This is a genomic window from Streptomyces sp. NPDC087215 (assembly GCF_044744885.1).
Lineage (GTDB): Bacteria > Actinomycetota > Actinomycetes > Streptomycetales > Streptomycetaceae > Streptomyces.
This window is the reverse complement of the sequence record NZ_JBIUZD010000014.1, coordinates 114,788-172,245: the sequence shown is the minus strand read 5'-3', so window position 1 is coordinate 172,245 and position 57,458 is coordinate 114,788. Positions and strand designations below refer to the sequence as shown.

Annotated in this window: 47 protein-coding genes (1 of these 47 cut by a window edge); 27 read left to right on the top strand and 20 right to left on the bottom strand. The window is 72.6% G+C overall.

Translation table 11 applies throughout. From position 1 onward, the window contains the following. The first annotated feature begins 56 nt into the window (after positions 1-56). A complete protein-coding gene (locus ACIO92_RS28295) occupies positions 57-521 on the top strand; it encodes a MarR family transcriptional regulator (protein ID WP_366444933.1) in 465 nt (154 codons plus the stop codon). Positions 522-700: 179 nt separating this feature from the next. After that, positions 701-1,249 (top strand): dinucleotide-binding protein, encoded by a 549-nt coding sequence (locus ACIO92_RS28290; RefSeq protein WP_366444932.1) that lies wholly within the window; start codon positions 701-703, stop codon positions 1,247-1,249. 210 nt (positions 1,250-1,459) lie between these two features. Here ACIO92_RS28290 and ACIO92_RS28285 read toward each other — a convergent pair whose 3' ends face one another. The 5 genes from ACIO92_RS28285 to ACIO92_RS28265 form a co-directional block, all read right to left on the bottom strand. After that, complete coding sequence (locus ACIO92_RS28285; protein WP_366444931.1) at positions 1,460-2,596, bottom strand: XdhC/CoxI family protein; 1,137 nt, start codon at positions 2,594-2,596, stop codon at positions 1,460-1,462. Positions 2,597-2,638: 42 nt separating this feature from the next. Further along, the gene (locus tag ACIO92_RS28280) at positions 2,639-4,102 is read right to left on the bottom strand and encodes an NCS2 family permease (protein ID WP_366444930.1); all 1,464 of its coding nucleotides are present in this window, start codon (positions 4,100-4,102) and stop codon (positions 2,639-2,641) included. Between the two features lie 317 nt (positions 4,103-4,419). Continuing rightward, positions 4,420-6,825, bottom strand: coding sequence for a xanthine dehydrogenase subunit D (gene pucD / locus ACIO92_RS28275; protein WP_366444929.1), 2,406 nt, complete (start codon positions 6,823-6,825; stop codon positions 4,420-4,422). A 2-nt stretch (positions 6,826-6,827) separates the two neighbouring features. Next, positions 6,828-7,415, bottom strand: a complete 588-nt coding sequence (locus ACIO92_RS28270) for a (2Fe-2S)-binding protein (RefSeq protein ID WP_366444928.1) — start codon at positions 7,413-7,415, stop codon at positions 6,828-6,830. A 2-nt stretch (positions 7,416-7,417) separates the two neighbouring features. Beyond that, a complete protein-coding gene (locus tag ACIO92_RS28265; RefSeq protein ID WP_402283650.1) occupies positions 7,418-8,308 on the bottom strand; it encodes an FAD binding domain-containing protein in 891 nt (296 codons plus the stop codon). 307 nt (positions 8,309-8,615) lie between these two features. Here ACIO92_RS28265 and ACIO92_RS28260 point away from each other — a divergent pair, with 307 nt between their 5' ends. Further along, a complete protein-coding gene (locus ACIO92_RS28260) occupies positions 8,616-10,313 on the top strand; it encodes a PucR family transcriptional regulator ligand-binding domain-containing protein (RefSeq protein ID WP_366444926.1) in 1,698 nt (565 codons plus the stop codon). Positions 10,314-11,303: 990 nt separating this feature from the next. After that, positions 11,304-12,095, top strand: a complete 792-nt coding sequence (locus ACIO92_RS28255) for a hypothetical protein (protein WP_366444925.1) — start codon at positions 11,304-11,306, stop codon at positions 12,093-12,095. Between the two features lie 33 nt (positions 12,096-12,128). On the opposite strand, the gene ACIO92_RS28250 is transcribed toward ACIO92_RS28255, so the two are convergent. Both ACIO92_RS28250 and ACIO92_RS28245 read right to left on the bottom strand, forming a co-directional pair. Then, on the bottom strand, positions 12,129-13,838 hold the full coding sequence (locus tag ACIO92_RS28250; RefSeq protein WP_401241908.1) for a hypothetical protein: 1,710 nt from the start codon (positions 13,836-13,838) through the stop codon (positions 12,129-12,131). Positions 13,839-13,904: 66 nt separating this feature from the next. After that, on the bottom strand, positions 13,905-14,651 hold the full coding sequence (locus ACIO92_RS28245) for a GntR family transcriptional regulator (protein WP_401241911.1): 747 nt from the start codon (positions 14,649-14,651) through the stop codon (positions 13,905-13,907). A 771-nt stretch (positions 14,652-15,422) separates the two neighbouring features. Between ACIO92_RS28245 and ACIO92_RS28240 the strand changes: the two genes are divergently transcribed. Both ACIO92_RS28240 and ACIO92_RS28235 read left to right on the top strand, forming a co-directional pair. After that, complete coding sequence (locus ACIO92_RS28240) at positions 15,423-16,289, top strand: (2Fe-2S)-binding protein (protein WP_402283653.1); 867 nt, start codon at positions 15,423-15,425, stop codon at positions 16,287-16,289. Positions 16,290-16,494: 205 nt separating this feature from the next. Continuing rightward, complete coding sequence (locus tag ACIO92_RS28235; RefSeq protein WP_366444921.1) at positions 16,495-17,598, top strand: DUF2637 domain-containing protein; 1,104 nt, start codon at positions 16,495-16,497, stop codon at positions 17,596-17,598. A gap of 39 nt (positions 17,599-17,637) precedes the next feature. On the opposite strand, the gene ACIO92_RS28230 is transcribed toward ACIO92_RS28235, so the two are convergent. The 4 genes from ACIO92_RS28230 to ACIO92_RS28215 form a co-directional block, all read right to left on the bottom strand. Continuing rightward, on the bottom strand, positions 17,638-18,057 hold the full coding sequence (locus tag ACIO92_RS28230) for an ATP-binding protein (RefSeq protein ID WP_366444920.1): 420 nt from the start codon (positions 18,055-18,057) through the stop codon (positions 17,638-17,640). A 55-nt stretch (positions 18,058-18,112) separates the two neighbouring features. Then, positions 18,113-19,855, bottom strand: coding sequence for a pyruvate dehydrogenase (locus ACIO92_RS28225; protein ID WP_402283655.1), 1,743 nt, complete (start codon positions 19,853-19,855; stop codon positions 18,113-18,115). A 27-nt stretch (positions 19,856-19,882) separates the two neighbouring features. After that, positions 19,883-21,691 (bottom strand): protein phosphatase 2C domain-containing protein, encoded by a 1,809-nt coding sequence (locus ACIO92_RS28220; protein WP_402283657.1) that lies wholly within the window; start codon positions 21,689-21,691, stop codon positions 19,883-19,885. Positions 21,692-21,814: 123 nt separating this feature from the next. After that, entirely contained in the window at positions 21,815-25,576 is a 3,762-nt protein-coding gene (locus tag ACIO92_RS28215; RefSeq protein ID WP_402283659.1) for a S8 family peptidase, read from the bottom strand. A 231-nt stretch (positions 25,577-25,807) separates the two neighbouring features. On the opposite strand from ACIO92_RS28215, the gene ACIO92_RS28210 reads away from it, so the two are divergent. Together ACIO92_RS28210 and ACIO92_RS28205 are read left to right on the top strand one after the other, a co-directional pair. Then, positions 25,808-26,791 (top strand): helix-turn-helix domain-containing protein, encoded by a 984-nt coding sequence (locus ACIO92_RS28210; protein ID WP_366444916.1) that lies wholly within the window; start codon positions 25,808-25,810, stop codon positions 26,789-26,791. 66 nt (positions 26,792-26,857) lie between these two features. Continuing rightward, positions 26,858-27,340, top strand: coding sequence for a DUF456 domain-containing protein (locus ACIO92_RS28205; RefSeq protein ID WP_366444915.1), 483 nt, complete (start codon positions 26,858-26,860; stop codon positions 27,338-27,340). Between the two features lie 108 nt (positions 27,341-27,448). Here ACIO92_RS28205 and ACIO92_RS28200 read toward each other — a convergent pair whose 3' ends face one another. Further along, positions 27,449-27,709 (bottom strand): hypothetical protein, encoded by a 261-nt coding sequence (locus ACIO92_RS28200; protein ID WP_401241927.1) that lies wholly within the window; start codon positions 27,707-27,709, stop codon positions 27,449-27,451. Positions 27,710-27,733: 24 nt separating this feature from the next. Here ACIO92_RS28200 and ACIO92_RS28195 point away from each other — a divergent pair, with 24 nt between their 5' ends. Then, positions 27,734-27,925 (top strand): hypothetical protein, encoded by a 192-nt coding sequence (locus ACIO92_RS28195; protein WP_402283661.1) that lies wholly within the window; start codon positions 27,734-27,736, stop codon positions 27,923-27,925. Between the two features lie 196 nt (positions 27,926-28,121). After that, positions 28,122-28,304, top strand: a complete 183-nt coding sequence (locus ACIO92_RS28190; RefSeq protein ID WP_402283663.1) for a hypothetical protein — start codon at positions 28,122-28,124, stop codon at positions 28,302-28,304. A gap of 250 nt (positions 28,305-28,554) precedes the next feature. Here ACIO92_RS28190 and ACIO92_RS28185 read toward each other — a convergent pair whose 3' ends face one another. The 3 genes from ACIO92_RS28185 to ACIO92_RS28175 all read right to left on the bottom strand — a co-directional run bounded on the left by ACIO92_RS28185 (position 28,555) and on the right by ACIO92_RS28175 (position 33,033). Next, a complete protein-coding gene (locus ACIO92_RS28185) occupies positions 28,555-30,009 on the bottom strand; it encodes a DNA-3-methyladenine glycosylase 2 family protein (RefSeq protein ID WP_402283665.1) in 1,455 nt (484 codons plus the stop codon). 534 nt (positions 30,010-30,543) lie between these two features. Next, the gene (rsgA, locus tag ACIO92_RS28180) at positions 30,544-31,665 is read right to left on the bottom strand and encodes a ribosome small subunit-dependent GTPase A (protein WP_402283667.1); all 1,122 of its coding nucleotides are present in this window, start codon (positions 31,663-31,665) and stop codon (positions 30,544-30,546) included. Positions 31,666-31,929: 264 nt separating this feature from the next. After that, positions 31,930-33,033 (bottom strand): hypothetical protein, encoded by a 1,104-nt coding sequence (locus ACIO92_RS28175; protein WP_402059430.1) that lies wholly within the window; start codon positions 33,031-33,033, stop codon positions 31,930-31,932. 367 nt (positions 33,034-33,400) lie between these two features. Between ACIO92_RS28175 and ACIO92_RS28170 the strand changes: the two genes are divergently transcribed. Next, the gene (locus ACIO92_RS28170) at positions 33,401-33,823 is read left to right on the top strand and encodes a VOC family protein (RefSeq protein WP_366444909.1); all 423 of its coding nucleotides are present in this window, start codon (positions 33,401-33,403) and stop codon (positions 33,821-33,823) included. Here ACIO92_RS28170 and ACIO92_RS28165 read toward each other — a convergent pair. Continuing rightward, on the bottom strand, positions 33,751-34,497 hold the full coding sequence (locus ACIO92_RS28165) for a helix-turn-helix domain-containing protein (RefSeq protein ID WP_402283670.1): 747 nt from the start codon (positions 34,495-34,497) through the stop codon (positions 33,751-33,753). The genes ACIO92_RS28170 and ACIO92_RS28165 overlap by 73 nt on opposite strands. 101 nt (positions 34,498-34,598) lie before the next feature. Here ACIO92_RS28165 and ACIO92_RS28160 point away from each other — a divergent pair, with 101 nt between their 5' ends. Both ACIO92_RS28160 and ACIO92_RS28155 read left to right on the top strand, forming a co-directional pair. After that, entirely contained in the window at positions 34,599-35,723 is a 1,125-nt protein-coding gene (locus tag ACIO92_RS28160; RefSeq protein WP_401241948.1) for a serine hydrolase domain-containing protein, read from the top strand. 193 nt (positions 35,724-35,916) lie between these two features. Next, on the top strand, positions 35,917-36,633 hold the full coding sequence (locus ACIO92_RS28155) for a GPP34 family phosphoprotein (RefSeq protein WP_402283672.1): 717 nt from the start codon (positions 35,917-35,919) through the stop codon (positions 36,631-36,633). Positions 36,634-36,731: 98 nt separating this feature from the next. Here the strand turns inward: ACIO92_RS28155 and ACIO92_RS28150 are convergent, their stop codons facing one another. Continuing rightward, positions 36,732-37,277 carry a ferredoxin gene (locus ACIO92_RS28150; protein WP_402283674.1) on the bottom strand — a complete coding sequence of 182 codons (546 nt, stop codon included), beginning with the start codon at positions 37,275-37,277 and terminating at the stop codon, positions 36,732-36,734. Between the two features lie 548 nt (positions 37,278-37,825). On the opposite strand from ACIO92_RS28150, the gene ACIO92_RS28145 reads away from it, so the two are divergent. After that, on the top strand, positions 37,826-39,961 hold the full coding sequence (locus ACIO92_RS28145) for a DUF4157 domain-containing protein (RefSeq protein WP_402283676.1): 2,136 nt from the start codon (positions 37,826-37,828) through the stop codon (positions 39,959-39,961). Positions 39,962-40,547: 586 nt separating this feature from the next. Here ACIO92_RS28145 and ACIO92_RS28140 read toward each other — a convergent pair. After that, entirely contained in the window at positions 40,548-41,672 is a 1,125-nt protein-coding gene (locus ACIO92_RS28140; RefSeq protein ID WP_366444903.1) for a YihY/virulence factor BrkB family protein, read from the bottom strand. A 17-nt stretch (positions 41,673-41,689) separates the two neighbouring features. Between ACIO92_RS28140 and ACIO92_RS28135 the strand changes: the two genes are divergently transcribed. Further along, positions 41,690-43,327, top strand: a complete 1,638-nt coding sequence (locus ACIO92_RS28135) for an acyl-CoA dehydrogenase family protein (RefSeq protein WP_401241957.1) — start codon at positions 41,690-41,692, stop codon at positions 43,325-43,327. Between the two features lie 223 nt (positions 43,328-43,550). Here ACIO92_RS28135 and ACIO92_RS28130 read toward each other — a convergent pair whose 3' ends face one another. Together ACIO92_RS28130 and ACIO92_RS28125 are read right to left on the bottom strand one after the other, a co-directional pair. Next, positions 43,551-44,408, bottom strand: coding sequence for an alpha/beta fold hydrolase (locus ACIO92_RS28130; protein ID WP_402283679.1), 858 nt, complete (start codon positions 44,406-44,408; stop codon positions 43,551-43,553). 830 nt (positions 44,409-45,238) lie between these two features. Continuing rightward, positions 45,239-46,420, bottom strand: coding sequence for an FG-GAP-like repeat-containing protein (locus ACIO92_RS28125; protein WP_366441417.1), 1,182 nt, complete (start codon positions 46,418-46,420; stop codon positions 45,239-45,241). 712 nt (positions 46,421-47,132) lie between these two features. Here ACIO92_RS28125 and ACIO92_RS28120 point away from each other — a divergent pair. From ACIO92_RS28120 to ACIO92_RS28065, 12 genes are all read left to right on the top strand, one after another. Next, positions 47,133-47,339, top strand: coding sequence for a hypothetical protein (locus ACIO92_RS28120; RefSeq protein WP_402283681.1), 207 nt, complete (start codon positions 47,133-47,135; stop codon positions 47,337-47,339). 472 nt (positions 47,340-47,811) lie between these two features. After that, on the top strand, positions 47,812-49,101 hold the full coding sequence (locus tag ACIO92_RS28115; RefSeq protein ID WP_402283683.1) for a GAF domain-containing protein: 1,290 nt from the start codon (positions 47,812-47,814) through the stop codon (positions 49,099-49,101). 438 nt (positions 49,102-49,539) lie between these two features. Continuing rightward, positions 49,540-50,109 carry a GNAT family N-acetyltransferase gene (locus ACIO92_RS28110; protein ID WP_402283684.1) on the top strand — a complete coding sequence of 190 codons (570 nt, stop codon included), beginning with the start codon at positions 49,540-49,542 and terminating at the stop codon, positions 50,107-50,109. 307 nt (positions 50,110-50,416) lie between these two features. Then, complete coding sequence (locus tag ACIO92_RS28105) at positions 50,417-50,500, top strand: putative leader peptide (RefSeq protein ID WP_310887545.1); 84 nt, start codon at positions 50,417-50,419, stop codon at positions 50,498-50,500. A gap of 136 nt (positions 50,501-50,636) precedes the next feature. Beyond that, positions 50,637-52,334 carry a nitrite/sulfite reductase gene (locus ACIO92_RS28100; RefSeq protein WP_366441414.1) on the top strand — a complete coding sequence of 566 codons (1,698 nt, stop codon included), beginning with the start codon at positions 50,637-50,639 and terminating at the stop codon, positions 52,332-52,334. Next, positions 52,331-52,510, top strand: coding sequence for a hypothetical protein (locus tag ACIO92_RS28095; RefSeq protein ID WP_402283687.1), 180 nt, complete (start codon positions 52,331-52,333; stop codon positions 52,508-52,510). The genes ACIO92_RS28100 and ACIO92_RS28095 overlap by 4 nt, the downstream gene beginning before the upstream one ends. Next, complete coding sequence (locus tag ACIO92_RS28090) at positions 52,507-53,214, top strand: phosphoadenylyl-sulfate reductase (protein ID WP_366441412.1); 708 nt, start codon at positions 52,507-52,509, stop codon at positions 53,212-53,214. The genes ACIO92_RS28095 and ACIO92_RS28090 overlap by 4 nt, the downstream gene beginning before the upstream one ends. 29 nt (positions 53,215-53,243) lie before the next feature. Then, a complete protein-coding gene (gene cysC / locus ACIO92_RS28085) occupies positions 53,244-53,777 on the top strand; it encodes an adenylyl-sulfate kinase (RefSeq protein ID WP_401241604.1) in 534 nt (177 codons plus the stop codon). Further along, positions 53,774-54,712 (top strand): sulfate adenylyltransferase subunit CysD, encoded by a 939-nt coding sequence (gene cysD / locus ACIO92_RS28080; RefSeq protein ID WP_366441410.1) that lies wholly within the window; start codon positions 53,774-53,776, stop codon positions 54,710-54,712. The genes cysC and cysD overlap by 4 nt, the downstream gene beginning before the upstream one ends. Beyond that, a complete protein-coding gene (locus tag ACIO92_RS28075; protein WP_366441409.1) occupies positions 54,712-56,055 on the top strand; it encodes a GTP-binding protein in 1,344 nt (447 codons plus the stop codon). Before cysD ends, ACIO92_RS28075 begins: the two co-directional genes overlap by 1 nt. 210 nt (positions 56,056-56,265) lie before the next feature. After that, a complete protein-coding gene (locus ACIO92_RS28070) occupies positions 56,266-57,402 on the top strand; it encodes an aliphatic sulfonate ABC transporter substrate-binding protein (RefSeq protein ID WP_401241611.1) in 1,137 nt (378 codons plus the stop codon). 43 nt (positions 57,403-57,445) lie between these two features. Then, positions 57,446-57,458: the start of an ABC transporter ATP-binding protein gene (locus tag ACIO92_RS28065; RefSeq protein ID WP_366441407.1), read on the top strand. Its footprint extends 806 nt past the window's final position; 13 of the gene's 819 nt are visible here — the first part of the coding sequence; the start codon lies at positions 57,446-57,448; the stop codon falls past the right edge of the window.

Sequence of the window (57,458 nt, the reverse complement as noted above, 5' to 3'; positions counted from 1 at the left end):
AGGGCCTCCGGCTACGATTCCCCGACCAGTGGACACCCACCCAGAAGATTGGCCTCATGAACGAACCACGCTGGCTCGACGCGCGTGAGGCGGCTGTCTGGAAGAAGTACCGGGACCTGCAGCGCCAGTTGCAGAGCGCTCTGGACCGGCAGCTCGCCCGTGACTCCGTGCTGTCCGGAGCCGACTACGCGGTGCTGGTCCCCCTGTCCGAGTCGGAGGGCGACGTCCTGCGGGCCCGGGAGCTCCAGGTCGAGCTGGGCTGGGAACGGAGTCGGCTGTCACATCAGATCAGCCGCATGGAGAAGCGCGGCATGGTCGCCCGCGAGCCGTGCGAGAACGACGCACGCGGCTCGATGGTGCGCATGACCGCCCAGGGCCGGGCCGCGATCGAGGCCGCCGCGCCGCAACACGCCGAGACCGTCCGTCGCTCCTTCTTCGACCCGCTCGCCCACGACGAGGTCGAAACGCTGGGCGTGCTCTTCGACCGGCTCCTCGCCTCACTCGCACGCGACACGGACTGACCGTTCCTCCGTCCGCCCCCTCACCCGGCCGATCATGGCGCGGTGCCCGCACGCGCCGCACCGGATCGCGCCGTCGGCCGATCCTGCGCAACCTGCCGCGTAGGCGACCGTCACCGACGCGAGCCGGCCGACGCGCTGCCAGTGTCGGCTGCGGCAGACCCATGTGATGAGGAGTCAGGATGAAGATCACCGTTGTGGGACGAGGACGCGTCGGAGGCGGCCTGGCCACCCTGTGGGAGAAGGCGGGCCACGAGGTGACCGGTCTCGGCCGCGACGGCGGCGACGCGGCCGGTGCCGACGTCCTGGTGGTCGCGGTGCCGGGCCCGGAGATCGCCGACGCGCTGGCCCGGGTGTCCGGGCTGGCAGGGCAGGTGACCATCGACGCCTGCAACCTCTACGGGCCGCGGGACGGCTCCTTCCCCTCGCTGTCCCACCAGGTGAAGTCGATCGTCGGCGGACCGACCGCGAAGTCGTTCTCGACGAACTTCGCCGCGATGTACGACCAGATCGAGGCGCAGCGCGTTCGCCCGAGCAGTCTCTTCGCCGCCGAAGCGGGCGCGCGGGAGACGGCCGAACAGCTGATCCGGAGCGCCGGGTACGACCCCGTCTTCGTCGGCGACCTCGATCCCGGCGCCCGCCTGCTCGAAGACAGCTCGGCGCTCACCCGCGCGCTGGCCGGACAGCTGGGCCCCTTCTTCTACCGCTACGGGCGTCCCGGCGAGCTGTGAACCGCCGCCTCCCGCCCCGCCTGTCCGAGGAGCGAGCAGGACGCAGGTCCGGGCCGGAAGGCCGAGGGCCGCGAGGCCGGGCTCCAGCCGGGCGGCGCGTGGGAGGCCCACCGGACCGGGCAGCCTCGCGCCGGTCCCGTAGAACGGCCAGGAACACCTCGGCGCACCGCCCCCGCGGCTCGGTGGGCGGGTGCGCCGGAGCGGGTGGGGCTACGCCACCGATCCGATCCGTCCGGTGGGCTCGCGGGGGACGTCGTGGTGGATCGGGGTGTGGGCGCCCGTCAGGGAGACGCCCGTGCCGCCGCGCCGCTCGGCGACGATCTCCGCGCCGATCGACAGGGCCGTCTCCTCGGGCGTACGGGCACCGAGGTCGAGGCCGATCGGGGAGCGCAGCCGGGCGAGTTCGAGTTCGGTGACGCCGACCCCGCGCAACCGCTCGTTGCGGTCCTCGTGGGTGCGGCGGGAGCCCATCGCGCCGATGTAGGCGACGGGGAGCCGCAGGGCCGCCTTGAGCAGCGGTACGTCGAACTTGGCGTCGTGGGTCAGCACGCACAGCACGGTGCGGCCGTCGACCTCCGTCGACTCCAGATAGCGGTGGGGCCAGGCGACGACGATCTCGTCGGCCTCGGGGAAGCGCGCCGCCGTCGCGAAGACGGGCCGCGCGTCGCAGACGGTGACGTGGTAGCCGAGGAGCTTGCCGACCCGCACCAGGGCGGAGGCGAAGTCGATGGCGCCGAAGACGATCATGCGCGGGGCGGGGACGGAGGATTCGACGAGGAGGGTCAGCGGCCGTCCGCAGCGGCTGCCGTCCGCCCCGATCTCCACGGTGCCGGTGCGGCCCGCGTCGAGCATGGCTCGGGCCTCGCCCGCCGCCGTGCGGTCCAGCTCGGGGTGGCCGCCGAGCCCGCCCTCGTATCCGCCGTCGGGGCGGACCAGAAGGGCGCGGCCCAGCAGGTCGTCGGGGCCGGAGACGATCCGGGCCAGGGCCGCCGCCGCTCCGTCGGCGGCGGCGCCGAGCGCGGCGGGGAAGATCCCGCCGCGCACCGGTGTGACGAGGATGTCGATGACGCCGCCGCAGGTCAGACCGACCGCGAAGGCGTCCTCGTCGCTGTAGCCGAAGCGCTCGACGACGGTCCTGCCGTCGTCGAGGGCCTGGACGCACAGGTCGTACACCGCGCCCTCCACACATCCTCCGGAGACCGAGCCGATCGCCGTGCCCTCGCTGTCGACGGCGAGGGCGGCGCCGGGCTGCCGGGGCGCGCTGCCGCCGACGGCCACCACGGTGGCGACGGCGAAGGCACGTCCCTGCTCGACCCACCGGTGCAGCTCCTCGGCGATGTCCAGCATCTCGGTTCTCCTCTGGGAAGGGGCGGGGAGGGGCGGGGGGCGTCAGCCGACGCCGAGCCAGCTCTCGACGGGGTGGATGGCGAAGTACACGAGGAAGATCGCGGTGAGGCCCCACATGAAGGCGCCGACCTCGCGCGCCTTGCCCTGCGCCGTCTTGATCACGACGTAGGAGATCACACCGGCGGCGACGCCCGTGGTGATCGTGTACGTGAAGGGCATGAGGACCACGGTGAGGAACACCGGGATGGCGACGGAACGGTCGCTCCAGTCCACGTGCTTGGCGTTCTGCATCATCATCGAGCCGATGACGACGAGGGCGGCGGCGGCCACTTCCTGCGGCACGATCGTGGTGAGCGGCGTGAAGAAGAGGCAGAGGGCGAAGAATCCGCCGGTGACCACGGAGGCCAGGCCCGTGCGGGCACCCTCGCCGACGCCGGTCGCGGACTCGACGAAGACCGTCTGCCCGGAGGCTCCGCCCACACCTCCGACGATACCGCCGGCGCCGTCGATGAAGAGCGCCTTGGAGAGACCGGGCATCCGGCCCTTGTCGTCGGCGAGCTTCGCTTCCGTACCGACACCGAGGATGGTCGCCATGGCGTCGAAGAACCCGGCGAGCACCAGGGTGAAGACGATCATGCTGATGGTGATGTAGCCGACGTCTCCCCAGCCGCTGAAGGACACGTGGCCCATCAGGGAGAAGTCCGGTGCGGAGACCGCGCTGCCGTGGAGCTCCGGCGGGCCGGAGAACCAGGACTTGGCCGGGATGTCCGCGACCGCGTTCAGGACGACGGCGACGAGGGTGCCCGCGACGATGCCGATCAGGATGGCGCCGGGGATGGCGCGGGCCTGGAGCGCGAAGATCAGCAGCAGGGTGACGGCGAAGATCAGGACGGGCCAGCCCTGGAGTTCACCGGCCGGGCCGAGGGTCACGGGACCGCCGCCCGGGGCCGGGTTCTCGTGCACGAAACCGGCCTTCACGAAGCCGATGATCGCGATGAAGAGGCCGATGCCGATGGTGATGGCGTGCTTCAGCGCGAGCGGTATCGCGTTCATGATCATCTCGCGGAGGCCGGTGACGACCAGGAGACAGATCACGGCGCCGTACGCCACGGACATGCCCATGGCCTGCGGCCAGGTCATGACCGGCACGACCTGCGAGGCCATCACGCCGGAGACGCTCAGGCCCGCGGCGAGGGCGAGGGGCACCTTGCCCCAGAAGCCCATGAGCAGGGTCGTGGCAGCCGCCGCCAGGGCGGTGGCGGTGATCAGGGCGGGCTGGCTCAGCAGATCGCCGTTGACGTCCTTGCCGCTGAGGATCAGGGGGTTGAGCAGGAGGATGTACGCCATCGCCATGAAGGTGGTGACGCCGCCTCGGATCTCCGTCGAGACGGAGGATCCTCTCTCCGAGATGTGGAAGTACCGGTCGAGCCAGGATCTGCCGGCGGGGTTGCGCGAGCCGGAGCCCGCGTCCTCGGCGCTGGTCCTGGGCTCCACGGACTGGGTCATGGGGCCTACTCCCAAGGTTCAAAGGGGCACCCGCACGGGACCGGAGAGGTACTCCGGTCCTTCGAAGTCGCGGGATTTGGGATGGTGCGTGGCTGCACGACACGGGGGACGGCCCGGGACGGACGAATGGATCGGTACTACAAGATCGGTACTACGGGATCGGTACTACGGGATGGTGCGGTCACCGCGGATCTCGCGGTGAAGTGCGGTGAAGTGCGGTGCGGTGCTGCGGTGGTGCTGCCCTGGGGCAGGCTCCGGGCGGTGCGGGCGGCGGACGTGTGACGTGTCCGGGGAAGGCACGGACCGCCCGGAGGGTCCTACAGCGTGCCGGTGAGCGCCTCGGGGCGGACCGGCGTCTTGTTGAGTTCCAGACCCGTCGCGTTCCGGATCGCCGCGAGGACGGCCGGGGTGGACGACAGGGTCGGGGCCTCGCCGACGCCCCGCAGGCCGTACGGCGCTTCGGGGTCGGCCAGTTGGAGCACGTCGACCGGGATGGTCGGCGTGTCGAGGATCGTCGGGATCAGGTAGTCCGTGAAGGACGGGTTGCGCACCTTCGCGGTCTTCGGGTCCACGATGATCTCCTCCATCACCGCGACGCCCAGGCCCTGGGTGGTGCCGCCCTGGATCTGGCCGACGACGGAGAGCATGTTGAGCGCCTTGCCGACGTCCTGCGCGGTGGCCAGCTCGACGACCTTCACCAGGCCCAGCTCGGTGTCCACCTCCACCACCGCGCGGTGCGCGGCGAAGGTGTACTGGACGTGGCCGGAGCCCTGTCCTGTGACCAGGTCGAACGGCTGGGTCGGGCGGTGCCGGAACTCCAGCTCGACGTCGATCGGCTCCTCGCCGTCCAGGACCTCGGCGAGGGTCGCCAGGACCTCGCCGCCGTCGGTGACGACCTTGCCGTCCTCCAGGAGGAGTTCGGCGGTCGCCCAGGCGGGGTGGTAGGAGCCGTTCTTGCGGCGCCCGATCTCCAGGACCTTCTCTCGGACGGCCTCGCAGGTGTTCTTCACCGCGCCGCCGGTCATGTACGTCTGCCGGGAGGCGGACGTCGAACCGGCGGAGCCCACCTGGGTGTCGGCCGGGTGGATCGTCACCTGGGTGACGCCGAGTTCGGTGCGGGCGATCTGGGCGTGCACGGTGACACCGCCCTGGCCGACCTCCGCCATGGCGGTGTGGACCATGGCGACGGGCTCGCCGTTGATGAGCTGGAGGACCACGCGGGCGGTCGAGTAGTCGTCGAAGCCCTCGGAGAAGCCGACGTTCTTGATGCCGACGGCGTAGCCGACGCCCCGGACGACACCTTCGCCGTGCGTGGTGTTGGAGAGGCCGCCGGGCAGCGCGCGGACGTCCGCGCCCTCGCCCGCGGTCTCCCACTGGCGCTCCGGCGGCAGCGGGCGCGCCTTGACCCGGCGCAGCAGTTCGGCGACCGGGGCGGGCGAGTCCACGACCTGCCCTGTGGGCATGACCGTGCCCTGTTCCATGGCGTTGAGCTGGCGGAACTCGACCGGGTCCATGCCGAGTCTCGCCGCGACCCTGTCCATCTGGGCCTCGTAGGCGAAGCACGCCTGGACCGCGCCGAAGCCGCGCATCGCGCCGCAGGGCGGGTTGTTGGTGTAGAGCGCGATCGCCTCGATGTCGACGTCGTCGATCACGTACGGGCCGACGGACAGCGAGGAGGCGTTGCCGACGACGGCCGGGGAGGCCGAGGCGTAGGCACCGCCGTCGAGCACGATCCGGCACTTCATGTGCGTGAGCTTGCCGTCCTTGGTGGCGCCGTGCTCGTACCAGAGCTTCGCCGGGTGGCGGTGCACATGGCCGAAGAAGGACTCGAAGCGGTTGTAGACGATCTTGACGGGCTTGCCGGTGCGCAGGGCGAGCAGGCAGGCGTGGATCTGCATCGAGATGTCCTCGCGGCCGCCGAAGGCGCCGCCGACACCGGAGAGCGTCATGCGGACCTTGTCCTCGGGCAGGCCGAGGACGGGGGCGATCTGCTTGAGGTCCGAGTGCAGCCACTGGGTGGCGACGTAGAGGTCGACGCCGCCGTCCTCGGCGGGTACGGCGAGGCCGGACTCGGGGCCGAGGAAGGCCTGGTCCTGCATTCCGAAGACGTACTCGCCGGAGACGATGACGTCGGCGCGCTGGGCGGCCTCGTCCGCGTCTCCGCGGACGATCGGCTGGCGGTGCACGATGTTGGGGTGCGGGACGTGGCCGATGTGGTGGTCGTCGCGGCCCTCGTGGATGAGGGGCGCGCCGGGGGCGAGGGCGGACGCCTCGTCCGTGACCACGGGCAGTTCCCGGTAGTCGATCCTGATCTTGGCGGCGGCGCGGCGGGCGGTCTCGGGGTGGTCGGCGGCGACCAGCGCGACCGGTTCGCCGTGGTGCCGGACCCGGCCGTGGGCGAGGACGGGGGTGTCCTGGATCTCCAGGCCGTAGTTCTTCATCTCGGCCGGCAGGTCGTCGTACGTGAGCACGGCGTACACGCCGGACATGGCGAGGGCCTCGGAGACGTCGATGGAGACGATCTCGGCGTGCGCGACGGTCGAGCGGAGCGTCTGGCCCCAGAGCATGTCCTCGTGCCACATGTCCGAGGAGTAGGCGAACTCGCCGGTGACCTTGAGGGTGCCGTCCGGGCGGAGGGTGGACTCGCCGATGCCGCCCCTGGTGTGGTTCTGGGTGACGTCGGTCGGTGTTCCGGCCGGTGCGGTGCGGGTGTGCTGCGCCATGGTCAGACCGCCTCTCCCTGCCGGGCGGCCGCCAGGCGGACCGCGTCGAGGATCTTCTCGTAGCCCGTGCAGCGGCAGAGGTTGCCGGAGAGGGCCTCCCGGATGTCCTGGTCGGACGGGTCGGCCTGACGCTCCAGGAGTTCGTCGGCGGCGATCAGCAGACCCGGGGTGCAGAAGCCGCACTGGACGGCGCCCGCGTCGATGAACGCCTGCTGGATCGGGGAGAGTTCGACGCCCTCACCGGTCTGCGAGTCCTGACCGGGCCCGGCCTGCCACCTCTTGGCGGCGTCGAGGGAGGTGCCGCAGGATCCGGTGGCGCAACCGCCTTTCTCCTTGCGCTCCTTGGCGTATTCGGCGAGGCCTTCGACGGTGACGACCTCGCGGCCCTCGACCTGTCCGGCGGCGACCAGACAGGAGCACACCGGCACCCCGTCCAGACGGACCGTGCAGGAGCCGCATTCGCCCTGCTCGCAGGCGTTCTTGGAGCCGGGCAGACCCAGCCGCTCCCGCAGGACGTAGAGGAGGGACTCGCCCTCCCAGACGTCGTCGGCCTCCTGCGGGCGTCCGTTGACCGTGAAATTGACGCGCATGGTTATGCAGCTCCCTCAAGCGTGCGACCGCTGCCGCGGTACTGCTCCCAGGTCCAGCCGAGCTGTCGGCGGGCCATGATGCCGACGGCGTGGCGGCGGTACTTGGCGGTGCCCCGGACATCGTCGATCGGGTTGGCGGCGCCGGAGCACAGGTCGGCGAACTGCTTCGCGACCGACGGGGTGATGATCTTTCCGTTGTCCCAGAACCCGCCTTCTTCCAGAGCCGCGTTGAGGAATTCCTCGGCCTCCTTGGCGCGGATCGGGGTGGGCGCGGCGGAACCGATGCCGGTCCGTACGGTCCGGGTCCGCGGGTGCAGGGCCAGGCCGAACGCGCAGACCGCGATGACCATCGCGTTGCGGGTGCCGACCTTGGAGTACTGCTGGGGGCCGTCCGCCTTCTCGATGTGGACGGTCTTGATGAGTTCGTCGGCCTGGAGCGCGTTGCGCTTCACGCCGGTGTAGAACGCGTCGATCGGGATGAGGCGGCTGCCGCGCACCGATTCGACCTCGACCTCGGCGCCCGCGGCGAGCAGCGCCGGGTGGGCGTCGCCCGCGGGAGAGGCGGTGCCGAGGTTGCCCCCGACGCCGCCGCGGTTGCGGATCTGCGGGGAGGCCACCGTGTGCGAGGCGAGCGCGAGGCCCGGCAGCTCGGTACGGAGGTTCTCCATGATCTGGGTGTACGGAACGGAAGCGCCGAGGCGGACGTTCTCCTCGCCGACCTCCCACTCGCGCAGCAGCTCGATGCGGTTCAGGTCCAGGAGGTACTCGGGCCGCCGGTGGTCGAAGTTGATCTCGACCATCACGTCCGTGCCTCCGGAGAGGGGCACGGACGTGGGGTGCTCTGCCTTGGCGGCGAGCGCCTCCTCCCAGGTGGCGGGACGAAGGAAGTCCATGGTGGCTCTCTTCCAGTGATTCTGGTGATCAGGGGTCTCACGCGGGGTTCCGGGGAGACGGCCGGCCCTCGACGTCGTCACGTTCATGTGCTGTTCACGCGGTGTGTGGCCTAGTACACAAGCCACGATGGCCCGGGTGCAGTCACCGAAAACATGAAGGAGTTGGCTGGGTCCCGTCGTCGTCTTGTAGATTCGAACGAAAGACGGGGAACCGAAACCTCTCTGTTTCCCCCTGGAAACGGTGGCCCCACGCCACCGTCGACAACGCGACACCTTCACCACACCGACAAGGAACGGCGGCGACACGATGCGGCTGCGCGCACTGCTGGAGAACGACGCGCTCGGGCTGCGCCTGCTCGGCGGCGAGGACGAGCTGGACCGCAGTGTCCGCGGCGTGATGACGACGGACCTCAAGGACCCCAGCCGGTACCTTTCCGGCGGCGAGCTGGTCCTCACCGGGCTCGCCTGGCTGCGCGAGCCGTCCGACGCGGAGCCCTTCGCCCGCATCCTGGCCTCGGCCGGGGTCGCGGCGCTCGCGGCGGGCGAGGCCGAGCTCGGGGACATCCCCGAGGACCTCGTACGGGCGTGTTCGCGCCACCGGCTGCCGCTGTTCGCGGTCAACGAGTCCGTTGCTTTCGCGACCATCACCGAGCACGTCGTTCGACAGGTCTCCGGCGAGCGGGCCGGTGACCTGGCCGCCGTCGTCGACCGGCACCGCAGGCTGATGACCTCCGGCCCGGCGGGCGGCGGCCCGGAGGTCGTCCTCGACCTGCTCGGCTCCGACCTGGACCTCCGGGCCTGGGTCCTCTCCCCCACCGGCCGCCAGATCGCGGGCGCGGGCGAGCCCCTTCCGGCCGGTCTGGCCGCCTCCCTGGCCGGGGAGCACCTGGCCGCCACCCGGACCGGGCGGCGCGGCCCGCACCGGCTGACCACCGGCGGAACGACCTATTCCCTCTTCCCTGTCCGCAACACCGGCCGGGGTGCCGTCCCCGCCTCCCGGGACGTGCGCGAGACCGTTCTGTCGGACTGGCTGCTCGCCGTCGAGGCGGACGCCGGGGACTGGCCCGCCGCCCGGCTCGACCTGCTCCAGGGCGTGACGCAGCTGATCGCCGTCGAGCGGGACCGGCGCGACGCGTCCCGTACGGTCCGCAGACGGCTCGCCCAGGAGGTCCTGGAGCTGGTGCAGACGGGCGCGGCGCCCGCCGAGATCGCCGCCCGGCTGCGGGTCGCCGCCCCGGTGCTGCTGCCCGGCCTCGGCACGGCCCCGCACTGGCAGGTGGTCGTGGCCCGGGTCGAATGGGACCAGGAGGCCGCTCAGGGCCCCGCCGTGGAGGCGGGTCCGGTCGCGCAGGCGCTCCTGGAGGAGATCCTGGTGGACCCGGCGACCGTGGGCGCCGAGTCGGCCGACCGGATCGCCGTCGCGCACAGCGGCGACGAGGCCATCGCGCTGGTCCCGCTCGCGGCGGGACCGCTGCCGGACAGCGAGGACGAGGGCACGTCGGCCGCGCTCGGCCTGCACGCCGACGCCCTCCTGGCGGCCGTACGGGCTCCGCTGTCGGCCGGGCTCGCCGACGACGGGCGGCTCACCCTGGGCGTCAGCGCCGCCGTGCACTCGGCGGAGGGGCTGCGCGGGGCCCTGGAGGAGGCCCGGCACGCCCGCCGGGTCGCCGCCGCCCGGCCCGGCCGGGTCTGCGCCGCCGGGCACCACGAGCTGGCCTCGCACGTGCTGCTGCTGCCGTTCGTGCCGGACGACGTCCGGCGGGCGTTCACGGCCCGGCTGCTCGACCCGCTGCGCGACTACGACCGGCGGCACCGGGCGGAGCTGATCCCCACCCTGGAGGCGTTCCTGGACTGCGACGGCTCCTGGACGCGCTGCGCGACCCGGCTGCACCTGCACGTGAACACGCTCCGCTATCGGGTCGGCCGGATCGAGCAGCTCACCGGACGGGATCTCTCCCGGCTGGAGGACAAGCTCGACTTCTTCCTCGCCCTGCGGATGAGCTGAGCCACCACCCCCTGAGGGGCCCGCCCGGCAGGGTGGGTGGCCGAAGGCTCCGGCCGGGGACGGGAGCCGGGCCGGGGAGCCGCGCCAGGCGTACGAGCCGGGCCGGGCCCGGCGGACGGGACGAAGACTCCGACTGAGGGTCCGCTTGAGGGACGGTACGAGCTGGAACCGCCTCCGGCGGACGGACCGATCCGGGCCCCGGGGCCCCACGGGCGGGCTGCGGGGCCCTGCCCGACGGGACGGGATGAGCGGGGCAGCCGGACCCGGCGGAGGCACGACCGGTGGATGGGACACGGGCTCCCGCCCGGCGGATGGGCAGACCTGAGCCCCGCCGAGAAGTCGTGCCCGACGGACGGGCCGGGCCCGGACGGAGTGCGGGGGCGCGGCCAGTGGGGGATACGGGCTCCCGCCCGGCGGGTGGGATACGGGCCCGGCCGGGGAATCGCGTCCAGCGAACGGTCAGGCCCAGGGCTTCCCCGGTGTCCCCGGTGTCCCCGGCCGCCCTGGTGTCCGACCGGGCCGGCGGACGGGCTGCGGGGGTCCGCTCGGTGGATGCTCCGACGAGGTGCGCCCGGCGGACGGACCGAGGTGCGTGCCAGAAGGGTCCCGCCCGGCAGACGGGCCGCGGTGCGTGCCTAGACGGGCCCGCCCGGCGGACGAGCCGCGCGCGCCGGAGGCGCCGCCGCGCGGATGAGTCGGGAACATCCACACGCCCTTCACCCGTTCGGGCGAGTTCCGACGGGTGACGGGCGGGCCCGCGAGGGCACTCGGGGCCGGACCGCCGATGGGCGCCGCCGGGGCCTGATCACGGGCCCCGAGGCGATCCGACGCCCTCCCGGACACCCCCGTGGGGGCGGCTCCCCGGCGCACCGGACTCTTGTGAATTCTTTCACCTGACCCCTTGGCCAGGTGCTCCCCTTCGTGCTGAGATGCGGGTCTACTCAACAGCTCAATGGCGCGCTCGGGGAGGGCAATGTGGCGGATACCGCCATGTCTGGTTCCGAATCAAGGGGTGGCGAAGAAGATCCGTCCCTCGCCTACGGCAAGGAGACTCCCGTGGAGACCGCCATATGGCGTCTCCGCTCCCGGGGCTGCTGGACGGACGCGGCGGCGCTGCTCGCGCCGCACGCGACGGAACCGGCCGCCGCACTCGAACGGGCCGCGCTGCTGATCGAGCGCTGCCTCTACACCGAGAAGGGCTGGGCCGACGCCGAGGAGGCACTGAGGGCGGCCGAGGCGGTGGCCCGCACCGACGAGGAACGCGGTGCCGCCGCCTGCGAACGCGGCTACCTCGCCTACGCGTCCACGCTCCTCGGGGTCCGTGACCGGGCCGACGAGGCACGGATGGCGCTCGGCAGGGCCGCCGCCCTGATCGCCCCCTCCGGCGAGGGCCGTCCCCTGCTGGACCTGCGGCGCGGGCTCATCGCGCAGAACCTCGGCGACTCCCCGCAGTCGGCCCGTGCCGCGTACCGCAGGGCACACGCCGGGGCCACCGCTCAGGGCGACTCGCTGCTGCTCTCCTCCACCTGGCGGCACCTCGCCGGACTCGCCCTGCGGGAAGGGGAGTTGGCGGAGGCCAGGCACGGCTTCGCGGAGTCGCTCCGCATCCGGGAGGAACTGGGCTTCCTGGTCGGCACGGCCCCGGCGCTCACCGCGCTCGCCGACACCGAGACGGAACCGGAGGCGGGCCGTCTCCGCGCCGAGGCCAGGCGCCTCTTCCGCCTCCTGGGCGGGGTGCCGACCTGGCTCGCCGGTCAGCTGACCCCCCGCACGGCGACATGAACCGCCGTTTCCTGAGGGCTTTTTGACATTCTCTCAGGAAACGGTCCGGTTCCTCGGCGCCAGGCACACCAGGCTCTCGTCGGTGCCGACGAGCAGGGAGCCCGCGCCGGTGACGGCGACCGCGCGGACCGGCGGCCCCGGACGGAAGGCGAGCGTCGGACCGCCCTCGGGACGGTGCAGTTCGACCACGCCGTCGGCCCAGGCGGCGGCGACCACCGGACCGTACGGGGTCTCGGCCGCGTGGAGCGAGACCACCGGCGAGGGCCGCTCCGCGAGGGGCTCGGGCAGCGGATCGCGGCCCGGGGTCCAGAGCCGTACGGTCCCGTCCGCTCCACCGGAACAGACGAACGGGGTCGCGGAGTCCACCGCCGACACCGCCGTCACCCGCCCGCTGTGCGAGGCCGCCTGGTGCAGCCCCCGCAGCCCGAAGGCGTGTACGGAGCCGAGCCTGTCCCCCACCACCACCGAGCCCGCGATGGCCGCGAGAGCCGTCCCCGGGTGACGGGCCAGGGTCGCCGAGACCGCCTCCGTGAGCCGCTCCAGATAGGGGGCGCGCGCCGCCGCCCCCCGTACCGTGTGCAGCCTCCCCCGGTCGTCGAGGAGCAGCACCGTGCCGTCCGGCGCGGGCGCGAGCGCCGTGATCCGGCCCGGCACGGTGTGCGCGAGCCGCCCGGCGGGGCTCGCGTCGGCCTCGTGCAGCAGCCGTACGGCTCCGCTCCGGTCGCCGACGAGCAGGGTTCCCTCCAGCGGCCCGCCCGCCGAGCCGAGCACGGCGACCGGGCCCGGCCAGGGCGGGGTGAGGTCGCCCCGGTGGCGCGCCCAGCGCAGCCGCCAGGGCGTCTCCGCCGCCAACTCCGCCAGCGCGGGCCCCAGTCGGGGGTCCGCTCCGTCACCCAGAGCGGACAGCAGCACCAACGCACGTTCCGCCGGGGGCTGTTCGCGGCAGAGCGACTGACCGGCCCGCATCCAGGCCGCCCGCAGCCCACCGTGGTCCTCGGTCGCGCCCTCGCCCGGTCGCGCGGGCGCTTCGGGACCGTCGAGGGTGCCCGGCAGCCCGGCGGCGGCGGACCCGGTGACGTACGCCGTGGTCACGAGCAGCGGGTCGGCCAGGCACACGGCCACCGGGTCGGCGAGGTCGGGCACCGGCCCGCCGGGAGGCCCGGTCCGCTCCCGTCCGGGCTCCTCGGAGCGGTCCGGTCCGGGCCCTCCCGGAGGGTCGGCGTCACCGTCGAGTTCCACGACGGCGACCCGGTGTCCGGCGCCCAGGGCGGCGGCGGTCGCGCTCCCGCCGCGCGCCTCGACCACCAGCCGGACCCGGCCCACCCCCGCGAGGTCGGCGATCAGCCGGGTGAGCGCCTCCGGCTCGGCGGCGGCGTGCAGATCGGTCAGGAGGAGGACGGTCCGGCGCGCCTCGCCGGTCGCCAGGGCGTGCACGAGGTCGCCCGGCGATCTGGCGACCACGCCGAGCCGGTCCGCGATCGTCCAGGTCGCCCCGAGCGCGCTCTGCCCCGCGAGCGGGACGAGGGCGCGGGCCGCGCGGCGGCGCGGCCGTCCGGCGCGCGGACCGTACCGGGCCAGCCAGTCGAGCAGCGCCGTCTTCCCGGTGCCGGGCGCCCCGGTGACGAGGCAGAGCCGGGGTGACTCGGGGTCGGTGAGCCAGCCGAGCAGGGCCGTGGCCTCGGCCCCCGTACCTATGACGGAGCGGCGTCCGTCCCATGCCGGGGACGGGGTCGCGGACGGCATGGGGCAACCTCACGGGTGACGCGGCGGCGGGCGGCTGACGCCCTCGACCTTAGTCGCCCGGCGCGCTCAGCACTCCGATCCGGTGAAGTGCTCCCGGACCAGGGCCCGCACGACGGTCAGGTCCTGGGCGATCAGGGCGTCGAGGAGGGCCGTGTGCTCGGCTGCGTCCGCGACGAGCATCCCGTGCCGGAGGGCGGGGGCGCTGATCAGGGGCCACTGGGAGCGGCGGTGGAGGTCGTCGGCGACGGCGAGCAACTGCTGGTTCCCGGCGAGGGAGAGGACGGCCCGGTGGAAGGCGCGGTCGGCCTCGGCGTAGTGGGCGCGGTCGCCCCGGGCGGCGGCCGTCGAGGTGGCCTCGGCCAGCGGGCGCAGCTCGGCCCAGCGGGCGGCGGGGACCGTGCGGGCCAGCCGCAGCATGACGGGGACCTCGATGAGCGCCCGGATCTCGGCCAGTTCGGCGAGTTCGCGGGGGGTGCGCTCGGTGACCCGGAAGCCCCGGTTAGGCACCACCTCGACGGCTCCCTCGACGGCGAGGCGCTGCATGGCCTCCCGGACGGGGGTGGCGGAGACGCCGAAGCGCTCACCGAGGGCGGGGGCGGAGTACACCTCGCCGGGCACGAGCTCGCCGTCGACGAGCGCGGTCCGCAGCGCGTCGAGGATCTGCACCCGCACGGAGTGCCGCACGACGCGCACGGGGCCGGGGGGCGGGTCCTGGACGGTGTCCTCGTCCGGGAACACGTCCCTCTTCACGCGCGCGCGTGAAGAGGGCCCGGGAACGGCCGAAGGCCCGCAGCGGGTGTGCTCACCCCGCACGGCCCCGGCGGAGACGGGACCCGGGGACGGAGCGGAAGCGGCCCCGGGAACGGCGGAGCCGGAGCCCGGGAGCGGGGCCGTGACGGGCGCGGGCCCGGGAACGGACCCGGAGGAGGAAGGGGACCCGGAGGAGGAAGGGGACCCGGAGGAGGAAGGGGCGGCGGACCGAGCGCCGGGAACGGGAACGGCGGAGCCGGAGCCCGGAGCCGTGGTGCCGCCGGGTGCGGCCCCGGGGACGGGAACGGGGCCGGTGGATGCGGCGGCCCGCGTCGTGGCGTCGGCGGGCCCGGAAGCGGGGCCCGGGGCGGCGGCCCGCGACACGGGGGCGGCGGGGCCGGGAACCGTGGCGATGACGGGCGCGGGAACAGGTCCGGGCGCCGGGGCCGTCCGGCCGCCGGTGTCGGGCGCCGTACGGTGTCGCGTCTCCTCTCGGGCCCGTTCCGTCACTCTTCCGGGGGCTGGTCCGGTCGGCTGCCGCGCCGCCGCACTCCGGGCCTGCTCCGGTACGCGCGCGGGGTCGCCGAAGGGCGGAGACGGTCGTTCCGTCGCCCGCTCGCGCGCTGCGCCCTGCTCCACCCGGGTCCTCCTGCGGCCTCGTGCCGGTCCCGGCTCGCGTCGCCCGGGTCCTCTGTGCACCATAGGCGAACGGACCACCGCCAGGGGTGCGCGGGCTGCGCCGCTGGTGGGAGAGGTACGGCGGTAGTGAGACGTCACCCCGGATCGGGTAAGGTAAGGCTTACCTGCCAACGCTCGCGATTCGGTGGTCCGCCCATGACCGTCCCCGCCCTGTTGCCCACCCTCCCGGTCTCGCCCGTCGCGACCGCCTACGCCCGGCTCGCCGAGGTCTTCCCCAGCCTCCGGACGATGGAAACAGCCCCCGGCGAACAGTTGCCGCGCGGAGCGGGCTGGGTCGGCGCGGACGAACTCGCGGCCGGCGGCCCCGCCCTCGACGCCTTCCTCGCCTGGGACGACGCACAGGTGCTGCGCGACTACGGCACCCGCGCCCGCCCCGACGTCGTCGCGAGCTTCGGACTGCACCGGTACGCCTGGCCCGCCTGCCTGCTCGTGACGGTGCCCTGGTTCCTGGACCGCAGGGTCCCCCGGCTGCCCGCCCGCAACGTGTCCTTCCAGCGCACCCTCGGCCATCTGGCGGTACGGATCGAGGAGTTCGCCTGCCTGCCGGGCGACCCCGCGGCGGCGCTGCCCGGCGCGCGGGTCGTCGCCGACGAGGACGCGCTGCGGGCCGAGGTCCGCGCCTCCCTCGCCGAGCACTTCGAAGCGGTCCTCGACGGTTTCGGCCCCCGGCTGCGCCGGGGCCGCCGGGCCCAGTGGGGCATGGCGACGGACGAGATCGTCGAAGGCCTCTGGTACATCGGCGCCCTCCTCGGGGAGGAGCGGCGGGCGATGGCCGAGCTGGACCTGCTGATGCCGGGCGCCACGAAGCCGCACAAGCCGTACGCGGGCGCGGCGGGCTTCCGCGAACTGCCCGGTTCCGAGGGGCCCGACGGGCTGCCGCGCGCCACGCGCTCCCGGGCGGCGTGCTGCTTCTTCTACACCCTGCGCCCCGAGGACACCTGCCTCACCTGTCCGCGCACCTGTGATGCCGAGCGGGTCCGCCGACTGGCCGCGACGGGCTGAGCCTCCCGGGCGATTACGCCACCCGGGAGGGTGACGTAAATCGAACTCAACTCGCTCCCCTTGAGCGGGCGTTCGATCAGATCACACCTATTCGTATGTCCTGCGCCCCCGATGGCGTGCTCTTGCCCGGAAAACGCCTGAGCGCCGCACGGGGTCGGCCAGTATGGGCCGCCAAGACGCCCCACTGCGATGCAAGGGACACCGCATGAGACTGACCGACATATCGCTGGACTGGCTGCTTCCGGGCGGCGTGATGGTGGCCGGGGTCCTGACGGCGGTGGCGGTCCTCGCGCGCGGGAAGCGCGCCGGTGACCAAAGCTCGACCGACGACTCCTGGGAACGCAACGAGGAGCGCCGCAGACGCAAGGAGGCGGTGTACGGCACCGCCGCGTACGTCCTCCTCTTCTGCTGCGCCGCGGTCGCCGCGGCACTCTCCTTCCACGGACTCGTCGGTTTCGGCCGGCAGAACCTCAACCTCTCCGGGGGCTGGGAGTACCTCGTCCCGTTCGGCCTCGACGGCGCGGCCATGTTCTGCTCGGTACTCGCGGTCCGCGAGGCCAGTCACGGCGACGCGGCCCTCGGTTCGCGCCTGCTCGTCTGGCTCTTCGCGGGCGCGGCGGCCTGGTTCAACTGGGTGCACGCACCGCGCGGTCTGGGGCACGACGGGGCACCGCAGTTCTTCGCGGGCATGTCCCTCTCGGCGGCGGTCCTCTTCGACCGGGCCCTGAAGCAGACCCGCAGGGCGGCGCTGCGCGAGCAGGGCCTGGTGCCCCGCCCGCTGCCGCAGATCCGGATCGTGCGGTGGCTGCGGGCGCCGAGGGAGACCTTCGCGGCCTGGTCGCTCATGCTCCTCGAAGGGGTGCGGACCCTGGACGAGGCCGTGGACGAGGTGCGCGAGGACCGGCGGGAGAAGGAGCAGAACCGGCTCCGGCGGCGCGACCAGGTCAAGCTCGACCGGGCACGGCTCAAGGCGATCAACCGCCAGCACCGTGCCTTCGGGCTCGGCAGGGGCGGCGGCCGTCAGGTCGAGGTGGCGGCGCTGGCCGCCCCGGCGGGGGCCCCCGGCCCCGGCTCGGGCAGCGGCGGTACGGGTTCCGGTTCCGGTTCCGCGACGGCCGTCCAGGCCGCCGTCGCGGAACCGGCCATAGCGGACGGACAACTGCCCCTTCGCCCCCGGCCCTCCCTCCAAGCCGTCGGGGGAACTGACTCCCGGACGGTGGACCTCACGGCGGAGGACGACACCCAGGCGCTGCCCCGTCTCGATTCCCTGGAGCGCAAGCTCAAGGATCTGGAGCAGCAGTTCGGCTGAGCACCGGACCGTCCACGCCGAACCGGCGGGGCCGCCCCTTCAGGCGGCCCCGCCGTTCAGTTCGAACCACACCACCTTCCCCACCGTCTGTTCCTCGACTCCCCAGGAGTCGGCCAGGGCGTCCACGAGGACCAGCCCCCTGCCGTGCGTACCGTCGTCGGCGGGCGGTGCGAGCGGTGGGGCGAGTCCCGGGACGAAGTCGCGCACCTCGACCCTGAGGTGACCGGGGACGACCGTCGCGGTCACGACGGCACCCCGCCCGGTGTGGATCAGGGCGTTGGTCACCAGTTCGCTGGTCAGCAGTTCCGCGACGTCGGAGGCGCCCGGACCGCCCCATCTCCGCAGCAGTCCGCGCAGGGCATGTCGTACCTCCGGCACTGCGGTGAGATCCGTTCCTCCCACCTTTCTGAGCAGTTGAGTCGGCTGTCGCGCCTCCCCGGCCATAACCCCCACCCACATATCGTGTCGAACAGGCTCAGGGGGATGAATGCCCCGACGAACCGTCCGCATTCCCTCAGGGCCGGGGCACGTTGCGCAGGTTGGACCGGGCCATCTGGAGCATCCGGCCCACTCCCCCGTCCAGGACGATCTTGCTGGCGGAGAGGGCGAATCCCGTCACCATGTCGGCGCTGATCTTGGGCGGGATGGAGAGCGCGTTGGGGTCGGTGACGACGTCGACCAGGGCCGGACCCTTGTGCCGGAAGGCGTCCTTGAGGGCTCCGGCCAGCTGTTTCGGCTTCTCGACGCGGACGCCGTGGGCCCCGGCGGCCCGTGCGACGGCGGCGAAGTCCGGGTTCTTGTTGGTCGTTCCGTACGAGGGGAGTCCGGCCACCAGCATCTCCAGCTCCACCATCCCGAGCGAGGAGTTGTTGAACACGATCACCTTCACCGGCAGGTCGTACTGCACGAGGGTGAGGAAGTCGCCCATCAGCATGGAGAACCCGCCGTCGCCGGAGAGCGACACGACCTGCCGGTTCCGGTCGGTGAACTGCGCGCCGATGGCCTGCGGCATCGCGTTGGCCATCGAGCCGTGGCTGAACGAGCCGATGATCCTGCGCCGCCCGTTGGGGCTGAGGTAGCGCGCCGCCCAGACGTTGCACATCCCGGTGTCCACGGTGAACACAGCGTCGTCGTCGGCGAGTTCGTCGATCACCGAGGCCACGTACTCGGGGTGGATCGGGATGTGCTTCTCGACCTTGCGGGTGTACGCCCTGACGACCCCTTCGAGCGCGTCGGCGTGCTTCTTGAGCATCTTGTCGAGGAAACGCCGGTCGTTCTTGGCCCGGACGCGGGGGGTCGTACAGCGGAGGGTCTCGCGGACGTCCCCCCAGACGGCGAGGTCGAGCCGGGAGCGGCGGCCGAGGCGCTCGGGCCGCACGTCCACCTGCACGATCTTCACGTCGTCGGGCAGGAAGGCGTTGTACGGGAAGTCGGTGCCGAGCAGGATCAGCAGATCGCACTCATGGGTGGCCTCGTAGGCGGCGCCGTACCCGAGGAGACCGCTCATCCCCACGTCGTACGGATTGTCGTACTGGATCCATTCCTTGCCGCGCAGGGCGTGGCCGACCGGGGACTTGATCCGTTCGGCGAACCGCATGACCTCGGCGTGCGCCCCGGCCGTACCGCTGCCGCAGAAGAGCGTCACCCGGTCGGCCTCGTCGATCATCCGCACCAGGGCGTCGATCTCGGCGTCCCCGGGGCGCACGGTGGGCCGGGAGGTGACGAGCGCGGTCCCCGGCGTCCGTTCCGGGGCGGGCCGGGAGGCGATGTCGCCGGGGAGCGACACCACGCTCACACCGCCCTGTCCGACGGCGTGCTGGATCGCGGTGTGGAGCAGCCGGGGCATCTGTTCGGGGTTGGAGATGAGTTCGCTGTAGTGGCTGCACTCGCGGAACAGCTGGTCGGGGTGGGTCTCCTGGAAGTAGCCCAGGCCGATCTCGCTGGACGGGATCTGCGAGGCGAGGGCCAGCACCGGGGCCATGGAGCGGTGGGCGTCGTACAGCCCGTTGATGAGGTGCAGGTTCCCCGGGCCGCAGGAGCCCGCGCAGGCGGCGAGGCCGCCGGTGATCTGGGCCTCGGCGCCCGCGGCGAAGGCGGCGACCTCCTCGTGGCGCACCTGGATCCAGTCGATGTCCCGGGTCCGGCGGATCGCGTCGACGACCGGGTTGAGGCTGTCACCGACCACGCCGTACAGGCGCCGTACGCCCGCGCGCACGAGGATGTCGACGAACTGTTCCGCCACGTTCTGTCTGGCCATGGCTCCATCAACACACGGTCCGGCCCGTTACGCCTCCCAGACGCCCACCCCCGTACGGTCGTCGGCGTAGCCGGTCACCCTCAGCTGGGTGTCGGCGAGGAAGGCGGCCAGTCCCGGCGGCTCGGGGTCGGCCCAGCGGTCCGCCAGCTCCCTGGCCAGGGCGGGTTCGCCCCGGATCGGCTCGGCGAGGCCGGACGAGGCCAGGAGCAGGGTGTCGCCGGGCCGGGCGACGGAGGCGCGGAAGCGGAACGGCTCGGCGGGCGGCGGTACGGGTTCCTCGACGAGGGGCCCGGGGGCGGTGGTGATGCCGAGGTCCATGGTGAACCGGTCGCCCTCCTCGCCGGTCTCGGGGGTGGCACCCGTGGGGGTCTCCGTGGCGGGGCGCGGGGGCGAGCCGAAGCCGACGACGGGGGCGCCGGTGACGGCCGCCGGTTTCGGCAGGAGCGGTTCGATGTCCTGCCAGACGCCGTCCCTGAGCCGGAACAGACCGCCGCTCCCGATGCCGAAGAAGACCCGGGTGCGGCAGGTGGGGTCGGCGGGGACGAGCAGACAGCGGAGGGTCGCGGTGTACTCGTCGGGGGCGAGGCCGCGCTCGGCCGCCCGGCTCCTGAGCTTGCCGTAGGTCCGGTCGGTGAGCCGGTGCAGTCCCGACTTGAGCTCGCCGCGGCGGCCCGACCTGATGTCCGCGGAGAGCCGGGCGTGGCTGCGGCAGACGGCCTCGGCGATCCACCGGCAGGCGTCCGCCGCGGCGAGGTGGGCGTCCTCGGCGGCGCGGGAGCCCGCGGCGACCGCGACGAGGACGAGCGCGGTCTCGTCGTGGCCGAAGCGGGCGGTGAGCAGGGCGTCGCGGCGGGGTTCGCCCCGGTAGCGCGCGGAGTCCCCGCGCACGGAGGCCGCCCGCAGGGTGCTGGTGCCGTAGCGGGCGCCGTCGAGGACGGTGTCGGCGACGAGTTCGCCCAGTTCCCCGGGGCGCGCGACGGGCAGCGCGGTCGGCTCGGCCTCGTAGGTGGGAGGTCGGCCGCCGACGAATCCGGTACGGGGCCGGGGCACCGCCACCTGGACGGTGAGGTCGGGCTCGGCGCCGGGCGGCTCTCCGCCGGGGGCCGGGAGGTGGATCTGGACGGTGGGCGCCTCGACGGGCGGGGGCGGCGGAGGCCCGGGGAACGTCCTGGGCCCGGTCCTGGGCGCCTCCCAGGGCGCGGGCGCGGCGGGGAGTGGCGGCGTCGCCGGGGCGGGTGGCGGCGGGTGCGCCTCCCGGAGGGGCGGTGGCGCGGGGGGCTCGGCTCGCGGGTCCCTCGGTTCGGGGGGCGCGACGGGTTCCGGCGGTGTGCGGTGCGGTACGGCGCCGGGTGCCGCCCCGGGGTCCGGGGCCGGGGCCGTGCCCTGGGCGGCGGCCGGTCCGGGAGCCGCGCCGTGGGCGGTGACCGGGATGGCGCTCGGGGTGGTGCTCGGGGTCGTGCTCGGGTCGGGGGTCGTCTCTCGGACGGTGTCCGCGGCGGTGTTCAGGCCGGGCCCCGTGCTCCGGCCGGGGGCCGGATCCTGAGCGGTCTCCGGAGCCGCGCTCCGGGCGGGAGCCGTCTCCCGGTCCGCGTCCGGGTCCGTTCTCCGGTCCGTGCTCTGGTCCGGGACCTGGCCCGGACCGGCGATGGGTGGGGCCGCCGGGGTCCCCGGGGTGGTCGGGGTCCCCTGGGTGGTCGGGGTCCCCGGGATGGTCGGGGCGGCGCGGGGTGTCGTGGCGAAGTGGTCGTCGAGCGTGTCACCCGGGACCGTCGGGGCCGTGACCGGCGCCGACTCGTCGTAGAGCTCGTCCCACCAGCTGTCCCCGTGCTGAGTCATGCCCTTATTGTCCACAGCTCGCGGCGCCCGGGGACGGGACACCGGAAAAACCGTTGCCGCGAATGGGTGATCCGCCGGGCGACCCCACCCCCCACGGGAAGGACGCCCGGCGGACCGGCGTGATCAGCGCACGTCGTAGGCGCGGACCACGGTCTGGGTGACGGAGTTGCCGTGGGCGTCCGCCAGTTCGGTCCTCAGGGTGACCGGCTTTCCGGACGCGCCCGCGTGGTTCACGGTCGCGTTCCAGCGCCCGCCCTGCCGGGAGACCCGCGCTTCGGTCCAGGTCCCGCCTCCGTCGTAGGAGTACGAGAGCGTGGCCGAGGTGAGCGCCGCGGGGGTGTAGCCCGCGTGACCCGTCACGGTGAGGCCGATGTGCTGGCCGTCGGTCGCGGCGAGGGTCTTGAGACCGTCCTCCGGAAGGTCGTACCGGGGGAAGAGAATCGGTATGCCCTGAGAGTAGACGCTCTCGTCGAGCTTGGAGGTGAATTTCCACGCCGAGTTGACGGATGTGGAGCGGTTCCATACCTTGCTGCCGAGCTTCATGCTGTTCAGTTCGAGCGTGTACGCGCCCGCCTCGGCGGGGACTTCGAAGGCGCCGGACGGCCAGCCGGTCCCGCCGACGACCTTCCCGTCGCGGCTGAGCCGCAGGTTGCCGATGTCGCCGAAGGAGCCGGGTTCGGCGTGGTGGGTGCCGTCTCCCCAGAGGGCGGCGGAGAATCCGATCAGATTGCCCTGCCTTTCGGCGACGAGGAGTTCCTCACCCGTGGTGTCGCGCGGGGCGGTCGGGGCGAGGACGCCGTCGTACCAGCGTTCGGTGCGCCGCTCGCCGGGCCGGTAGGCGTGCCGGGCGCCGCTCATCAGCTCGCCGAAGGGGAAGCTGCTGCCGATCGTCTCGGACCAGGCGGTGTCGCCGGTCGAGTAGTAGTCGGTACGGGTGCCGGGGGCGGCGACCGTCTCCAGGGAACCGAAGGAGACGGTGGTGCCGTCGGGCCGGTGGGCGGCGGGGAAGTACATGAAGTCGGCGGCGGTCCCGGCGGAGCCGTAGCGGGAGTCCGTACGGCCGAGGCGGTCGTCCCGGACCCGGTAGGTCTTCTCGGAGCGGATGGCGCCGTCCTCGGGGAAGGCCAGGTTGTAGGCGTACGGGCTCTTCGCGGTGGCCTGCCAGGCGAGGGTGACCGGGCCGGTCGTGAGCCTGCGCAGGAGCGCGGTCGCCTCGCCGGACGGGACGGAGAGGACGGGCAGGCCGAGGGTGGTGAACGAGCCTCCCGGGTACCAGCGTTCGGGCGTGGCGCGGTGGACGAGGACGGCGACGGCACCGGCTTCCCGGGCGGCGCGGGCGACGGCGGCGGCGTCGGTGGAGTCGTCGGGCAGCCGGACGAGGGCGACGCGGCCCCGGACCCCGGCGGCGGCCAGTTCCCCGGGGGTGCCGGTTCCGGCGTCGACGAGCCGGGCGGAGCCGGTGCCGTCGAGGTTGTCGGAGCCGGTGGACCCGGTGAGCGGGTGCAGGGTCAGGCCGTCGGCGGTGCGCAGCGAGGCGACCTGTGGGGCGGCGGTGCGCCAGTAGCTGCCGAACTCGAAGTCGCCGTCGGTGGCGGCCCCTTCGACGGAGGCGTAGTAGGAGCGGACCGTACGGGGGGCCGCGGCGGTTCCGGCGTGCAGCCAGGCACCGTCCCAGGACCGGGCGAACGCGAGGGTGGCGCCCCGGAGTTCGGAGGGCCGGTCGGTCCGCACGGACAGCCTGTGTGCCTTGCGGGCGTCGAGGACGACCGTGGTGTCCTTCTTCAGCTCCAGCTGCGGGCGGCCGAGGTAGCTGATCGAGTCGGTGAGCGTGGCGGTCCCGCCCGGGTCGGCGGTGGTGACGAAGGAGGAGAGGAAGTAGCTGCCGGGGCGCAGGCGGTAGACCTGGTCGGTGGCGCCTTCGTTGAAGCGGCGCTCGCCGCTCGCGGTGTCGGTGCCGATGACGTCGAGCGAGGAGGCGCCGGTGGCGGGCCCGCCCAGCCGGTCGATCAGCTTGACGCGGAGGGTGACGGTCTCCGGCTCGACGTGGAGCGAGAAGGGGGTGGAGACATGGACGCCCCGGGGTCCGGTGGCCAGGACGCGGCCGGTGACGTCGCCGTACTGGGCGCGGTCGAGGCGGGCGGTCGGATCGATCTCCAGGGGGACCCGGACGGTGGCTCCGGCGGGGACGGTGACGGTCCGCTTGCCGAGCCGGGCGACCGAACCGCGCACGCGGGAGCCGTCGTTGCCGGTGACGGCGGCGACGGTCAGGTTCAGGGTGACCGGAGTGCCCGAGGTGTTGGTGTAGGGGACGGAGACGGTGGTGCGGTCGCTGCGGTCCTGCGGCCAGGCGAAGGTGCCGGCCTGGACGGCGGGGGCGCCGAGGACGGTCTGGCCGATCGCCGCCCTGACGTCGAGGCGGCCGCCGCCGACCTCGCGGACGTCGCCGGGGACGGAGCTGTCGGCGGAGGCGACGAGCGCGGCCTTGATCTGCTGGGCGGTCCAGTCGGGGTGGCGCTGCTTGACGATCGCGGCGGCGCCCGCGACGTGCGGGGTGGCCATCGACGTACCGGACATGGACCGGTAGGCGTACACGCCCCGGCCGCCCGCGGCGGCGGCGGAGATGCCGACGCCGGGGGCCGCGATCTCGGGCTTGAGGGTGTGGTTCCCGATCGTCGGACCGCGGCTGGAGAAGTACGCGGTGGAGTCGTCGCGGTCGGTGGCGCCGACGGTGAGCACGCCGGGGGCGCAGCCGGGCGAGGAGACCGTGTTGAGGGCGGGGCCCGAGTTGCCCGCCGCGACGACGAACAACGTGCCCTCGCTGCGCGCGAGTTCTTCGGCGGCGAGGCTCATCGGGTCGGTGCAGTCGGTGGGTTCGGGGCTGCCGAGGCTCATCGAGACGACGTCGGCGCCCTGGGCGACGGCCCATTCCATGCCCGCGATGATCCAGGAGGCGGCGCCGGAGCCGGAGTCGTCGAGGACCTTGCCGTTGAGGAGGGCGGCGCCGGGCGCGACGCCCTTCTTCCGGCCCTCGCTCGCGGCGCCGGAGCCGCCGACGGTGGAGAGGGTGTGGGTGCCGTGGCCCTGGTGGTCGCCGGTGGTCTCCGAGTCGGTGAAGTTCTCGGAGGCGGTGAGGCGGCCCTTGAGGTCGGGGTGTTCGGCGTCGGCGCCGGTGTCGAGGACGGCGACCTTGGTGCCGGTGCCGTCGTAGCCCGCGGCCCAGGCCTCGGGGGCGTGGACCTGCCGGGTGGAGCGCTCCAGGGTGGCCCGGACCTTGCGGTCGAGCCAGAGCTTCTTGATCCCGGCGGCGGTGCGGGCCCGGGGGGCCTCGACCTCGGCCCAGAAGGTGGCGGCCCGCTTCTTCTCCGCCTTCATCGCGACGGCGTCGACGGTTCTGAGGACCTGGCCGCGCCGGGCGCCGGGCGGGGCGGCGGGGACGGAGCGGCCGAGGCCGGAGCCGTAGACCGCGATCAGGGGCAGGGTGGCGGTGGCGGCGTCGTCGTAGCCCTGGCGGACGAGTCCGGTGACGTTGAAGAGTTCCTCGTCGACGCGTCCGGCGGCGAGCGCGGCGGTGGCGGTCTCGGGGTAGACGTACAGGTCCCGGCCGGAGCGGCGGGTCTGGACGAGGGGGACGGTGCCGTCCTCGCGGGGCAGGGCCGTGGCGGCCGGGGCTCCGTCGGTGCCGTGGGTGACCAGGACGCGGTCGCCGGTGACCAGGGTCACCGTGGCGGCGCGGTCCCCCGCGCGGGCCGCGGCCTCGCCGCCGACCAGTGGTCGCTTCTCCGCCGTGCCGTCCCCGGGCTCGTTCGCCATGGACGGCGCGACCGCGGTGACGGCCAGGGCCACGGCGGTCGCCGCCCCCAGGGCCGTACGCGAGATCGGACGCATCGCTCTCCCCCATCTGATTCCGGAGAAAAGGCATAAGTCGCCCGGCTCCGGAGGCTGTTGGTGCTGCGGTGGCGCCACATTGGCAGAGGTGAGGGCGGTACAGGGATGATGGACGAGGCGGGAATACGCCGTGGCCGTTTCCCGCCAGGTCACCAACGGAACGAATGCCTCCGGTGCATGTCCCGGAAGATCCGGGGCGCCGCCGGGGGTGCGGCGAGGGACGGGGCATCCATGCTGGGAGCGATAGGACTCGACGAGCGCCAGGAGTCCGCCTACCGGGCTCTGGTGGCGCTGGGCGCGGCCGAGGTGACCGATCTCGCGCACCGGCTCGCCCTGCCCGAGCCGGACACCGAGCGGGCCCTGCGCCGACTGGAGGCCCAGGGGCTCGCCGCCCAGTCGTCGGCCCGCACCGGGCGGTGGGTGGCGGCGCCGCCCGGGGTCGCGCTCGGCGCGCTGCTGACCCAGCAGCGGCACGAGCTGGAGCGGGCCGAACTGGCGGCGAAACTCCTCGCGGAGGAGTACCGGGCGGAGGCGGCGGAGGCCGCCGTGCACGACCTGGTGGAGGTGGTGACCGGCGCGAGCGCCGTCACCCATCGTTTCCTCCAGCTCCAGCTGGGCGCGCAGGAGGAGGTCTGCGCCCTGGTGACGGGCAAGCCGATCGCCGTCACCGGGCTGGAGAACGACGCCGAGGAGCAGGCGGCCGGTCGTGGGGTGCGTTACAGGGTGGTCATCGAGCGCGAGGTGCTGACCCTGCCCTCCGGTCTCCTCGAACTGTCGGCGGCGCTCGGCCGGGAGGAGCGGATCCGGGTCACCGACCGGGTCCCGACGAAACTGGTGGTCGCGGACGCGAGCCTGGCGATGGTGCCGCTGACCGGGCGGGGCGCGGAACCCGCCGCGATCGTCGTGCACGCCAGCGGACTCCTGGAGTCCCTTCGGGGACTGTTCGAGTCGGTGTGGCGGGACGCGCTGCCGCTGCGGCTCGGGGCGGGCGCGCAGATCACCGAGGACGAGGCCCCCGGTCCGGATGTCGTGGACCTGGAGATCCTGTCTCTGCTGCTCGCCGGGATGACGGACGCGAGCGTGGCCAAACAGCTGGACCTCGGGCTGCGGACCGTACAGCGGCGGGTCAAGGGCCTGATGGAACTGACCGGGGTGACGACCCGGCTCCAGCTGGGCTGGCACGCGTACGAGAAGGGCTGGGTGGCCCGGCACTGACCGGCCCCGTACCCCGACCGACGGCCTTGACCTGCGGGAACACCGGGTCTCCTGCACCCTGGACACATGGGTGTGGCGCAGTTCCTGCTGATCGCGACGGTGATGCTGCTCGGACTGTTCGGGGTGCTGGTCCCCGGCGTGCCGGGGACGTGGCTCGTCTGGGCCGCGATGCTGTGGTGGTCCCTGCACGAGCGGACGGACCTCGCCTGGATCCTGCTGGCGTCCACGACGGGCCTGCTGCTGCTCACCCAGGTGGTCGTATGGCAGCTGCCGCCGCGCCGCTTCCGGGGCACGGGCATCACGCGCCGGACGGCGGCGTACGCCGGAGCGGGCGCGGTCCTGGGCTTCGTGCTGGTCCCGGTGGTCGGGGCGGTACCCGGCTTCGTCGGCGGGATCTACCTCTCGGAACGGCTCCGTCTCGGCGGGCACGGCCAGGCGCGGTCCTCGACCCGCGCGGTGATGCGGGCGGCGGGCACGAGCGTGCTGGTGGAACTCTTCGCGTGCCTGCTGATCGTGGGGGCGTGGGTGGGAGCGGTGGTGGCGGAGTGACGGGCCCCTTCGGACGTGAGGGGCCTTCGGAGGCCCCTCCGGGGATGAGGGGCGGGCTTCGGGGGCCGGTCCGCCCGGGGTCCGGGGTGTCCCCGTCGGGGCACCGGCTCATGTCTGAGGAGCGGCCACCGGGGTCACCGTGCCGTTCGCCCCGCAGCGGACGACCCAGGGGGCTGGGAAGGGGTCGGGTTCTCGTGGATGCGGATGTCCGACCGAGGGGGGCGGGGCGTCGCCGGGGACAGGGGCGTGGGCGGCGGTGCAGGCGAGCAGGCAGACGGCAGTGACGTCGAGGGCGCCGCCGCTGACCGCGCCGGGCACGTGGAGGTCGACGGCGTCCCGCGCGGCGGTGGCGGTGAGCCGTCCGGCCATCGGGGGCACCTGGGTGATCAGACCGTGTTCGCGTTCGGCGGGGGCGGGTCCTTCGAGGAGGAGATCGAGGGCCTGCTGCGGGCTGAGCGGACGGTCGGTGGGGCGGACCACCGCGCGCAGCTCACGAAAGACCTCGTGTCGTTCAAGCCCGATGTCGTCGCCCACCAGATCACCACCTACGACTGGGGCACCGTCACCGAACAGCGCGCCGCGTAGGGACGACTGGCCGAGACCGTGAACAAGGCCGGTGCCGACCTCCTGGATCGTGTCCGCCTGATCGTGTCCGCCCTCCGTTCAGGATCGACGACTGCTACAAGCCGCACACCGCCGCCATCAGGACGGCTCCGCGCCCGGCCGCCGGGATCGCGGACGAGCACCCGAGCACCGTCCGCTTCCTCGACGCCTCCGCCCTGTGGGGCTCCGACAGCGCGGCAAGGACGGCATCCACTCCTGCCAGCAGGGGGCGGCGGTCTTCGCCGTCTGGTTCGGCAAGGAACTCGGCGAGCGGGACGGCCTCGCTCCCGCCGCACCGGCCACATGGGCCACCGGAGCGTGGACCGGCGACAAGGTCTACGGCCCGCTCGGCTGCGCGTAACCCTCTCTCCTCCCCCGTCCGCGCGGGCGGCGCCGGTCCTGCCGCTGCCGCCCTCACCCCGAGGAGCCCCATGACCGTGCCGGCCTCCGCGTCCGCTCCCGCTCGCCCGCCCTGTTCCCCCGCCGGGCCGCGCCGCCCCCGGCACGGAGCCGGTCACCGGCACGGGCCACGTCCCGGCCCTGGAAGGGCTGCGCGGCACCTACGGGCTGCTCGACTCGGGTGAGGGGCCGACCCGTAAGGAGTGCGTCCCCTACGGGCGTGAGCCCGTCATCGGCGCGGCACGGTCGAGGTACCGCGTCGCGTAGGACCGCCAGGGGCGCCACGCGTCCGTCTCCGAGGGACCCGGCTCCGGCGCCTCCGGCTCCGGCGCCTCCGCTTCCGAACGGCCCGGTCCCGAACGGCCCGGGTTCGGGTGATCCGGGTTCGGGTGATCCGGCAGGGACACGTCCGGGTCGCCGAGCGCTCGCATCCGGATGAGGGCGGCGGCCCCGGCATCGACGCCCGGTACGGCCCGCAGGGCGCGCTCGGCCTCGTCGCGGTCGGCGCCAGGGTCGAGCCGGACGTCGCCGTCGGCGAGCGCGCGGGCCAGCGGACCCGCGACGGGGTGCCCGGTCAGCGCCCGGGACTCCGGGAACACATGGGTGAGGGTGCCGCAGGCGGTCGCCAGCGGCGTGCCGTACGCCTCGACGACCCGGGCCGACTCCGCAGCGCCGAGGACCGTCCGCAGCGCGAACTCCTCCGGTTCGGCCGTCCCCGGGGAGCGGACACCGGGTCTGGCGGCGACCTCTGCGGCCAGTCCCGGGACGGCGCCGAGGCGCTCGGCGACCGCGTACGGGTCGGCGTCCAGGTCGAAGAGGCGGCGCAGCCGGTGCACGGCGGTGGTGAGGTCCCGCAGTTCGGTCAGATGGATCCGGGCGTCCAGCCAGTTCCCGGCGGACCGTTCGTCCACGGACACCACACCGGTGCCGTACGGAAGCCGCAGGGTGCGCCGGTAGGTGCGGCGCCCGGGGGCGCCGACGACCTCCTCCACCCGGGGTACGGCCTCGGCGGCGAGCAGGTCGAAGACCTCGTCGGCGGCGTACGGCCCCCGGTGGGCCAGCCGCAGCGGCACCCCGGCGGCGAGCGCGGTCCGCGCCCCGGCCCCGCTGCCCGCCTCGGCGCGCAGGTCGGTGGGGGTGCGGGCGTACACGGTGCGGATGGTCTCGTTGAACTGGCGGACGCTGGCGAACCCGGCCGCGAACGCGATCTCGGTCACCGGGAGCCCGGTCGTCTGGAGCAGCAGCCGTGCGGTGTGCGCCCGTTGGGCGCGGGCGAGCGCCACGGGACCCGCGCCCACTTCGGCGGTGAGCTGGCGCTGCACCTGCCGGGTGCTGTAGCCGAGGCGTCCGGCGAGACCGGGCACGCCCTCGCGGTCGACGACGCCGTCGCCGATCATCCGCATGGCCCGCCCGACGACATCGGCCCGTACGTCCCAGGCGGCGGAGCCGGGCACGGCGTCAGGACGGCAGCGGCGGCAGGCCCTGAAGCCGTGGCCCTGGGCGGCGGCGGCCGTCGGGAAGAAGGCCACGTTCCGGCGCTTGGGGGTGACGGCGGGGCAGCTGGGACGGCAGTAGATCCCGGTGGTCCGTACGGCGAAGAAGAACTCGCCGTCGAAGCGTGCGTCCCTGCTGCTGACCGCCTGGTAGCGGGTGTCGTCGTCGGTCACGTCTTCCAGTGTGCGGCCGTACGTGGGGAGGGGCTCGCGGTTTTCGGACGTGACATTGACGGGAGGGAGGAGGGAAAAGGGAGAAGGGAGGAAGGGGCGGGCCGGGGACAGGGGGCGCCGCCCGGCCTCTGGCTCGCCGGAGTGAGCCGGGCCGGGGGCCTGGCCGGACCGGGCGGACCGGGCGGACCGAGCCAGACCAGACCCATGATCCGGCCCAGCGGACGCACCGCGCCGGGCAGACCCCCGGTCCGGCCGGGCCCGGCCGGACCGGACCAAGCCCATGATCCGGCCGGATCGGACCGCACCTGGAAGCCACCGACCCGGTCAGATGGGCGCCGGGCCGAAGAGGCCCACGGGGTCCGTCCGGGTGGGCCGGGACCGGAGGTCACCACCCGTCCCCCGGGCGGGCCGAGGAACGGCCGCGCCCGGCGGCCCGTACCGCGCGGGCCCTTCCCGAACCGTCCGCCACCCGCCCGCGCCCCGGCCCGGACCAGTCCCGCGGGCACGCGCGGCCCGGCCCGGCCCCCTCCCGCCCTACCGGACGTGTCCGCGCTTCAGTTCCATCGCCTGGCGGCCCTCCGCGCCCTTGCGCTTCCAGTCCTTGAGCATCTCGGTGCGCAGGCGGGCGTCGGTCTTGGCGACGAGCCGCTGGTTCTCCCGGAGGAGCTTGCGGTAGCTGTCGAACCGGCGCACGGGCAGCGAGCCGTCCTCGATCGCCGCCGCGACGGCGCAGCCCGGCTCGGACTCGTGGGCGCAGTCGTGGAAACGGCACTCACGGGCCAGCTCCTCGATCTCCGAGAAGACCTGGCCGACACCGGTCTCGGCGTCCCAGAGCCCGACGCCGCGCAGTCCGGGGGTGTCGATGAGGACTCCCCCGCCGGGCAGCACGAAGAGGTTCCGGGTGGTGGTGGTGTGACGGCCCTTGCCGTCGATGTCACGGGCCGCCTGGACGGCCATGACGTCCTGGCCGACGAGGGCGTTGGCCAGGGTGGACTTCCCGGCGCCGGAGACGCCGAGGAGCACGGTCGTCCCGCCCGCGACGACGGCGGACAGCACGTCGACCCCTTCGCCGGTGGTGGAGCTGAGGGGCAGCACCTGGACGCCGGGGGCGACCGTCTCGACGTCCTCGACGAGGTAGGAGAGCCCGGTGGGGTCGGGAACGAGGTCCGCCTTGCTGAGGACCACGATCGGCTGGGCGCCGGACTCCCAAGCCAGGGCGAGGAAGCGCTCGATGCGGCCGAGGTCGAGTTCGACGGCGAGGGAGACGGCGATGACGGCGTGGTCGACGTTGGCCGCGAGGATCTGTCCCTCGGACCGCTTGGAGGACGTGGACCGTGCGAAGGCCGTACGGCGCGGCAGGCACGCCCGTACGTACCGGGGGTCGGCGCCCTCGGGATCGACGGCGGCCCAGTCGCCGGTGCAGACGACCCGGAGCGGGTCGTGCGGGGTCACGAACGCGGTGTCGGCGCGGACGGTGCCGTCCGCGGTGGCGACATCGCACTGCCCCCGGTCGACGCGCACGACCCGCCCGGGAACGAGCCCCTGAGCGGCGTACGGGGCGAAGGACTCGGCCCAGCCGGAGTCCCAGCCGTGGGCGTCGAGCACGGCGGAGGAGGAGAGGAAGGAGGAGGAACGGTGGGAGAGCGGGAAAGACAAGGCGGACCCTTCACAGGGGCGGCCCCGGCGCTGCGTGTCTGAACGGTGAGGTCAGCCGGTGGCCACGGAGGTGGAGTGGACGAGCTTCTGCGTGAGGGCGAGGCCCTTCGTGGCGACGACAGCCATCTGTCACACCTCCTGTGTCTCTGTTTCCGCGCGCGGTTCCTCCGCGCGTCCGTACGGCGGCGCCGCACGGGATCCCGTGCGGCGAGGTCGTACGGGAACACGCTAGCCGGACCGTCCCTCCGTACGCCAAGGGTTTTCTCAGACCACCGCGAGCAGGACCATCAGTGCCGCCGTGAGGAGCAGCGTCATCGGGACGGCCAGGGTGCCGGGGGGCGGAACGCGGAGTCTCGGGGCGGGGGGTGCTCCTTCCCCGGTGCGGGCGGCCGTGGCGCGGGCGCGGGCCAGGGTGTCGGCCGGTGGTCGCTGCGGCAGTTCCACCCGCCAGGGGCGGCGCGGTTCGTGGCGGACGACGGCCGCGCGGTGGGTGCGGGCGTCCTGGAGGTCCAGCAGGTTCTCGACCTCGATCCGGTACGGGGGTCCGGTGGCCGGCAGCACCGTGAGGTCGAAGACGAGCGCGGCGCCCCGGGCGCGGACCGAATGGAGCCACGCGGGCGCGTGCGCGGCCCGTCCCGGGTCCACGGGGCCCTGGGCCACGCCCGGCCGGTGCCGCAGACGCAGCCGGGCGAGCTGGATGAGGAGGGTGTAGGTGGCGTTCAGGCCCAGCATCATGAGCCAGCGCGGGCCCTGGAGCGCCCCGTGCGCGAGGGCGGTGACGGCGACGGCACCGGGGACGGCCACGGCGAGGGTGCCGGGGCCGAGGGCGAGGCGCAGCAGGTCCCCGAGGGGGACGCGGTACGTCCCGGGCCGCGCGATCGGCTCCGTGGCCGTGGCCCGGTCGCCCTCCGAGGCCGGGTCACCGTCCGGTTCCCCGTCGCCCTCCGGTGCGAGTTCCGGGTAGAGCTCCCGGTAGCGGTCCGGGTTCGTGGGGCGCAGGCTCCGGGTGGTGCCCGCGAGGAGCAGGAGGGCGCCGAGGACCACGAGGCCGTAGGCGGCGACCACGGCGTGGTCGTCCTCGCGGCCCATGAGGAGCCCGAAGGCCGCCAGGAGCACGGCCAGTCCGGCGGCCCCTGCGGCGCCGAGGAACGGCGTGGCGAGCAGGACGGCGCCCACGGCCGACGGCGCCGCGAAGAACAGCGCGCCGCCCGCGAGCTGGTCCGTGCCGCAGCCGTCGGAGTCGCAGGTCCAGCGGACGGCCGAGCGTTCGGTGGCGTACACATGGCAGAGGAACCAGGTCTGCCAGAACAGCAGAACGGCCGCCGCGGCCCAGGGCCAGGAAGTCCGTGCGTACGCGCGCGTGTTCATGCGCCGACCGTAGTGGGTGGGCCGGACGACGGGGAGGGGCGGACCCGGTGGACGTACGACGCCCAGCGGGCAGGAGCGGACGCACGGCGCACGGCGCACAGCGGCGGACCCCGGGACGCACGGCGAGCAGGGCCGGGCTCCGTGGACGGCGTACGGCGGACAGCGCCGCGCGCGGGGCCTGGGACGGCGGCGGCGACGCCCGATCTGGCTCGGCTCGGGCCGTCCACCCGCCTCCGCGCGCGTACCGGCGCCTCCGTGAAGGGCCTCCCGCCTTCCGTCCGCCCCGCCCGCCCCACCCCGCCCGCCCGTCCCGCCCACGTCCGATTCGTTCAAGACCCGTTCCGGTTCGGCCGCGTACGTTTCCCTCATGAACACAGCACCCCGCATCACCCCTCAGCTGGACCTCATCGGTGTCGTCGTCTCGGACATGGGCGCCTCGCTCGGCTTCTACCGGCGGCTCGGGATCGAAGTGCCCGAAGGGAGCGAGGGGGCGCCGCACGTCGAGGCCGTACTGCCCGGAGGGCTGCGGATCGCCTGGGACACCGAGGAGACCGTGCGGTCCTTCGACCCGGGCTGGACGCGGCCCGTCGGCGGGAACCGCGTGGAGCTGGCCTTCCGGTGCGCCGCGCCCGAGGACGTGGACGCGGTCTACGCGGAGCTGACGGCCGCCGGGTACCAGGGTCATCTGAAGCCCTGGGACGCCTTCTGGGGCCAGCGTTACGCCGTGGTCCTCGACCCGGACGGGTCCGGAGTGTCGCTCTTCGCGGACTCCGGGAGCGAGGCCGCGTAGGCGCCGAGGGTGGTCCCCGCGAGGGCCCGGGTCTCGCGGGCCAGATGGGCCTGGTCGGCGCAGCCCGCGCGGACCGCCGCCTCGGCGTACGGCACTCCGGCCCGGACCAGGGCCAGCGCACGCTGGAGGCGGAGGACCCGGGCGAGCGTCTTGGGGCCGTAGCCGAAGGCGTCCAGGGAGAGCCGGTGGAGCTGCCGGGCGCCGAGCCCGACCTCGTCGGCCGTCTCGGCGACGGCCCGCCCCGCACCGAGACGTGCGACGACCGTGCGCAGCAGCGGGTCGGGGGCGGGGACGTCGGCGGCCCGGACCCGTACCAGCGTGTCGAGGGCGGTCGCCGGGTCCGGGGCGGCGGTGATCCGTTCGCCGAGCCGTCGGGCCTCGGCCCCGCCCCACAGCGCGCCGAGGTCGATCCTGCGGTCGCGCAGTTCGTGGGCGGGGACGCCGAGGAAGCGGGGCGCGTCACCGGGCGCGAAGCGGATTCCGGCGTACCGGGCGGCGGTCTCACCGGGCACGTACGCGCGCGTGTCGGGTCCGGCGACCATGAGGTGCCCGTCGGCCCAGATCAGGTCCATGCACCCGTCGGGCAGCACGGCCCGGACCGGCCCCTCGTCGGGGACTGCGGTACGGCTCCACAGGACGGCGCCGTCGAACAGGGCGGGGCGTTCCTCGTACACCCTTCCAGCCTAGGCCGTCACCGCCGGGAACTCCCCCGGTCCCACGGCCGTTGGGATGTCCGGACCCGGGGGGCGAGCGGATCTGGACCGTGGAGGTCGGTATGGCTCGGCAAGGGGCGCTTCGGCGCGGGTTCGGTGTGGTGGCGGTGGTCGTCGCGGTGACGGCGGGCACGGTGACGGCGGCCTCGGCCGCCGGTGGGGACGGGAGGCACGGTGCGACCCGGGCCGCGATGGCGGAGCTCGTACGGGACGAGGGGCTGCCCGGGACGATAGCGGGGGTCCGGGAGGGCGACGGCGGCTGGTCGGCGGCCGTCGGGGTGGCGGACACCTCGACCGGGCGGGCGCGGTCGGCCCGGGAGCGGTTCCGGATCGGGAGCGTGACGAAGACCTTCACCGCGACGGTGGTGCTGCAACTGCGGGCCGAGGGGCGGCTCGATCTGGACGACACCGTGGAGAGGTGGCTGCCCGGGGTGGTGCCGCCCGACGGGACGCACAGCCCGGTGATCACGGTCCGGCAGCTGCTCGGGCACCGCAGCGGGCTGTTCTCGTACGACGAGGACCCGCTGATGATCGAGCGGCTGGCCTCGCCCGCCTTCCTGGCGCACCGCTACGACACCTACCGGCCCGAGGATCTGGTGCGGATCGCGGTCTCCCACCCCCGGCTCTTCGAGCCGGGGGAGAAGGTCTCGTACTCCAACACCAACTACATCCTGGCCGGGATGATCATCGAGAAGGTCACCGGCCGCCCGTACGGGCGGGAGATCGAGCGGCGGATCGTCCGGCCCCTCGGTCTCTCCGGGACGAGCCTGCCCGGCACGGCGGCCGGTATGCCCCGGCCGCACGCGCTCGGCTACTCCACGCTGTTCGGCGGCAGCACGACCCCGCTGGAGACCACCGAGCTGAACCCCTCCTGGGGCGGTGCGGCCGGGGAGATGATCTCCACGACCGCCGACCTGACCCGCTTCTACTCGGCCCTGATGCGCGGGAAGCTGCTGCCCCGGGCGGAGATGGCCGAGATGGTCCCCGCCACCGGCGGCCCGGGGCTCGGCATCGGCACCGCGAGGCTGAGCTGCGGGGTCACGCTCTGGGGCCACGACGGCGGCATCCACGGTTCGTCGACGGTGGCGCTGACCACCCGCGACGGACGGCACGTGGCGGCCTTCCACACCAACGCCGACTGGGTCGTGGGCGAGCGGCGGCTCATGGAGGCCGAGTTCTGCCGCTGAGCGGCACCTCGGGGCGGTCCGTCAGGTCCGGGAGCGGAGCGGGTCGGGGTGCCCTGCCGGTCTCCCTCCTGCCCGGCCTTCGGGGCGGGCGAGGGGGATACTGGGCGTGAGAATCGCCCCAGCGCCGAACCCGCTCCGGAGGGGGTCGGCCGTTGGGGTGTCGTCGTCGGAGCCTTTCGAGGGGAGCCGTTCCATGACCACGGCGAAAGACCTGTTCCTCACCGCCATGGAGCCGGGGCGTTCCGTGGGGCAGGGCGACCTGTCGCTCGCGCTCGCGGGAGCCGAACTGATCGATCTCATCGGGGCGGGGGCGGTGACCGTGGACGGCGACCGCGTCGTGCCGGGCGGGGCCTGGGCGCCGGACGATCCGCTCCTTCGGCAGGCCGTGGCGGAGGTCGGCCGTCAGGCGTCCCCCGAACCGATCGAGGACTGGCTGTGGCGCCGGGGCCGGAACCTCTCGGCCACGTACCAGGAGGCGCTGGAGGCGGACGGCGAGCTGACCCGGAAGCGCGACCGCCGGTCGCCCTTCGGCGCGGGACACGTCGAACCGGCCGACACGCCCGCGCGGGTGCGGGCCGCCGACCGCAGACGGGAGGGCGAACCGGTACTGGCCGCCCTGGCCTCGGCCGTGGGCATCGGCGAGGGGCTCTCCGGGGGATCCGACGACGGTACGGAGGCGAACACCGGCGGGGACGGTGACGGTGACGGTGACGGTGACGGTGACGGCACCGACATCGACGACGACGGTCCCGTCGACGGTGGGCCCGTATACGGTGGGCCCGACCTCGGTGACGACGCGGTCACCGCCGTGGTGGCCGGTGTCCACGACGCGGTGATGGAGCTGGAGGCCGTACGCCAGCGGCGGGCCATCGAAGGCTCCGCCTTCGCCAATCTGTGGCGCGGCGTCTGACTGCCCGCTTGTGAGGCCGCCATGACACATACCGGTGACGGGGTGCGGTGCTGACGCCGTGTCGGCTTCCCGTCCCGGGCACGTCGGGGCATGGCGGTCTACAGGTCGGGCAGCAGGTCGTCCGGGGTGGGAGAGCGGTGCTCCCGCAGCCAGTAGAGGTAGACCCGCAGGTCCGTCTCCAGGCTCCCGGAGTCGGTGCCGCCGACGATGTGGGCCGCGAAGTCCCTGGCTCCCTCCACCGCTCGTTGGTTCGGGATCCACTGGTCGTACCGCTCCCACTCGTGTACCTGTTCCCTCAGGTGGTCCAGGACCCGCCCCCGGTCCCGCCACCACTCCCGTACCAGCTCCGGTGTCCACCGCTGGTCGCCGTCCCAGGCATAGCCGTCCATGGGGTCCGCCTCGATGGCTCCGAGCACGTCCCTGACTTCGTCCGGCGTGCGCGGCTGACGGTAGACGTACTCACTGAAGTACTGGCCGCCGTAGTGGACATGACGCGGGGCTTCGAGCCGACCGGTCGCGCAGTTGTCCGTCTCGCCTCCGTACACCGGCCCGGGGACATTGAGCCACAGACGGTCCTCCCAGCGGCCGTTGCCGCTCAGGTGCGCCCGGGAAAGGGCTGCCGCCGCGTCGAAATAGAGCGTCATGAGGGCAGCGTACTTTTGCCCGCCGAGGCTGAGCGGCCGACCCGGACGCGCAGGGGACGCGATCGCCCCCCATCACGAGCGGCAGTGCGCCTGGGCCGACGCCCCGTTCCGGAATGAACGTCACCGGCAACCGGAGGCGCCACGGCCCTGTCGATCTGCGCCCCAGCGGATCACCTCACCAGCGCGATGACAGTGCCGGTCGCTGTGCAGGTCTCGAGCACCGGCTGACAAAGCCATGCCGAGGTCGGCCCACAGGGTGGTGACGCTCCGGCCTTCCGCCGTTTCGGTGGAGTGGGCGGCGGCGATCGGAAACTCGGCGGGGCCGGAGCCGTCGGTGGCCGGGGCGTCGAGCCGGTAACCGCCGCCGGTGACGGCGTCGGCACGGCGACCGTGCGAAGGCGGTCGCACGGGAACTGCCGGCGGTTCGGGGCGAGCTCGCGGCCGGAAGGACCGGACTCATTGCCCCAAGCAGTGCCCTTCCAGCACTACTCGCGGAATCCTTGAGCAGGTTTCGTGGGAACGTCCCCCTGTCTCTGAAAGGCAGCCCGTTGGCAGAGCACGAACACCACCAAGAGCAGCAGACCAGCCCCAAATTCCCGGCGCCCGCCAGATCCGCCCACACGAACCCCGCGGGACTTCTCGCGCTCCAGCGCACCGCGGGCAACGCCGCAGTCCTGCGGATGCTCCAGCTCTCCAGCCACCCCTACGCCCAGCCCTCCGTCCAGCGCAAGAACCAGACCGCCGGGCAGCACGTCCACGGCGGGGGGTGCGGTCACCAGCAGGCCACCCCCGAGCAGCAGCCGACTGTGCAGCGCTCGGCCGTCCACGACGTCCTCGCCAGCACCGGCCGCCGCCTCGACGCCCCGCTCCGTGAGGAAATGGAAGCCCGCCTCGGCGCCGACTTCTCGGACGTCCGCATCCACGACAACACCGCCGCCCGCGCCTCCGCCACCGAAATCGGCGCCCGCGCCTACACCAGCGGCACCGACATCGTCATCGGCGACGGCGGAAGCGACCACCACACCCTTGCCCATGAACTCACCCACGTCATCCAACAACGCCAAGGCCCCGTCGCGGGAACCGACAACGGCGCGGGCCTCTCTGTCAGCGACCCGGGCGACCACTTCGAACGCGAAGCCGAAGCCAACGCCACCCGGGTGATGCAGGGGGCAGCGCCCGCGGAGGCGTACGTCCAGCGCGCCACCGCGCCAGGACACGCGGTATCCGGCGGAACCTCCACAGATGTCCAGCGCACCATTTCCGGCTCCAGCATGGACGACGAATACGATCCGGCATCCCTCGAAAAATTGAGAAAGAAGCAGAAAAAGAAAGACGAAGACGAAGAGATGGCATCGGAGGAGATAGAGGAACGCATCCCGAACGAACGCCTTGTGGAGGATTACGAAACCGATTCGGATGACTCCGAAGACGAATACGTGAAGAGTAATTCCATGGAGGAATTTGAATCGTATCCCACCGACCCGCACTGGGCCACAGGAGAGGGGCATGGAAATATCTACGATGGCATGACACGGCTCGGAGAGATGTGGCCGAGAGCTCGCTCCGCAGCAAGGAATGGGGACCTGGAGGGGCGCGACCTGGTTGCGCGCATGTCCGAGATGAACACCTTCTCCATGAATCGGAAGATCGAAAAATACAGCAGCTTGAATGAAGAGCGTGAAGAACCGGGCATGGACATCGAAGATATCGAGGCATTCCGGGAAAGAATGGAGAAGGCTATCGAGAAATGCGTACTCCGGCATTACACCGACAGCGGATCGATAGAGAGAATACTCGGCAGCGGCGGGCTCCTGTCGGACAGAGCCCTCCAGGAAATGGCTCACCGGGAGGGCAACACCGACCGTCGGAGCAACACGAGCCCGCTGGACCTCACGGAGATAGCAAATGACGGATTCGTCTTCTTCTTCATCGAGCAGGAGAGCGCGGGTTTCCGGTCGACACGGTTCGCCGGAGACAATCCGGCACGCATCACCGTACCGATCCGGAAGCTGACGGAGAGCGGCTGGATCATGCTGCACGACTTCAACGGCATGGAATTCCTCACCCTGCGCACCGGCCAAGGCCAAGGACTCCTCGCGCACCAGAGGGACGACGTCTACGGCAACTTCTCACCGGAAGGAGCGGCGAATGAAATACCTCAGAAGATAAATCAATCCCAGAATGACTTGAAAGAATACGGAGAAGGCCTTGAATCTCAGCTCGCAGAGAACCCCGGGAAGCGGGACATCCTGCTTGCAAAATGGGGTCGAGCGCAGCTCGCTCAGCAGGCGTACGAGAGCGGTCTTACTGCCGAGTGGGGAAGACTGATCGAACAGGGTACGAGAAATGATCTGATGGTCAGAGATTTCGACCACGGCGATTTTGAATCCGGCAAGGGGACGTCCAGATACTACAGAGATGCCGCCCGCCAGGAATACAGTTCGTACAAGGAACGACTCCAGGGCAACATACTCGCGGGCGCGGACATCATTCCCGGGCTCGCCGCCCGCTGCACCCTCGAACTCCTCCGCATGAACGAAGGAAACGGTGCTGCCGTAGCACAGGCGATGTTCCGGCAACCGCCTGAAGAACTGCTTGACCATCTGTTCAGGAGTTTCCTGCGGCCTCAGGCCATGTTGCCCGGCTCGGTCGCCGTCACTCCGGCTCAGGTGGAGTATCCCTAGTCCGCCTGCGATGTTGTTTCAGCCCGAGTGATTGCGGTATGGCCATTTTTCTGCCGTCCGGCGATCTGGTGCCGGTGAGGCAATCGGGTTGGTGCGGATGTCGTGACGAGCGGTGTGACGCCTGGGGCGGAGAGCGGCTTTTCGCCTGTCTTGTTTCAGGACGCCCGGGTGCGTCCCGTGCTTCGACACGGTTGGACACGCGCCTGGGCGCACGCCCCGGGGCGGCGACATCTCCAGGTCATGGCTGACCGTGGTGCGTATCCGAGCGATCCGTCAGATGCCGCTGGGAGTCGACCGGGCCGGTGCTGTCCGCGTGGCGCTACGAGCACCACGGCCGGGCGCCGGGCTTCGACCGACCGGCCGGGCTCGGCCTGCGCGAGATCATGAACGCGATCCTGTACGTGGACCGCACCGGGGTGGTGGCGCTGCCTGCCGTACGACGTCCCGCACCGGAACAGCGTCCACGGCTACTTCGCCAAGCGGCGAGCACGGTCTCCTGGCGCGAGCCGACACCGCCGGAACGCACTCGTACAACGGGACGGAACAACCGGAGAAGACGACCTCCGAGCCCCGTCCCACGGGCCCGTCAGTCCTTCTCCCGGCCGGAGTGCAGCCGGGACTTCACGTCGTCCGGGGGGAGGAACCGGGACCAGCGCTCCGGGAACTCGGACGGCATGTCCGGGTCGTCCTCGTCCACGTCCTCCGCCTCCGCCCGCACCCGGGCGACGAGTTCCGCCGCCTGGACGGCGCGGGCCCGGTCGTTCGCCTCGCGGGCGGCGGCCGTGGCGACGGACGGCCAGACACGGTCGATGGCGGCGTTCACGGCGGCGCCGACGAGGACGGCGAAGGCCGAGATGCCGATCCAGAGGAGGACCGCGATGGGGGCGGCGAGCGAGCCGTAGATCGTGGGGCCCTCGACCTGGCTGGTGAGGTAGATCCGCAGCACGAAGCTCCCCAGCACCCACATCCCGAGCGCGACGAGCGAGCCGGGGATGTCCTCGATCCACGGCGAGCGCACGGGCACGGACACGTGGTAGAGCGTGGTGAGGAAGGCGATGGAGAGCAGGATGACGGCAGGCCAGTAGAGGACGGAGACGACCTCCGTGCCCCAGGGGAACAGCGCCACGACCCGGTCGGGACCGACGACCGCGAGGGGCAGGACGACGGCTCCGATGAGCAGCGCCACGATGTACAGGAGGAGGGCGAGGAGCCGGGTCTTGACGATGCCACGGTGCCCGTCGAGGCCGTACATGACGGTGATGGTGTCGATGAAGACGTTCACCGCGCGGGAGCCCGACCAGAGGGCGATGGCGAAGCCCAGGGAGATCAGGTCGGGCCGTTTGCCCTGGGTGACGTCGTCGAGGAGGGGTTCGGCGATGTCGCGGACACCCCGGTCGGAGAGGACCGTCCCGGCCGCGTGGAGGATGTTCTCCCGGATGCTGGCGACGGTGTCCGTGTTCGTCCAGCCGTCGACGTAGCCGAGGACGGCGATCAGACCGAGCAGCAGCGGTGGCAGGGACAGCAGCGTGAAGAACGCCGCCTCGGCGGCCAGCCCGAGGATGCGGTACTCGATGCACGAGTTCACGGTGTCCTTGAGGAGCAGCCAGGCCATCTTCCGCTTCGAGACGTTGCGGTAGAGGACGCGCGCGCGGTGGAGCCTGCTCCAGGGCCGCCGCTCGGGCCGTTCGGGTGTTTCGCTTGCTGCCTGCACCTGCTTACCGTATCCGCATGGCACCGAGCACCCACACCGTGACCAACCAGCCCCCTCCCCTGGTGGGACACGACGTCTTCACGAGCGACCGGGCGCTGGCGGAGGCGGTCGAACGCCACCTCGCCCCCGAGGTCCTCCCGGAGGCCCGCGAGGAGCTCGCCGCGCTGGGCGTGGCGACCGGATCGGTGCAGGTACGGGAGTGGGGCGAACGGGCGAACGCGAACCCGCCCCGGCTGCGGACCCACGACCGGTACGGTCACCGGATCGACGAGGTCGAGTTCGATCCGGCCTGGCACCGGCTCCTGGGCCGTTCGGTGGGAGCGGGCCTGACGAACGCGTGGGGCCGTCCGGGTGGTCATGTCCGGCGGGCCGCCGGGTTCCTGGTGGTGTCCCAGGCGGAGGCGGGGCACGGCTGTCCGCTGTCGATGACGCACGCCGCCGTGCCCGCGCTGCGCGCCGAGCCGGAACTCGCCGAGGTGTGGGAGCCCGCGGCGCTCTCCTCCGTCTACGAGCGGGAGCTGCGGCCGGTCGCGGAGAAGCCCGGGGTCCTGCTCGGGATGGCCATGACGGAGAAGCAGGGCGGCAGCGACGTCCGGACGAACACGACGGAGGCGCGCCCGCTGGCGGCCGACGGGGAGTACGTCCTGACGGGGCACAAGTGGTTCTGTTCGGCGCCGATGTCGGACGGGTTCCTGGTGCTCGCCCAGGCGCCGGAGGGGCTGACCTGTTTCCTGGTGCCCCGGGTGCTCGCGGACGGTTCGCGGAACGCCTTCGCGCTCCAGCGGCTGAAGGACAAGCTGGGGAACCGTTCGAACGCCTCCGCCGAGGTGGAGTTCGACGGTACGACGTGGGCGCGCCGGGTCGGCGAGGAGGGCCGCGGGCTGGGCACCGTCATGGGTGCGGTGGCGGCGACCCGGCTGGACTGCGTCCTCGGTTCGGCGGCGCTGATGCGGCAGGCGGTGACGCAGGCCGTCCACCACTGCGCGCACCGCGGCGCGTTCGGCGGGCTGCTCGTCGACAAGCCGCTGATGCGGAACGTGCTGGCCGATCTGGCGCTGGAGTCGGAGGCGGCGACCGTCCTCGGGATGCGGCTCGCGGCCGCGTACGACGCCGGTACGGAGCGGGAGCGGGCGTTGCTGCGGATCGCGGTGCCCGCGGCGAAGTACTGGGTGACGAAGCGGTGTACGCCGTTGGTGGCGGAGGCCCTGGAGTGCCTGGGCGGCAACGGTTACGTGGAGGAGTCGGGAATGCCCCGGCTGCTGCGGGAGTCGCCGGTCAACTCGGTGTGGGAGGGCTCGGGGAACGTGCAGGCCCTCGACGTGGTCCGGGTGCTGCGGACGGAGCCCGCCGCTCTGGACGCGCTGCTGCGGGAGGTGGGGGCGGCGCGCGGCGCGGACCACCGTCTCGACCGGGCGATCCGGGAACTCCTGGGGGAGCTGGCGGACCTGGACGGGGTCGAGGCGCGGGCCCGGCGGCTCGCGGAGCGGCTGGCGCTGGTCCTCCAGGGGGCGCTGCTGGTGCGCTGGGCCCCGCCGGAGGTCGCGGACGCGTTCTGCGCGGCGCGGCTGGGCGGGGACGGTGGCGCGGCCTTCGGCACCCTGCCGCACACCCTGGACCTGCGGAGCCTGGTGGAACGGGCCCGGGTGGAGACCTGAGGGGACCGGGCCCGCAGGGGCGGAGGGGCCGGGGTCTGTGCGGTCCGGTGTCGCGCCGCGAGGCCGGGGACCGGGCCATGTGGGCGCGGTCCGGTGCCGCGCCGCCAGGCCGGGGACCGGGCCATGTGGGCCGGGTGGCCCAGCGGGGCTCAGCGCTGTCCGGCGGCCGTGCTTCGGGGGCGGGGATCCGGAGATCGTAGGGGGAGGAGCGGTTGTTCTCGATTCAGCCGGTGGGCAGGTCGGGCTCCGCTCCGGTCTGGGTCAGGAAGTCGGTGAGTGCTTCGGCGAGTCTCTCGGGCTGGTCCTCCGGGACGAGGGTGGAGGAGTCGGCGATCTCGACCAGTCGGCCCTGCGGGTACAGCTCGGCCAGACGGGGGCCGTGCTCACGCGGCATCAGTCTGTCCTCCGTCGCCCAGACGACCAGTACCGGGCGGTCGAAGGCGCGCAGTCGCTCGCTCCAGGCCAGCAGGGTCCCACGCCTGGGCGCCGAGGTGGCGAACTTGGCGAAGTCCCTGCGGATGGCCTGGCTGCGGGTCGCGGGAGCGAACCAGTCGTCCATGATCTCGTCCGGGATCCCGCGCAGGCTCATCCCGCCGTAGCCGTTGCGGTTGTTCCGGAACGCGGGGATACGCATGAGGCGCGTCAGGAGCCACACGCCACCGGGAACCCCGCACACCGCGGCCGCCGCTCTGGCCGGTCCGGGGGGAAAGTTGTCGAACGCCTCGCAGGCCACCAGGACCAGGCGCGCGACCCGCTGGGCCTTCCCTTCCGACACCAGGAACTGGCCACCGCCCCAGTCGTTCAGGACGAGTGTCACGTCGTCAAGACCGAGCCGTTCGATGAACTCGCTCAGGAGGAGCGCGACGCCGCGGTGGGACAGATCGGCGTCCGGGGCCATCGGCCGACGATGTCCGCCGAGAGGCAGCGTGGGCAGGACACAGCGGTACCCGTGCAGCAGCGGCACCACTTTGCGCCACTGCGTCTCGTTCATCGGCAGACCATGGCAGAACACCAGCACCGGTCCGTCGCCCCCGGTGTCCTGGTAGTCGATCGTTCCGGACGACAGCACGATCTGCGGCATCACACCCCCAGGTGACAGAGCGCTCCAAAAGTCCGGTCCGGTCCAGTGAACACCGAAGGACCGCCCCACGAACACCGCTCGGACTTCCCCGCGTTGTCCGCGGGACCGGGCGAGCCCTTCGACGAGTAACCTCGGCCCTCGCGGAGAGGGCGCGAGGTTCCCGGCCTCGAAGGCGGCCTGAGCCGCGCCAGCGGACGTACACGTGACCCGGGCGGCGCCGGGACGCTCGCGTGCGCCCGGCCGCCACCGCCGGACAGCAGTGCCTGGCCGTCGACCGTGTCCGGCATGTCGATCATCGTGTACCACCGCCGGGGGTTCCCGCCGCTGGTGGCGGCCTTGTCGAGTGCGGAGCAGGGGTTGGCCTTCCCGACGCCCAGATCGAGGACGGTGGCCGTCGCGGCGGCCGGAGCGGTCTTGCCGTGATCGTCGGCACCGAGGAGGACGGCGCTCGTCGTCCGCGACCGCGCTGCGCTCTCGGCGGCCAGGAACGCGCTGTGCGCGGCGGCGTCCTCGACGGACCGCGAACCGGTCGCTTCAGGTCGGCCACGTCGGTGATCTGCTGGAAATGCGCCCACTCGGAGGCGATGCCGACCTTGATGGCCGAGTGGGCGACGGCGACGGCGACGGCGACGGCGACGGCGACGGCGAGAACGGGGAACCGCACCGGGACGATGCCTGCGAACGCCATCGGTGTCGCCGTCGCCTTGGCCTGGGTTCTGGACCTGACGCTCACACAGCGACCGGCTTCCTCACCCACCGGGCGCGCGTGGCACAGGCCGGGAGGCAGCTCACGCGCACTGGAGCGGACGTGGAGACGAGCTCCGTCCGTCTCAGAAGGTGCCGTTCAGGAGCCACCAGCTGCCGTTGTCCTGATGGCCTCTCCCGAGTCCTCCCGTCCCGGTGCCCTTGTAGTGGACCAGCCATTCGCCATCGGCGGTCGCGAGGAGGTCCGGCTTTCCGTCGCCGGACCAGTCGCCGTTGGCGATCAGGGACGTACGGGAGTTCCAGCCGCCGCTGCCGACCAGCTTGCGGGCACCGATCCCGCTGGTCCTGCCCGGGTAGAGCCAGAGCTTGCCGGTGGACGCCTCCCGGGCATACAGATCGGCCCGGCCGTCGCCATCCATGTCACCAGGGGCGACCAGCGCGTTCATCGAGTTCCAGCCGCCGCTGCCGATCAGCTTCCGGCCGCCCAGCGTGCCCGTCGACGTCCCCGGGTACAACCACAGTCTGCCGGTCGCCTTCTCCACCGCGAGCAGATCGGACCGCCTGTCACCGGTCAGATCACCGAAGGCCACGATCCTGCTCATCGAGTTCCAGCCGCCACTGCCGATCAGCTTGCGCGCACCCAGAGCGCCGGTCCCGGCACCGGGATACAACCACAACTTGCCCGTAGCGGCCTCACGGGCGATCACGTCCTCACGACCGTCACGACTGAAATCCCCGTGCCGGACAAGGGCGTTCATACCGTTCCAGCCCCCGCTGCCGACCAGACGGCCACGCCCGTCACCGGGCAGGAACCACAGACGCCCGGCGAGGTCACGGACGAGGAGGTCCGCCGTCCGGTCGCCGTTCAGGTCACCGAACCCGAGCGCCCTGGGCGAGGTCTCGGAACTCCAGTAGGGGTAGGGGTTCGCCGAACACTCCCGTTCGGTGGGGACCATCTTGACCGAACTGATCGAGCTGGGGCCCATGTTGGTTCCGTAGATGTCCTTCCGGTAAGTGCCCTCCCGCCGGATGTAGTTCGGTTCGTCGTAGGTGCAGGCGATCAGCGAGCTGCGGTTGAGGATCTTCTGGATCTTGTTGTCCCAGGAGCCGAGCGTCGGCTTGCTGCTCTTCGTCTTGTACATGGCGCTCGAGTAACTGGATCCAGCCCAGGCGCAGAAGTAGCCGTCCGGGCAGCCCCGCACGGTGGCGGCCTGCGCGGGCGCGGCGCCCGCGCCGAACAGCGTCAGCGAAGTGAGTCCCAGCGCGACGGCCGTCGAGGCCAGGCGCCGGGACAGGGGTGTGGTCATGCGTTCCCTCCCTGGATGCGACGGGGCGTCTGTCTGCGATCCCGCCGCGAGAAGGGACCGTACCGCTCGCCCCGACTCGTCCGCACCGCCCCCTCGCCCAGGGCCCCACGGGTTCTCACCGCGATGGCGACGGTACGGATGGCGAGGACCGTCCGGAGTGTTCGGTCGGGCCCGGCGGGTCACGGGCGCGCGGCTTCGGTGGCCCGCGCCGCAGGGTGAGGGCGGCCTCGGCGGAAGACCGTTGCTTCGGGCCGCGGTTCGGCGCCCGCGCCGGGGAAGAGCGGCGGCAAGGCCAGAGCGGATCTGTTCCTGGCGTCCGGCGGCGGACGAGAGCGTGAGGTCCTGCTGGAACGGCTTCCCTGCCTCATGGTCTGCCGTGAGCGCCGGAGGGATGCCTTCGGAAGAGGGGAGTTCTCATGGGTGCTCACCGGCCGGGCGGGCAGGCGGTCGTGGGCGGCGCGCTGGGGCGCTGTGGCCGCACTCGGGCCAGGGAGGGGCGGGGAGGGTCTGAAACCCTTCCAGGGTGAGTCCCGAGGCCCCGACGAGGTGCGGGCCAGCGCCGTCGGGGCCGGAGCCCGGGACGCCGTCCGGGAAACGCGACCGAGCTGCCCGCCAAGGGCCGCTGGTGGCTGCACCAGGGCAACGGGCGGAGCGGCTTCTCCGCCCGGGTCCGGATCGGGTCGGGCCGGCAGAGCCCACGAACCGCTGGCGGGTGGAGCCGACCTCACCGGCGATCGCCGGTGAGGTCGGCTCCGGCGATCGCAGCCCGGACCTGCTCGGCCTCGGGGCGAAGAGCGGAGTGTGGAGTGTGGCGGAGTGGCTGTACCGGGGCACCGGCGACTGGCGTAACCCCTTCCAGGGCCGCCAGGCCGCGACAGAGCCGACCGTCCCGGCGGGCGCCGCGCTGCCCACGACCTGAGACATCGGCGGACCAGCGGGGGCACGGGCCCCCGCCGACGGCCGGGTCATCGAGGTGACCGCCGACCATCCGGACCCGAGGATCGCCGTCCTCAGCGATCCATGGAGTGGGCGGCACCCGGACGGTCGCTCGTTCCACAGCCCGGAGACCTGCGGGAGCGGTGTCGTCCGAGGGGGCGGGGTCGTTCGTGCCCGGCGCGGGGGCGGGAAGATCGCCACGCGTACCAGGGGTGGACCGCAGGGGGTCGGCACGCGCGGAAAAAGCGGGGGTGGTGCTGCGCCGACACGGCACCACCCGCCGCTCCGAGCACTGTCGCCCAGGAGGACGGTGAACGGCCAGAGTTGCAAAGGGTTGCAGGATTACCCGAACCGGGCCGCGTCGGCCTGTTCCGAGCGGCACCATGGGCACCGACACTCCGGGCAGCCGCCCTGTGCAGAACCGATACAGCACCCCGGGTGGCTGGGAGAGACCGATGAACAACACGCAGCTCGACATGAAGCGCCTCGCCGCCATGGACGCCGCCCGTGCCACCCGGCTGCTGCACCGGGTGCGGGAGGAGACGCTGGCCGGGCGACGGCCGCCGATCGCGCCCCGCCCCGTCATCGACGCCTCCTGGCAGCGGATGGCCCGGCTCGGTCTCGACCCGGACCAGGGCACGAGCAGCGTGCTGCTCCGGCGCGACGAGCTGGAGCAGCGGCGCAGGACCACGCTGCTCGCCGAGGTCCTGCAGACGCTCACCGGCGGCCTCGCCGGGATCGCCGACGCCTCGCTCCAGATCATGGTGGTCACCGACGAGCACGGCCGGGTGCTGTGGCGGCAGGGGAACTCCTCCGTGCTGCGGCGGGCGAACGGCATCTGCCTGGAGGAGGGCGCGGCCTGGACGGAGCACACCACCGGCACCAACGCGGTCGGCACCGCGCTCACCCTGGGCCGCGCGGTGCAGGTGCACTCCGCCGAACACTACGTGCAGGCCCTCCACGGCTGGACCTGCGCCGCCGCCCCCGTGTACGACCCGCGCGACCGGCGGCTGCTCGGCATCCTGGACGTGAGCGGTCCCGCGTCCACGTTCCATCCGGCGATGCTGCCGCTGGTCGGTTCGGTGGCCCGGCTCGCGGAGGCCGAGATGCGGGAGCGGCACCGCGGCTCGGTGGACCGGCTGCGGGCGGTGGCCGCGCCGATCCTGTGCCGGATGGGCGGCCGGGCGGTCGCGGTGGACGAGCACGGCTGGACGGCGGCGGTCACGGGCCTCGCGCCGACGGACCGCGTCCCGCTGCCGAAGTCCTTCGGCGCGGGCCGGATGTGGCTGCCCTCGCTCGGGACGTGCGCGGTGGAGCCGCTGCCCGGCGGCTGGCTGCTGCGGGTCGAGGAGGAGACCCCTCCGGCGGACCCGGGCGCGGGGGCCACGGGCCGGGTGGTGCTCGATCTGAGCAGGCCGCGCCGCTGGACGGTGGCCGTCACGGGGGAGGCGGGCAGCTGGCAGCTGGAGCTGAGCCCCCGGCACGCGGAACTCCTCTACGTCCTGGCGCTGCACCGGGACGGCCGGACGGCGGCGGAGCTGGCGGACGACGTGTTCGGGGACCGTACGAGGACGGTGACCGTACGGGCGGAGATGTCCCGGGTGCGGCGGAACCTGGCCGGGGTCCTGGCCCACCGCCCGTACCGCTTCCGCGAGGAGGTGGTGGTGGAGGTGCTGCGGCCGGAGCACCCCGAGGACCTGCTCCCCCACTCGCTGGCACCCGCGGTCCGCGCGGCCACGCCCTGACCCTCACCACGGACCGCCGCCCACCGGGCCGCCGCCCATCGGGCCCATCACGGCTCGGGGCCGCCGGGGTCTGCGACCGCCGGGCCGCCGGGCCGCCGGGCCTGACTGTCCAGAATCCGGACACCCCGGCCCGCCCACCGGTCTCCAGGCCGAACACCTCGCGGGACCGGTAGGGAAGAACCCGTACGGAAGGTCCCGTACGGAAGGTCCCGTACGGAAGGTCCCGTACGGAAGAACCCGTACGGAAGAACCCGTACGGAAGAACCCGTACTGGGAGTCCCGTACTCGGGAAACCGCGCTCAAGGCCCCGTACAACAGCCCCCTCACGGGAGGCGTCACCCCGCGCCCCCGGTCCGGCCCCGGCCCGGCCCGCCCCCTTCCTCCGCCCTCCCCCTACCCCCCTCGCCCCCTCCCGTCGGGCCGTGATGCGATGACCCCATGCGCATCTCTCTCACCACCTGGTCCCTCGAACAGACGGCACCGTCCGATCTCCGGCCCTCCCGCGTCCCGGAGGGCGACGACATCACGATCGTCCGGGCCGCGGTCCCGTCCCCCGAGTACAGCCGTTACCTCTACACTGCGGTCGGCGGTGACATCCACTGGTCCGACCGGCTGCCGCTGTCGTACAAGCAGTGGCAGGAGATCGTGGAGAAGCCCGGCACCGAGACCTGGGTGGCGTACGAGAAGGGCACGCCGGCCGGTTACGTGGAGCTGGACGCCCAGGCCGACGGCGTGGTGGAGATCGCCTACTTCGGCCTGATCCCCGCCTTCCGGGGCCGAGGGATCGGCGGCCACCTCCTCTCCTACGGAGTGGCCCGCGCCTGGGACCTGGCCGGGCGCTGGCCGGGACGCGAGGAGACCGCGCGGGTCTGGGTGCACACCTGCTCCCTCGACGGCCCGCACGCGATGGCCAACTACGAGCGGCGCGGCTTCCGGCTCTTCGACACCAAGGTGGAGGAGACCGAGGACTCGCGGACCCCCGGCCCGTGGCCCGGCGCCCACGCCTGAGCCAGGAAGGACCCGTACGGGCCGAAATGAGCCACCCCGGGAGTGTCCCGGAGCCACTCCGGAACACTCCCGGAGCACCTGACCCTCACGGAACACTCCCCGGGCTCCCGTGGGCGCCCCCGGCGCTCTCCCCGGCCGTACCGGCATCCGAGACCGTTCGGTACAGGTCTCCGCGGCACCCCGGAGGGGCCCTGACCAGGGCCCCTCTTGAGTGACCCAGCACACACCATCTCGACGAGCGAGACGACATCGTCCGCATCCTGGACGAAGCTGGACTGGGTCCAAAGTCCCGTGACACGCTTCCGCCATGCCTGGAACTGGAATTGCCTTGGTGAGTCGACGACACGTCGATCTCGGCCGCATGTCCAGCGCCATCTGTCCGGCGCGCTGAGAGAACCAGCACCGCCGCGATCTCCTCTCCACCCGACTCTGCCCCACCCTGCTGCGCACTGCCGCGCCATTCTCTGACCTGAGCGTGAGTGCGCAGGTCAGAGCCGCCCTCTCGCAGTCCCGAAGGACAAGACGCCATGGCCGCCACCCCGGAAAACCCCACTCCCGCCACTGCCCGCCGCAAGGCCGGACGCCACCGTGGCGAGGGTCAGTGGGCCGTGGGGCACTTCACCCCGCTGAACGGCAATGAGCAGTTCAAGAAGGACGACGACGGTCTCAATGTGCGGACACGTATTGAGACGGTCTACTCGAAGCGCGGTTTCGACTCCATCGACCCCAACGACCTGCGCGGGCGTATGCGCTGGTGGGGCCTCTACACCCAGCGCAAGCAGGGGCTGGACGGCACCAAGACGGGTGTCCTGGAGCCGGAGGAGCTGGACGACGAGTACTTCATGCTCCGCGTCCGTATCGACGGCGGCCGTCTGACCACCGAGCAGTTGCGCGTCATCGGCGAGATCTCCGAGGAGTTCGCCCGGGGCACCGCCGACATCACCGACCGGCAGAACGTCCAGTACCACTGGATCCGCATCGAGGACGTCCCCGAGATCTGGAACCGCCTGGAGGCGGTCGGCCTGTCCACCACCGAGGCCTGCGGCGACACCCCGCGCGTCATCCTCGGCTCCCCCGTCGCGGGCATCGCCGAGAACGAGATCATCGACGGCACCCCCGCCATCGACGAGATCTACCGCAGGATCGTCGGCAACAAGGACTTCTCCAACCTGCCCCGCAAGTTCAAGTCCGCGATCTCCGGCTCGCCGCTGCTGGACGTGGCGCACGAGATCAACGACATCGCCTTCGTCGGCGTCCGGCACCCCGAGCACGGCCCCGGCTTCGACGTCTGGGTCGGTGGCGGTCTCTCCACCAACCCCAAGCTCGGCGTCCGCCTCGGCACCTGGGTCTCCCTCGACGAGGTCCCGGACATCTACGAGGGCGTCATCTCCATCTTCCGCGACTACGGCTACCGCAGGCTCCGCAACCGCGCCCGTCTGAAGTTCCTCGTCGCCGACTGGGGCCCGGAGAAGTTCCGCCAGGTCCTGGAGGACGAGTACCTGAAGCGGAAGCTGACCGACGGCCCCGCGCCCGAGCAGCCCGCCGGACGCTGGCGCGACCACGTCGGCGTCCACCGCCAGCTCGACGGCAGGTTCTACGTCGGGTTCGCGCCGCGCGTCGGCCGGGTCGACGGCCCCACCCTGACGAAGATCGCCGCCGTCGCCGAGCAGCACGGCTCGGGCCGGGTCCGCACCACCGCCGAGCAGAAGATGCTCGTCCTCGACATCGAGGAGGAGCAGGTCGACTCGCTCGTCGCCGCCCTGGAGGCACTGGACCTGCGGGTCACCCCCTCGCCGTTCCGGCGCGGCACGATGGCCTGCACCGGCATCGAGTTCTGCAAGCTCGCGATCGTCGAGACCAAGGCCAGGGGCGCCTCGCTCATCGACGAACTGGAGCGCCGGGTACCGGACTTCGACGAGCCGCTGACCATCAACATCAACGGTTGCCCCAACGCCTGCGCCCGCATCCAGGTCGCCGACATCGGCCTCAAGGGACAGCTCGTCCTGGACGACGAGGGCAACCGCGTCGAGGGCTACCAGGTGCACCTGGGCGGCGCCCTGGGCCTGGAGGCCGGGTTCGGCCGCAAGGTCCGCGGCCTCAAGGTCACCGCCGCCGAACTGCCCGACTACGTCGAGCGGGTCCTCAAGCGCTTCCAGGCGGAGCGCGAGACCGGCGAGCGCTTCGCCACCTGGGCCACCCGCGCCTCGGAGGAGGCCCTCTCATGAGCGAGCGAGCCGCCCCCTTCCACTGCCCCTACTGCGGGGACGAGGACCTGCGCCCCAACGAGCAGGGGCACGGCGCCTGGGAATGCGCCGCGTGCAGCCGGGCCTTCCAGCTGAAGTTCCTGGGGCTCCTCGCCCCCGGAAATTCGGGCAAAAACCCTGGAAGGGAAGAGATATGACGACCATTCAGGACGTCGCCTCGGCCGAGCTCAAGGCACTCGCCGAGCAGGCGGGCCGCGACCTGGAGGACGCCTCCCCGCTGGAGATTCTCCGCTGGGCCTCGGACACCTTCGGCGAGGACTTCTGCGTCACCTCCTCCATGGAGGACGCCGTCGTCGCCCACCTCGCCTCCCGCGTCAGGCCCGGCGTGGACGTCGTCTTCCTCGACACCGGCTACCACTTCGAGGAGACCATCGGCACCCGTGACGCCGTGGACGCCGTGATGGACGTCCGCGTCATCACCCTGACCCCGCGCAGGACCGTGGCCGAACAGGACGCCGAGCACGGCCCCCGGCTGCACGACCGCGACCCCGACCTGTGCTGCGCCCTGCGCAAGGTCAAGCCCCTCGAAGAGGGCCTGACCCGCTACCGCGCCTGGGCCACCGGGCTGCGCCGCGACGAGTCCCCCACCCGGGCGAACACCCCGGTCGTCGGCTGGGACGAGAAGCGGCGGAAGGTCAAGGTCTCCCCCATCGCCCGCTGGACTCAGGACGACGTCGACGCGTACGTCGCCGAGCACGGTGTCCTCACCAACCCGCTCCTCATGGACGGTTACGCCTCCGTCGGCTGCGCCCCCTGCACCCGCCGCGTCGCGGAGGGCGAGAACGCCCGCGCCGGACGCTGGGCGGGACGGGCCAAGACCGAGTGCGGACTGCACGGATGACGGACACTCAGGAAGTTCAGGAGAAGCACGTGACGGGTGCCACCATCTGGCTCACCGGCCTGCCCAGCGCCGGGAAGACCACCATCGCGTACGAGCTGGCCGACCGGCTCCGCGCGGAGGGCCACCGCGTGGAGGTCCTCGACGGCGACGAGATCCGCGAGTTCCTCTCCGCGGGCCTCGGCTTCAGCCGCGAGGACCGTCACACCAATGTGCAGCGCATCGGCTTCGTCGCCGAACTGCTCGCCTCCAACGGCGTGAAGGTACTGGTCCCGGTCATCGCCCCGTACGCCGACAGCCGCGAGGCGGTCCGCAAGCGCCACCGGACCGAGGGCACCCCCTATGTCGAGGTACACGTCGCCACCCCGGTGGACGTCTGCTCCGTACGCGATGTGAAGGGGCTGTACGCGAAGCAGGCCGCGGGCGAGATCAGCGGCCTGACCGGGGTCGACGACCCGTACGACGAGCCGGCCGACCCGGATCTGCGGATCGAGTCACAGAACCAGACCGTGCGCGAGTCCGCGGCGCGACTCCACGCGCTGCTCACCGAGAAGGGCCTGGCATGACGACCACCGTTGCCCATGTTCACGGCGAGACCGACAGTCCGTTCGCACTGTCCCACCTCGACTCCCTGGAGTCGGAGGCCGTCCACATCTTCCGCGAGGTGGCGGGGGAGTTCGAGCGGCCGGTGATCCTCTTCTCCGGCGGCAAGGACTCCATCGTCATGCTCCACCTGGCGCTGAAGGCCTTCGCCCCGGCGCCGGTCCCCTTCACGCTGCTGCACGTCGACACCGGGCACAACTTCCCCGAGGTCCTGGAATACCGCGACCGGGTCGTCGCCGAGCACGGACTGCGCCTCCACGTGGCCTCCGTACAGGACTACATCGACGCCGGGAAGCTCCGCGAGCGCCCCGACGGCACCCGCAACCCGCTCCAGACCGTCCCGCTGACCGAGGCCATCCAGGAACACCGCTTCGACGCCGTCTTCGGCGGCGGGCGGCGCGACGAGGAGAAGGCCCGCGCCAAGGAACGGGTGTTCTCGCTGCGCGACGAGTTCTCGCAGTGGGACCCGCGCCGCCAGCGCCCCGAACTGTGGCAGCTCTACAACGGCCGCCACGCCCCCGGCGAACACGTCCGGGTCTTCCCGCTCTCCAACTGGACCGAACTGGACGTCTGGCAGTACATCCAGCGCGAGGCGATCGACCTCCCGGAGATCTACTTCGCCCACGAGCGCGAGGTGTTCTCCCGCAGCGGCATGTGGCTGACGGCCGGTGACTGGGGCGGCCCGAAGGAGTCCGAGACGGTCGAGAAGCGGCAGGTCCGCTACCGCACCGTCGGCGACATGTCCTGCACCGGGGCCGTCGATTCCGACGCCACCACGCTGGACGCCGTCATCGCCGAGATCGCCGCCTCCCGGCTCACCGAGCGGGGCGCGACCCGTGCCGACGACAAGATGTCCGAGGCCGCGATGGAAGACCGCAAGCGCGAAGGGTACTTCTAATGAGCACGTCCACCGAGCTGCTGTCCGACCAGCTGGCGGCCACCACCCTGCTGCGCTTCGCCACCGCCGGCTCCGTCGACGACGGCAAGTCCACCCTGGTCGGCCGTCTCCTCCACGACTCCAAGTCGGTCCTCGTCGACCAGCTGGAGGCCGTCGAGCACGCCTCGCGCTCCCGGGGCCAGGAGGCGCCCGACCTGGCGCTCCTCACCGACGGCCTGCGGGCCGAGCGCGAGCAGGGCATCACCATCGACGTCGCCTACCGCTACTTCGCGACGTCCCGCCGCCGCTTCATCCTCGCCGACACCCCCGGCCACGTGCAGTACACCCGCAACATGGTCACCGGCGCCTCCACCGCCGAGCTGGCCGTGGTCCTGGTCGACGCCCGCAACGGCGTCGTCGAGCAGACCCGCAGGCACGCCGCCGTCGCCGCCCTGCTCCGCGTCCCGCACGTGGTCCTGGCCGTGAACAAGATGGACCTGGTCGACTACCGGGAGTCCGTCTTCGCCGCGATCGCCGAGGAGTTCACGACGTACGCCTCCGAACTCGGCGTCCCGGAGATCACCGCGATCCCGATCTCGGCGCTCGCCGGGGACAACGTGGTGGAGCCGTCCGCGCACATGGACTGGTACGGCGGCCCCACGGTCCTCGAACACCTGGAGACCGTCCCCGTCAGCCATGACCTGACGGCCTGTCACGCCAGGTTCCCCGTGCAGTACGTGATCCGTCCACAGACCGCCGAGCACCCCGACTACCGGGGCTACGCCGGGCAGATCGCGGCCGGAGCCTTCCGGGTCGGCGAGCAGATCACCGTACTGCCCTCGGGACGCACCTCCACGATCACCGGGATCGACGCGCTCGGCGAGTCCGTGGACATCGCCTGGGCACCGCAGTCGGTGACGATCCGGCTCGCCGACGACATCGACGTCTCCCGCGGCGACCTGCTCGCCCCGAGCGGTGACGCCCCGGCGACCACCCAGGACATCGAGGCGACCGTCTGCCACGTGGCGGACCGGACGCTCACCGTCGGCCAGCGGGTGCTGCTCAAGCACACCACCCGCACGGTCAAGGCGATCGTCAGGGAGATCCCCTCGCGGCTGACCCTGGACGACCTCTCCCAGCACCCGGACCCGGGTCAGCTGGTCACCAACGACATCGGCCGGGTCGTGGTCCGCACGGCCGAGCCGCTCGCGCTGGACGCCTACGCGGACTCGCGCCGCACCGGCTCGTTCCTGCTGATCGACCCGGCGGACGGAACGACGCTCGCGGCGGGCATGGCGGGCGAGTCCTTCGCCACCGCCAAGGCCGTCGTGGACGTCGCGGACGAAGAAGGGTGGGACTTCTAGACCATGCTCTCCGACATCTACTCGACCTTCGCGAAGGAGGGGGGCCGCGTCGGCAGCGGCACCCTCGGCAGCGGCCAGGGAGGTGTGGCGCGATGTGCGTGATGACGTACGCGCACCGCCTGCGCGCCCACACCCCCCACGAGCCGTACCCGATCCCGCTCCACCGCCGAAGACGTGGTCATGAGCCACGTATCGAGAGGAAAGCCTCCCGTGTCCAACGGAAACGCCCGCACCACCCGTAAGACCCTGCGCCGGAGCGTCGTCGCCGCCGCCGCGCTGCCCCTCCTGATCGGCGCCCTCGCCTCCTGCGGCTACGGCTCCGACGCCAAGAAGGAGGAGGCCTCGGAGAAGAAGGCCCCGGTCGCGGCCGACGCCAAGAAGCTCTCCGCCTCCGAAGTACGGCTCGGCTACTTCCCGAACCTGACGCACGCCACCGCGCTGATCGGCGTCCAGGACGGCCTGATCCAGAAGGAACTGGGCGCCACCGCCCTCAAGCCGCAGACCTTCAACGCGGGCCCGTCCGAGATCGAGGCGCTCAACGGCGGCTCCCTGGACATCGGCTTCATCGGCCCCTCGCCCTCCATCAACGCGTACGTCAAGTCCAAGGGCCAGAACCTGCGGATCATCTCCGGCTCCGCCTCCGGCGGCGTGAAGCTGGTCGTGAACCCCAAGAAGATCAAGACCCTGGACGACCTCAAGGGCAAGCGGATCGCCACCCCCCAGAAGGGCAACACGCAGGACGTCGCGCTGCTCAACTGGATAGCCGAGAAGGGCTGGAAGGTCGACCCGGAGTCCGGCAAGGGTGACGTCTCCGTCGTCCGCACGGACAACAAGGTCACCCCGGACGCCTTCAAGTCCGGCTCCATCGACGGCGCCTGGGTCCCCGAGCCGACCGCGTCGAAGCTGGTCTCCGAGGGCGGCTCCGTCCTCCTCGACGAGACCAGCCTGTGGCCCGAGAAGAAGTTCGTGATCACGAACATCATCGTGTCGCAGAAGTTCCTCACGGAGCACCCGGACGTGGTCGAGGCGGTGCTGAAGGGCACGGTGAAGACCAACGAGTGGATCAACGCCAACCCCGACAAGGCGAAGGCCTCGGCCAACGCGGCCCTGAAGGCCCTCGGTGGCAAGGCCCTGGCCGACAAGGTCATCGACCCGGCGTGGCCGAGCATCGCCATCACCAACGACCCGCTGGCCGCGACGCTGAAGACCCAGTCCGAGTGGGCCGTCAAGGCCGAACTGATCAAGCAGCCCGACCTGGCAGGCATCTACGACCTGAAGCTCCTGAACAAGGTGCTGAAGGCCGCGGGCGAGCCCGAGGTCTCCGACGCCGGTCTCGGCGTCAAGTAACCGCGACCAGTCCGAGATCCCGTAACCCCAGGAGGTGACGACCATGGCCACGACAC

Coding starts and splice junctions, on each gene's coding strand:
- ACIO92_RS28295 (WP_366444933.1), top strand. CDS start 57: ATGAACGAACCACGCTGGCTCGACGCGCGTGAGGCGGCTGTCTGGAAG.
- ACIO92_RS28290 (WP_366444932.1), top strand. CDS start 701: ATGAAGATCACCGTTGTGGGACGAGGACGCGTCGGAGGCGGCCTGGCC.
- ACIO92_RS28285 (WP_366444931.1), bottom strand. CDS start 2,596: ATGCTGGACATCGCCGAGGAGCTGCACCGGTGGGTCGAGCAGGGACGT.
- ACIO92_RS28280 (WP_366444930.1), bottom strand. CDS start 4,102: ATGACCCAGTCCGTGGAGCCCAGGACCAGCGCCGAGGACGCGGGCTCC.
- pucD (WP_366444929.1), bottom strand. CDS start 6,825: ATGGCGCAGCACACCCGCACCGCACCGGCCGGAACACCGACCGACGTC.
- ACIO92_RS28270 (WP_366444928.1), bottom strand. CDS start 7,415: ATGCGCGTCAATTTCACGGTCAACGGACGCCCGCAGGAGGCCGACGAC.
- ACIO92_RS28265 (WP_402283650.1), bottom strand. CDS start 8,308: ATGGACTTCCTTCGTCCCGCCACCTGGGAGGAGGCGCTCGCCGCCAAG.
- ACIO92_RS28260 (WP_366444926.1), top strand. CDS start 8,616: ATGCGGCTGCGCGCACTGCTGGAGAACGACGCGCTCGGGCTGCGCCTG.
- ACIO92_RS28255 (WP_366444925.1), top strand. CDS start 11,304: ATGTCTGGTTCCGAATCAAGGGGTGGCGAAGAAGATCCGTCCCTCGCC.
- ACIO92_RS28250 (WP_401241908.1), bottom strand. CDS start 13,838: ATGCCGTCCGCGACCCCGTCCCCGGCATGGGACGGACGCCGCTCCGTC.
- ACIO92_RS28240 (WP_402283653.1), top strand. CDS start 15,423: ATGACCGTCCCCGCCCTGTTGCCCACCCTCCCGGTCTCGCCCGTCGCG.
- ACIO92_RS28235 (WP_366444921.1), top strand. CDS start 16,495: ATGAGACTGACCGACATATCGCTGGACTGGCTGCTTCCGGGCGGCGTG.
- ACIO92_RS28230 (WP_366444920.1), bottom strand. CDS start 18,057: ATGTGGGTGGGGGTTATGGCCGGGGAGGCGCGACAGCCGACTCAACTG.
- ACIO92_RS28225 (WP_402283655.1), bottom strand. CDS start 19,855: ATGGCCAGACAGAACGTGGCGGAACAGTTCGTCGACATCCTCGTGCGC.
- ACIO92_RS28220 (WP_402283657.1), bottom strand. CDS start 21,691: ATGACTCAGCACGGGGACAGCTGGTGGGACGAGCTCTACGACGAGTCG.
- ACIO92_RS28215 (WP_402283659.1), bottom strand. CDS start 25,576: ATGCGTCCGATCTCGCGTACGGCCCTGGGGGCGGCGACCGCCGTGGCC.
- ACIO92_RS28210 (WP_366444916.1), top strand. CDS start 25,808: ATGCTGGGAGCGATAGGACTCGACGAGCGCCAGGAGTCCGCCTACCGG.
- ACIO92_RS28205 (WP_366444915.1), top strand. CDS start 26,858: ATGGGTGTGGCGCAGTTCCTGCTGATCGCGACGGTGATGCTGCTCGGA.
- ACIO92_RS28200 (WP_401241927.1), bottom strand. CDS start 27,709: ATGGCCGGACGGCTCACCGCCACCGCCGCGCGGGACGCCGTCGACCTC.
- ACIO92_RS28175 (WP_402059430.1), bottom strand. CDS start 33,033: ATGAACACGCGCGCGTACGCACGGACTTCCTGGCCCTGGGCCGCGGCG.
- ACIO92_RS28170 (WP_366444909.1), top strand. CDS start 33,401: ATGAACACAGCACCCCGCATCACCCCTCAGCTGGACCTCATCGGTGTC.
- ACIO92_RS28160 (WP_401241948.1), top strand. CDS start 34,599: ATGGCTCGGCAAGGGGCGCTTCGGCGCGGGTTCGGTGTGGTGGCGGTG.
- ACIO92_RS28155 (WP_402283672.1), top strand. CDS start 35,917: ATGACCACGGCGAAAGACCTGTTCCTCACCGCCATGGAGCCGGGGCGT.
- ACIO92_RS28150 (WP_402283674.1), bottom strand. CDS start 37,277: ATGACGCTCTATTTCGACGCGGCGGCAGCCCTTTCCCGGGCGCACCTG.
- ACIO92_RS28135 (WP_401241957.1), top strand. CDS start 41,690: ATGGCACCGAGCACCCACACCGTGACCAACCAGCCCCCTCCCCTGGTG.
- ACIO92_RS28130 (WP_402283679.1), bottom strand. CDS start 44,408: ATGCCGCAGATCGTGCTGTCGTCCGGAACGATCGACTACCAGGACACC.
- ACIO92_RS28125 (WP_366441417.1), bottom strand. CDS start 46,420: ATGACCACACCCCTGTCCCGGCGCCTGGCCTCGACGGCCGTCGCGCTG.
- ACIO92_RS28115 (WP_402283683.1), top strand. CDS start 47,812: ATGAACAACACGCAGCTCGACATGAAGCGCCTCGCCGCCATGGACGCC.
- ACIO92_RS28110 (WP_402283684.1), top strand. CDS start 49,540: ATGCGCATCTCTCTCACCACCTGGTCCCTCGAACAGACGGCACCGTCC.
- ACIO92_RS28105 (WP_310887545.1), top strand. CDS start 50,417: ATGCCTGGAACTGGAATTGCCTTGGTGAGTCGACGACACGTCGATCTC.
- ACIO92_RS28100 (WP_366441414.1), top strand. CDS start 50,637: ATGGCCGCCACCCCGGAAAACCCCACTCCCGCCACTGCCCGCCGCAAG.
- ACIO92_RS28095 (WP_402283687.1), top strand. CDS start 52,331: ATGAGCGAGCGAGCCGCCCCCTTCCACTGCCCCTACTGCGGGGACGAG.
- ACIO92_RS28090 (WP_366441412.1), top strand. CDS start 52,507: ATGACGACCATTCAGGACGTCGCCTCGGCCGAGCTCAAGGCACTCGCC.
- cysD (WP_366441410.1), top strand. CDS start 53,774: ATGACGACCACCGTTGCCCATGTTCACGGCGAGACCGACAGTCCGTTC.
- ACIO92_RS28075 (WP_366441409.1), top strand. CDS start 54,712: ATGAGCACGTCCACCGAGCTGCTGTCCGACCAGCTGGCGGCCACCACC.